This window comes from Enterobacter sp. Ag1 (assembly GCA_000277545.1).
Classification (GTDB): Bacteria; Pseudomonadota; Gammaproteobacteria; order Enterobacterales; family Enterobacteriaceae; genus Cedecea.
In genome coordinates this window covers 114169-171839 of sequence record AKXM01000016.1, presented here as the reverse complement: position 1 = coordinate 171839, position 57671 = coordinate 114169, and the positions used below count along the sequence as shown (strand labels likewise).

55 protein-coding genes, 1 other RNA gene and 1 other annotated feature (2 of these 57 only partly in view) are annotated in these 57671 nt (G+C 55.2%); of the genes, 35 read left to right on the top strand and 21 right to left on the bottom strand.

The window, feature by feature from the left end; genetic code table 11:
* The 5 genes from astB to hutH form a co-directional block, all read left to right on the top strand.
* A protein-coding gene (gene astB / locus A936_RS08480) for an N-succinylarginine dihydrolase (RefSeq protein WP_008456621.1) crosses the window boundary here: on the top strand, positions 1-831 show its 3' portion. The gene continues 501 nt to the left of window position 1, outside the view; 831 of the gene's 1332 nt are visible here — the last part of the coding sequence; its start codon lies beyond the left edge, outside the window; it ends in the stop codon at positions 829-831.
* A gap of 10 nt (positions 832-841) precedes the next feature.
* Positions 842-1807, top strand: a complete 966-nt coding sequence (gene astE, locus A936_RS08475) for a succinylglutamate desuccinylase (protein ID WP_008456619.1) — start codon at positions 842-844, stop codon at positions 1805-1807.
* Positions 1808-2141: 334 nt separating this feature from the next.
* Positions 2142-2627, top strand: a complete 486-nt coding sequence (gene spy / locus A936_RS08470) for an ATP-independent periplasmic protein-refolding chaperone Spy (protein WP_008456618.1) — start codon at positions 2142-2144, stop codon at positions 2625-2627.
* 473 nt (positions 2628-3100) lie between these two features.
* Positions 3101-3646: an environmental stress-induced protein Ves gene (gene ves, locus A936_RS08465; protein ID WP_008456615.1), complete on the top strand. Its 546-nt coding sequence runs from the start codon at positions 3101-3103 to the stop codon at positions 3644-3646.
* 263 nt (positions 3647-3909) lie between these two features.
* The gene (gene hutH, locus A936_RS08460) at positions 3910-5454 is read left to right on the top strand and encodes a histidine ammonia-lyase (protein ID WP_008456613.1); all 1545 of its coding nucleotides are present in this window, start codon (positions 3910-3912) and stop codon (positions 5452-5454) included.
* A gap of 29 nt (positions 5455-5483) precedes the next feature.
* Here the strand turns inward: hutH and cho are convergent, their stop codons facing one another.
* The 3 genes from cho to nadE form a co-directional block, all read right to left on the bottom strand.
* Entirely contained in the window at positions 5484-6347 is an 864-nt protein-coding gene (gene cho, locus A936_RS08455; protein WP_008456612.1) for an excinuclease Cho, read from the bottom strand.
* Between the two features lie 66 nt (positions 6348-6413).
* The gene (gene yddG / locus A936_RS08450; RefSeq protein WP_008456610.1) at positions 6414-7304 is read right to left on the bottom strand and encodes an aromatic amino acid DMT transporter YddG; all 891 of its coding nucleotides are present in this window, start codon (positions 7302-7304) and stop codon (positions 6414-6416) included.
* Between the two features lie 66 nt (positions 7305-7370).
* Entirely contained in the window at positions 7371-8198 is an 828-nt protein-coding gene (gene nadE, locus A936_RS08445) for an NAD(+) synthase (RefSeq protein ID WP_008456608.1), read from the bottom strand.
* Positions 8199-8465: 267 nt separating this feature from the next.
* Here nadE and osmE point away from each other — a divergent pair, with 267 nt between their 5' ends.
* Entirely contained in the window at positions 8466-8807 is a 342-nt protein-coding gene (osmE, locus tag A936_RS08440; protein WP_008456607.1) for an osmotically-inducible lipoprotein OsmE, read from the top strand.
* Positions 8808-8958: 151 nt separating this feature from the next.
* Positions 8959-9195 carry a cell division activator CedA gene (gene cedA / locus A936_RS08435; RefSeq protein WP_008456606.1) on the top strand — a complete coding sequence of 79 codons (237 nt, stop codon included), beginning with the start codon at positions 8959-8961 and terminating at the stop codon, positions 9193-9195.
* Positions 9196-9239: 44 nt separating this feature from the next.
* Here the strand turns inward: cedA and A936_RS08430 are convergent, their stop codons facing one another.
* The 3 genes from A936_RS08430 to hxpB form a co-directional block, all read right to left on the bottom strand.
* The gene (locus A936_RS08430) at positions 9240-10631 is read right to left on the bottom strand and encodes an L-cystine transporter (protein WP_008456603.1); all 1392 of its coding nucleotides are present in this window, start codon (positions 10629-10631) and stop codon (positions 9240-9242) included.
* Between the two features lie 132 nt (positions 10632-10763).
* Positions 10764-11354: a metal-dependent hydrolase gene (locus A936_RS08425; RefSeq protein WP_008456602.1), complete on the bottom strand. Its 591-nt coding sequence runs from the start codon at positions 11352-11354 to the stop codon at positions 10764-10766.
* Between the two features lie 121 nt (positions 11355-11475).
* Positions 11476-12144 (bottom strand): hexitol phosphatase HxpB, encoded by a 669-nt coding sequence (gene hxpB / locus A936_RS08420; RefSeq protein WP_008456600.1) that lies wholly within the window; start codon positions 12142-12144, stop codon positions 11476-11478.
* A 168-nt stretch (positions 12145-12312) separates the two neighbouring features.
* Between hxpB and A936_RS08415 the strand changes: the two genes are divergently transcribed.
* Positions 12313-12849 (top strand): YniB family protein, encoded by a 537-nt coding sequence (locus A936_RS08415; protein ID WP_008456597.1) that lies wholly within the window; start codon positions 12313-12315, stop codon positions 12847-12849.
* 36 nt (positions 12850-12885) lie between these two features.
* On the opposite strand, the gene A936_RS08410 is transcribed toward A936_RS08415, so the two are convergent.
* From A936_RS08410 to pfkB, 3 genes are all read right to left on the bottom strand, one after another.
* Positions 12886-13746, bottom strand: a complete 861-nt coding sequence (locus A936_RS08410; protein WP_008456595.1) for a fructosamine kinase family protein — start codon at positions 13744-13746, stop codon at positions 12886-12888.
* 98 nt (positions 13747-13844) lie between these two features.
* Positions 13845-14126, bottom strand: a complete 282-nt coding sequence (gene ghoS, locus A936_RS08405; RefSeq protein WP_008456593.1) for a type V toxin-antitoxin system endoribonuclease antitoxin GhoS — start codon at positions 14124-14126, stop codon at positions 13845-13847.
* Between the two features lie 99 nt (positions 14127-14225).
* On the bottom strand, positions 14226-15155 hold the full coding sequence (gene pfkB, locus A936_RS08400) for a 6-phosphofructokinase II (protein ID WP_008456592.1): 930 nt from the start codon (positions 15153-15155) through the stop codon (positions 14226-14228).
* A 291-nt stretch (positions 15156-15446) separates the two neighbouring features.
* Here pfkB and A936_RS08395 point away from each other — a divergent pair, with 291 nt between their 5' ends.
* The 18 genes from A936_RS08395 to selO all read left to right on the top strand — a co-directional run bounded on the left by A936_RS08395 (position 15447) and on the right by selO (position 31670).
* Positions 15447-16205 carry a DUF481 domain-containing protein gene (locus A936_RS08395; RefSeq protein ID WP_008456590.1) on the top strand — a complete coding sequence of 253 codons (759 nt, stop codon included), beginning with the start codon at positions 15447-15449 and terminating at the stop codon, positions 16203-16205.
* Between the two features lie 124 nt (positions 16206-16329).
* The gene (locus tag A936_RS08390; protein ID WP_008456587.1) at positions 16330-16584 is read left to right on the top strand and encodes a hypothetical protein; all 255 of its coding nucleotides are present in this window, start codon (positions 16330-16332) and stop codon (positions 16582-16584) included.
* Positions 16585-16841: 257 nt separating this feature from the next.
* Complete coding sequence (gene thrS, locus A936_RS08385; RefSeq protein ID WP_008456585.1) at positions 16842-18770, top strand: threonine--tRNA ligase; 1929 nt, start codon at positions 16842-16844, stop codon at positions 18768-18770.
* Positions 18771-18773: 3 nt separating this feature from the next.
* On the top strand, positions 18774-19316 hold the full coding sequence (gene infC, locus A936_RS08380) for a translation initiation factor IF-3 (protein WP_071530481.1): 543 nt from the start codon (positions 18774-18776) through the stop codon (positions 19314-19316).
* Positions 19317-19407: 91 nt separating this feature from the next.
* Positions 19408-19605, top strand: a complete 198-nt coding sequence (gene rpmI, locus A936_RS08375; protein WP_006118955.1) for a 50S ribosomal protein L35 — start codon at positions 19408-19410, stop codon at positions 19603-19605.
* A gap of 44 nt (positions 19606-19649) precedes the next feature.
* A complete protein-coding gene (rplT, locus tag A936_RS08370) occupies positions 19650-20006 on the top strand; it encodes a 50S ribosomal protein L20 (RefSeq protein ID WP_000124850.1) in 357 nt (118 codons plus the stop codon).
* 239 nt (positions 20007-20245) lie between these two features.
* Positions 20246-20369: a sequence feature (Phe leader region), on the top strand.
* Positions 20251-20295 carry a pheST operon leader peptide PheM gene (gene pheM / locus A936_RS23440; protein WP_106120997.1) on the top strand — a complete coding sequence of 15 codons (45 nt, stop codon included), beginning with the start codon at positions 20251-20253 and terminating at the stop codon, positions 20293-20295. Its footprint overlaps the feature before it by 45 nt.
* Positions 20370-20429: 60 nt before the next feature.
* Positions 20430-21413, top strand: coding sequence for a phenylalanine--tRNA ligase subunit alpha (pheS, locus tag A936_RS08365; protein ID WP_008456562.1), 984 nt, complete (start codon positions 20430-20432; stop codon positions 21411-21413).
* Between the two features lie 14 nt (positions 21414-21427).
* Positions 21428-23815 (top strand): phenylalanine--tRNA ligase subunit beta, encoded by a 2388-nt coding sequence (pheT, locus tag A936_RS08360; RefSeq protein ID WP_008456560.1) that lies wholly within the window; start codon positions 21428-21430, stop codon positions 23813-23815.
* A gap of 4 nt (positions 23816-23819) precedes the next feature.
* Positions 23820-24119, top strand: a complete 300-nt coding sequence (ihfA, locus tag A936_RS08355; protein WP_001229265.1) for an integration host factor subunit alpha — start codon at positions 23820-23822, stop codon at positions 24117-24119.
* Positions 24120-24253: 134 nt separating this feature from the next.
* The gene (locus A936_RS08350; RefSeq protein WP_008456558.1) at positions 24254-25213 is read left to right on the top strand and encodes a bifunctional helix-turn-helix transcriptional regulator/GNAT family N-acetyltransferase; all 960 of its coding nucleotides are present in this window, start codon (positions 24254-24256) and stop codon (positions 25211-25213) included.
* A 102-nt stretch (positions 25214-25315) separates the two neighbouring features.
* Positions 25316-26296: a vitamin B12 ABC transporter permease BtuC gene (gene btuC / locus A936_RS08345; RefSeq protein WP_008456557.1), complete on the top strand. Its 981-nt coding sequence runs from the start codon at positions 25316-25318 to the stop codon at positions 26294-26296.
* 26 nt (positions 26297-26322) lie between these two features.
* Entirely contained in the window at positions 26323-26874 is a 552-nt protein-coding gene (locus A936_RS08340) for a glutathione peroxidase (protein ID WP_008456556.1), read from the top strand.
* A gap of 10 nt (positions 26875-26884) precedes the next feature.
* Complete coding sequence (gene btuD, locus A936_RS08335) at positions 26885-27622, top strand: vitamin B12 ABC transporter ATP-binding protein BtuD (RefSeq protein ID WP_442892437.1); 738 nt, start codon at positions 26885-26887, stop codon at positions 27620-27622.
* 76 nt (positions 27623-27698) lie between these two features.
* Entirely contained in the window at positions 27699-28160 is a 462-nt protein-coding gene (locus A936_RS08330) for a C40 family peptidase (protein WP_008456552.1), read from the top strand.
* 125 nt (positions 28161-28285) lie between these two features.
* A complete protein-coding gene (locus A936_RS08325; protein WP_008456550.1) occupies positions 28286-29260 on the top strand; it encodes a LacI family DNA-binding transcriptional regulator in 975 nt (324 codons plus the stop codon).
* A 117-nt stretch (positions 29261-29377) separates the two neighbouring features.
* Complete coding sequence (locus tag A936_RS08320) at positions 29378-30160, top strand: EAL domain-containing protein (RefSeq protein ID WP_157141393.1); 783 nt, start codon at positions 29378-29380, stop codon at positions 30158-30160.
* Positions 30161-30224: 64 nt separating this feature from the next.
* On the top strand, positions 30225-31670 hold the full coding sequence (gene selO, locus A936_RS08315) for a protein adenylyltransferase SelO (RefSeq protein ID WP_008456546.1): 1446 nt from the start codon (positions 30225-30227) through the stop codon (positions 31668-31670).
* Here the strand turns inward: selO and A936_RS08310 are convergent, their stop codons facing one another.
* The 8 genes from A936_RS08310 to ppsR form a co-directional block, all read right to left on the bottom strand.
* On the bottom strand, positions 31671-32450 hold the full coding sequence (locus A936_RS08310; protein WP_008456544.1) for a heme ABC transporter ATP-binding protein: 780 nt from the start codon (positions 32448-32450) through the stop codon (positions 31671-31673).
* Positions 32447-33406 (bottom strand): FecCD family ABC transporter permease, encoded by a 960-nt coding sequence (locus A936_RS08305; RefSeq protein ID WP_008456543.1) that lies wholly within the window; start codon positions 33404-33406, stop codon positions 32447-32449. The genes A936_RS08310 and A936_RS08305 overlap by 4 nt, the downstream gene beginning before the upstream one ends.
* A gap of 35 nt (positions 33407-33441) precedes the next feature.
* Positions 33442-34257 carry a heme/hemin ABC transporter substrate-binding protein gene (locus A936_RS08300; protein WP_008456542.1) on the bottom strand — a complete coding sequence of 272 codons (816 nt, stop codon included), beginning with the start codon at positions 34255-34257 and terminating at the stop codon, positions 33442-33444.
* On the bottom strand, positions 34254-35285 hold the full coding sequence (locus A936_RS08295) for a hemin-degrading factor (RefSeq protein ID WP_008456541.1): 1032 nt from the start codon (positions 35283-35285) through the stop codon (positions 34254-34256). Before A936_RS08295 ends, A936_RS08300 begins: the two co-directional genes overlap by 4 nt.
* An 11-nt stretch (positions 35286-35296) precedes the next feature.
* Positions 35297-37276, bottom strand: coding sequence for a TonB-dependent hemoglobin/transferrin/lactoferrin family receptor (locus tag A936_RS08290; protein ID WP_008456539.1), 1980 nt, complete (start codon positions 37274-37276; stop codon positions 35297-35299).
* 102 nt (positions 37277-37378) lie between these two features.
* Positions 37379-37543: a hemin uptake protein HemP gene (hemP, locus tag A936_RS08285; protein ID WP_008456537.1), complete on the bottom strand. Its 165-nt coding sequence runs from the start codon at positions 37541-37543 to the stop codon at positions 37379-37381.
* A gap of 187 nt (positions 37544-37730) precedes the next feature.
* Positions 37731-38777, bottom strand: coding sequence for a 3-deoxy-7-phosphoheptulonate synthase AroH (aroH, locus tag A936_RS08280; RefSeq protein ID WP_008456536.1), 1047 nt, complete (start codon positions 38775-38777; stop codon positions 37731-37733).
* Positions 38778-38947: 170 nt separating this feature from the next.
* The gene (gene ppsR / locus A936_RS08275) at positions 38948-39781 is read right to left on the bottom strand and encodes a posphoenolpyruvate synthetase regulatory kinase/phosphorylase PpsR (RefSeq protein ID WP_008456534.1); all 834 of its coding nucleotides are present in this window, start codon (positions 39779-39781) and stop codon (positions 38948-38950) included.
* Between the two features lie 327 nt (positions 39782-40108).
* Here ppsR and ppsA point away from each other — a divergent pair, with 327 nt between their 5' ends.
* Positions 40109-42487 carry a phosphoenolpyruvate synthase gene (gene ppsA / locus A936_RS08270; protein WP_008456532.1) on the top strand — a complete coding sequence of 793 codons (2379 nt, stop codon included), beginning with the start codon at positions 40109-40111 and terminating at the stop codon, positions 42485-42487.
* 84 nt (positions 42488-42571) lie between these two features.
* On the opposite strand, the gene A936_RS08265 is transcribed toward ppsA, so the two are convergent.
* Positions 42572-44134: an alpha/beta hydrolase-fold protein gene (locus tag A936_RS08265; RefSeq protein WP_034808308.1), complete on the bottom strand. Its 1563-nt coding sequence runs from the start codon at positions 44132-44134 to the stop codon at positions 42572-42574.
* Between the two features lie 151 nt (positions 44135-44285).
* On the opposite strand from A936_RS08265, the gene A936_RS08260 reads away from it, so the two are divergent.
* Complete coding sequence (locus tag A936_RS08260) at positions 44286-46448, top strand: TonB-dependent siderophore receptor (protein ID WP_008456530.1); 2163 nt, start codon at positions 44286-44288, stop codon at positions 46446-46448.
* A 9-nt stretch (positions 46449-46457) separates the two neighbouring features.
* Positions 46458-47360: an alpha/beta hydrolase gene (locus A936_RS08255; protein ID WP_008456529.1), complete on the top strand. Its 903-nt coding sequence runs from the start codon at positions 46458-46460 to the stop codon at positions 47358-47360.
* On the opposite strand, the gene rprA is transcribed toward A936_RS08255, so the two are convergent.
* An RNA gene (gene rprA, locus A936_RS22695) (antisense sRNA RprA) lies at positions 47357-47463 on the bottom strand. The genes A936_RS08255 and rprA overlap by 4 nt on opposite strands.
* 299 nt (positions 47464-47762) lie before the next feature.
* Positions 47763-48881, bottom strand: coding sequence for an AI-2E family transporter YdiK (gene ydiK, locus A936_RS08250; protein WP_008456528.1), 1119 nt, complete (start codon positions 48879-48881; stop codon positions 47763-47765).
* Between the two features lie 203 nt (positions 48882-49084).
* Between ydiK and ydiJ the strand changes: the two genes are divergently transcribed.
* The 3 genes from ydiJ (at position 49085) to A936_RS08235 (ending at position 53518) form a co-directional block, all read left to right on the top strand.
* The gene (gene ydiJ / locus A936_RS08245; protein WP_008456524.1) at positions 49085-52141 is read left to right on the top strand and encodes a D-2-hydroxyglutarate dehydrogenase YdiJ; all 3057 of its coding nucleotides are present in this window, start codon (positions 49085-49087) and stop codon (positions 52139-52141) included.
* Entirely contained in the window at positions 52138-52548 is a 411-nt protein-coding gene (menI, locus tag A936_RS08240) for a 1,4-dihydroxy-2-naphthoyl-CoA hydrolase (RefSeq protein ID WP_008456522.1), read from the top strand. Before ydiJ ends, menI begins: the two co-directional genes overlap by 4 nt.
* 145 nt (positions 52549-52693) lie before the next feature.
* Positions 52694-53518 (top strand): CPBP family intramembrane glutamic endopeptidase, encoded by an 825-nt coding sequence (locus A936_RS08235; RefSeq protein ID WP_008456520.1) that lies wholly within the window; start codon positions 52694-52696, stop codon positions 53516-53518.
* A 40-nt stretch (positions 53519-53558) separates the two neighbouring features.
* On the opposite strand, the gene A936_RS08230 is transcribed toward A936_RS08235, so the two are convergent.
* Positions 53559-55199 carry an ABC1 kinase family protein gene (locus A936_RS08230; RefSeq protein ID WP_008456519.1) on the bottom strand — a complete coding sequence of 547 codons (1641 nt, stop codon included), beginning with the start codon at positions 55197-55199 and terminating at the stop codon, positions 53559-53561.
* Positions 55200-55692: 493 nt separating this feature from the next.
* Between A936_RS08230 and A936_RS22410 the strand changes: the two genes are divergently transcribed.
* The 3 genes from A936_RS22410 to sufB form a co-directional block, all read left to right on the top strand.
* Positions 55693-56538 carry a YadA C-terminal domain-containing protein gene (locus A936_RS22410; protein ID WP_008456516.1) on the top strand — a complete coding sequence of 282 codons (846 nt, stop codon included), beginning with the start codon at positions 55693-55695 and terminating at the stop codon, positions 56536-56538.
* Positions 56539-56975: 437 nt separating this feature from the next.
* On the top strand, positions 56976-57344 hold the full coding sequence (gene sufA / locus A936_RS08215) for a Fe-S cluster assembly scaffold SufA (protein ID WP_008456514.1): 369 nt from the start codon (positions 56976-56978) through the stop codon (positions 57342-57344).
* An 8-nt stretch (positions 57345-57352) separates the two neighbouring features.
* Positions 57353-57671: the start of a Fe-S cluster assembly protein SufB gene (gene sufB, locus A936_RS08210; protein WP_008456512.1), read on the top strand. The gene runs 1163 nt beyond the window's last position; only the first 319 of its 1482 coding nucleotides appear in the window; the start codon lies at positions 57353-57355; the stop codon falls past the right edge of the window.

Genomic DNA, 57671 nt, shown 5'->3' with positions numbered 1-57671 from the left:
CAGGTGGCGATGTTTGGTGACGAAGGTGCCGCCAACCATAACCGTTTAGGCGGCGAGTATGGCGAGCCGGGCGTGCAGCTGTTTGTTTATGGTCGCGAAGACTCGAAAAGCGGGCAGGCACCGGCGCGGTATCCCGCTCGTCAGACGCTGGAGGCCAGCCAGGCCGTGGCACGTTTGAATCAGGTACGTTCTGAGCAGGTTATCTTCGCTCAGCAAAACCCGGCGGTGATCGACCAGGGCGTTTTTCACAACGACGTTATTGCAGTTTCTAACCGCGAGGTGCTGTTCTGCCACCAGCATGCGTTTGTGGATCAGCCGGGGCTTTATCAGCGCCTGCGCGAAAAAGTCCCGGGCTTTACGGCCCTGGAAGTCCCGGACGATTTGGTTTCGGTGGCGGATGCGGTTTCGACCTATCTGTTTAACAGCCAGCTGTTGAGTCGCGCCGACGGCGGCATGACGCTCGTGCTGCCGGAAGAGTCTCGCCAGCATCCAGGCGTCTGGCGCTACCTTAATCAACTGCTGGAGGCGGATAACCCTGTCCGTGAGCTGCAGGTGTTTGATCTGCGGGAAAGCATGGCTAACGGCGGTGGCCCGGCCTGTTTACGCCTGAGAGTGGTACTGACGGACGAGGAGCTTAAAGCCGTTAATCCGGCGGTGATGATGAACGACACGCTGTTTATGACGCTCAATGGCTGGGTTGATCGCTGGTATCGCGACCGTTTAACCCAGGCTGATTTAGCCGACCCGCAGCTGTTGCGCGAGGGGCGTGAAGCCCTGGATGAACTGACGCACATTCTGGATTTAGGTTCCGTGTATCCGTTCCAGCAATAGGGGAGAAATAATGATTGATTTTCTGGCGCAGACGCTGGCCGGCAAGGCGCCTGAACAAACCTCCGGGGAGAATGCTTATCTCAGCTGGCGTTGGTGGGATGAAGGTATTCTGACGTTGACGCCGCGTGAGGCGGCAGGGAAAGCGCTGGTCATATCGGCCGGGATTCACGGCAACGAAACCGCCCCGGTGGAGATCCTTGGCCAGTTGACCAACGGCTTGATCGCGGGGCAGCTTCCGCTGCAGTGGCGCACGATGATTATTCTGGGTAACCCAGCGGCGCTGCGCGCGGATAAGCGTTATACCCATAGCGACATGAACCGTATGTTTGGCGGGCGCTGGCAGCAGTTTCCTGAAAGCGTAGAAACCCAACGTGCGGCAAGGCTTGAACATGCCCTCGAGCAATTCTGGTCGCGAAGTGAAGAGCAAACCCGCTGGCATCTGGATATGCATACCGCTATTCGTGGCTCTTATCACCCCCGGTTTGGCGTGCTTCCTGCGAGGCCGCTGCCTTATAGCGAGAGCTTTTTAACCTGGCTGGGCTGCGCCGGGCTGCAGGCGCTGGTGTTTCATCAAAAGCCCGGTGGCACCTTTAGTCATTTCAGCAGCGAGCATTTTGGGGCGCTGAGCTGCACGCTCGAGCTGGGAAAAGCCAGGCCGTTTGGGCAGAACGATCTTGGTCAGTTCGCGATAACTAAAGAAGCAATCTCAGCGTTGTTAAGCGGGGCAGAGCCGCCGGTCATGGAGATAGAACCGCAGCGTTACCGTGTCGCGCAGCAAATCACCCGACAGTCGGAGAAATTTGTGCTGCACATGTCCGGCCAAACGCAGAACTTTACCGCGTTTTCGAAGGGCACCCTGCTGGCTGAAGATGGTGAGAAGCGTTATGTCGTTGCCGGTGAAAAAGAGTACGTTTTATTCCCCAACCCGGATGTGGCGCTGGGGCTGAGAGCGGGCCTGATGTTGGAGGAAATTTAAACTTTAAGCAGCTCTTAATAATTGAGCTGCTTAATCATTTCCTGTTGTTAATTTATTTGCGGATAATTCCTGGGTACAGGGTTTATTCACTATGTTGATTGCTGTACACTCTTCATATTGTCTTTATAATCAGTGCGTTGTTATATTTAGTTGCACTATTCCCCGCCTTAATCCTTATTTTCTTCATAATTGATGCATTCTTGTTTTATACCCTTTCAATGATTTACGGATGCCACCGTCTCCTTGACGATAAGACTCGTAAACTCATTCTCGTCAACACGGCATCGTCGTTTTAAGCGAGCCGTCAATTTAATGAAAAGAGAAGGTTAAAAATATGCGTAAATTAACTGCACTGTTCGTCGCTTCTACCCTGGCTCTGGGTGCCGCTAACCTGGCGCATGCTGCAGACACAACCCCGGCTGCGGCTCCACAAACCGATGCTCCGATGATGCACCATAAAATGATGCGCGGCCCGATGCACGACATGATGTTTAAAGACCTGAACCTGACCGATGCGCAGAAACAGCAAATTAAAGACATTATGAAAGAACAGCGCGGCAAGATGCAGCGCCCGTCCGTTGACGAACGCCGCGCCATGCATGACGTGATTGCCAGCGACAGCTTCGACCAGGCCAAAGCCCAGGCGCAGATTGATAAAATGGCCGAGCAGAACAAAGCGCGCATGCTGGCGCATCTGCAAACCCAGAACAAAATCTACAACATTCTGACCCCGGATCAGAAAAAACAGTTTAATGCGAATTTTGAGAAGCGTCTGACAGAACGCCCTGCGCATGAAGGTAAAATGCCAGCTGCTCAGTAAGCCTGAGCGACTAAATTAAGACCGCCGGTCCTGTTCACAATAGCGAGGTACGCTGTGAACAGGATCGGCGGTTTTCTCGTTTAATCATGTCACTCCACTCTTTCCCCTTCGCTCGACTCAAATAATACCGCCCGGCAATAATCACGCCGACGGGATAAGCCATTTTAAACACTCTATTTCAGCAGCTTACATTCAAAATTGCAGTTCACTCCGCAGATTTTACCGACCGGTATTGAGGGCGATAAATTTACTTTGCTTCCCGATAAAAAAGCCGCTAAATCATTGTCACAAAAATAGAACCAGGGCTACAGCAACCGGCCACGGCTGCCGATAACACTGGCGTCAGGCACAGATCTGACGAACAAAACAGAGAACTGATGAGCAGGCCGCCGGGGGAGCTCTTCCTTTGGGGGCGCTCAATTTAAAGAGCAAATGCCAGGGCACACGGATGCCGTGCGTCCTCAGGAGTGGTGATGGAATTCTTTGATATACGAAAGGTGCCGGTTAACCTCTGGCGCAACGGCGCCGGGGAAACGCGAGAAATATGCTGTTTTCCACCCGCGACGCGAGATTTCAACTGGCGTGCCAGTATCGCCTCTTTGGCCCACAACGGCGAGTTTCCGGTCTTTCCGCAGGTTGACCGGGTAATGACTCTGCTGGAGGGGAGCGAGGTTGTTCTCGACGGCGGAAAGGCGTTCAGGCATACGCTCAAGCGCCATCAGCCTTTTACTTTTGCCGGCGAGCAGCCCGTAAAAGCCGAGCTGACTCGCGGCATGTCGATGGACTTTAACGTGATGACTCGCCGGGACCGATGCCGGGCCCAGGTGCGGGTGGCGGACAGAACCTTTACCACTTTTGGTACCCGAGGCGGCGTTGTTTATGTCCTGAGCGGGGAATGGCAGCTGGAAGATAAGCTGCTTTCACCGGACCAGGGCGCCTGGTGGCAGGAGGGCAGCCACACGCTGCGGCTGTTAAAAAACGAAGGGCAACTGCTGTTCAGCGAAATTACCTATTTGTAGACCGACTGCCCGGAAAACTGGCCGGGCAATGCTCTTTCTTCCTGATGAATATCCTCAGAAACTGCTGTGCAACTGCGGTTTTGTTCTTCATTTCCCCTGCCTGTAAACGCCCGGCAGCATCCCGTGCTGGAAAAATTTCACAAGCGCGATCCGGCTCACCGATCGATAAAAAAGTCCTATGACCCGCTGGCGGATTATTTGGTTTATTAGTTAAGTTGTATATACAAATATAGACAAAAACCCGATGCAAACAGGATGCTGACATGTCAACGCAAAAGAAGCTATGCAGTCTCACTCCAGGTTCCGTTTCACTGGCCACTCTGCGCGAGATCTACCATGGAAACGTGCTGCTCAGGCTTGACCCCGGGGCGGTTGCCGCCGTTGAGCGTGCGCTCGGCACGGTAGAAGCGATTGTTGCCCACGGCGACGTGGTTTACGGTATTAACACCGGTTTTGGCAAGCTGGCACAAACCACCATCGCCACCGATCATCTGGCTGAACTTCAGCGTAATCTGGTGCTTTCTCACAGCGTGGGGCTTGGCGAAGCGCTGCCGGATGATGTTGTCCGACTGGTGATGGCCAGTAAAATTATCAGCCTGTCACGCGGGCATTCCGGCGTTCGTCTGCTGGTGATTGATAGCCTGATTGCGCTGTTTAACTCGGGCGTAATGCCGGTGATCCCGGAGAAAGGCTCGGTGGGGGCATCCGGTGACCTGGCCCCGCTGGCGCATCTGTCGCTGATGTTGCTCGGGGAAGGGAATGTCAGGGTGAACGGCGAACAGATCCCTGCCGGTGAAGGTTTGAAGCTGGCAGGCGTAAAGCCGCTGGTACTGGGGCCAAAAGAGGGCCTGGCGCTGCTGAACGGGACCCAGGTTTCGACGGCGCTTGCGCTGCGAGGGTTGTTTGAGGGCGAGAAGGTGTTTGCTGCCGGGCTGGTGGCGGGGGCCTTGTCGCTGGAGGCTATCAAAGGCTCCGTGAAACCATTCGACGCGCGTATCCACCAGGCTCGCGGCCAGGCGGGACAAATTGATGTGGCTGCGGCGGTCACTGCACTGCTTGCCGACAGTAAAATCGTTGATTCTCACGTCCACTGTGGCCGCGTGCAGGATCCTTATTCCATTCGCTGCGTGCCGCAGGTTATGGGCGCGTGTCTGGATAACCTGCGCCATGCGGCGCGTGTTCTGCAGATTGAGGCCAACGCCGCCTCGGACAACCCGCTGGTGTTCAGCGACACCGGAGAAGTGATTTCCGGAGGCAACTTCCACGCAGAGCCCGTTGCCTTTGCCGCCGATATTATCGCGTTAGCGGTGGCGGAAATTGGCGCAATTTCGGAACGTCGCCTGGCGCTGCTGCTGGATACCGGGCTGTCCGGCCTGCCGCCGTTCCTCGTGAAAGAGGGCGGGATTAACTCCGGCTTTATGATTGCGCAGGTCACCGCTGCTGCACTGGCCTCGGAGAATAAATCGCTCGCTCATCCGGGTAGCGTCGACAGTCTGCCAACGTCTGCGAATCAGGAAGACCATGTTTCGATGGCGACCTATGCGGCTCGCCGTCTGGGATCTATGTGCTTTAACACTGCGGCGGTGGTTGGGATTGAGGCTATGGCGGCCGTTCAGGGCATCGAGTTTCACCGGCCGTTGCGCAGCTCACCCCTGCTTGAAAACGTCTTCGGGGATATTCGCGAACGCGTGGCATTTCTGGAAAAGGACCGCCTGCTGGCACCGGATATCGAGCAAATGCGTCTCTGGGGCTGCAGCGACGGCTGGCCGGAAGCTATCACCAAGCTTCTGCCTTCGTCGGCGGCATAGCACTTTTAGACTCCTCTCTTGGGGGGAGTCTACTCCAGTTCTATCACCTCATATTCCCCGCTCAGCATCAGCTTGCAAAGGATCTTGTAGCCGTCGTTATCAAAGCCCTCCGGCGGCTGGCGGCGGGTTGTCGCGTCAGTTAACTGCTGCACGGACCCAAGATAAAACCAGTGATCGATCAGGTGATACTCGGTCATCTCCGGGCTGCGTTCCACGATGGCGACGGCATTTTTCCATGGCCAGCAAATCAGGCGAACCTGTTCGAGAGCCTGAACCAGGCGGGCATGATGCTCGGCCTGAGTCTCTTTCCCGCAACAGGCTCCGGCGCAGCGTTTAAGCGCTGAGCGAAAACAGGCCCGGCCCTTACTCAGTGATTCCAGGCCCAGCAGGCCGTAACAGAGGCGATGCTCATCGGCCAGCCCTTGCAGCGTTTGCAGCGCGGCCCGGCGGTTAGCGTACAACCCATACAGGCCCGGCTGGCGGGAGAAATCGACATCTTTGGCATATACAACCTGCGGTGTGTCCCCCTGAAGAGACAGGGAACAAAGCTGGCGGTTACGACGCAGGCGTTTGTTGAACAAAGGCTGTTGCTCTTTGATCATTTGCGCTTCGAGCAGCAGCGCTCCGAGTTCGCCGGCAGTGCGGATAAAGGTAATACGGCGAGACTGCCTCAAGAGTGCGGCTTCATCAGGCGTACGAAAATGGGACATCACGCGCGTGCGGATATTGACACTTTTGCCGATATACAACGGCATAACGTCGCTTTCACCGTGAAAAACATAGACGCCGGGTTTTTTGGGCAGGTCATCAAGCCATGGCCTGAGATGCTCCGGATATTCATAGACCGCCGCGGCTTCAAACTCTAACCGCGACGTATTTGCACGCCTGACCACATCGGACTCCTGGGTACTGTTTATTTCACCAGTATAGCAGTCGTGAAGGTGAAGAGGGAATCGCCCTTAACCATAGTGCCGCGTGGCAAGCCAGCAAAGCAGAGAGCCGCCTACAACCATCAGTACACCTTGCCAAAAAGCAAAGCCGGGATGCAGACCCAGCCACAGCGTGGCGAGCAGGGCCGATAATACCGGCGTGAAGTAGGAAGCCGTGGCAAGCAGCGTCATGTTTCCCCGCTGGATACCAACATTCCAGGCTGAATAGGCGACGGCGGTAGAAATCCCCATAAATAACAGCTGCGCCGTACCGGATAGCGTGAAATGCATTGTTGGATGTGCCACAAAGGCGAACTTAATCCACAGCACCAGCGCGGTGGCGCAGAAAAACAGGCTGACGCCGCTTTTACCTTCGCTCCAGCGGCGAGTCAGGTTGCAGTAGAGCGCCCAGATGATGGCGGCGGCAAAAGCCAGGCCGTAGGCCAGTGGGTTATCGAGAATGTTGTGCCACATCACGAGAGGCGACCAGTCGCCGTCTCCTTTCATTACCTGCACAATCCCCGCCAGGGAAAGCGCGAGCCCAGGCCACAGCCATAAATTGCTGCGCTGGCCGTTAATAAACAGGGCGAAAAAGACGGTCAGGCAGGGCCAGAGATAATTGATCATCCCCAGTTCCAGGGACTGAGCGCGGGTGTGCGCCAGGCCAATTGAAAGCGCCAGGCTTATTTCATAGCCCACAAAGAGCAGCCCGCCAACCCAGAGATAACGGGGTGGGAGTTCGCGTATTTTGGGCAAACCTCGGGCGAGGCAAAGACACAGCGCGCTGACGGTGTAGAGCAGGGCCGCGCCGCCGACTGCGCCAAAGTGCTCGCTGATGCTGCGCAACAGGCCAACGGAGGTACTCCAGAGCAGGATTGCGATAAGGCCTATAAGCGTGGCGCGTTGCGAAGAGGTGTCCATGTCCATCCTGTAAAAAAGGCGGCACTACGCCGCCCTGAAAAAATGCTAATGCAAAGCTGTTTCTGACTATTTTTTCCAGAAATCATCAAACACGGTAATCGGCGGACGGCGTTTGTGTTCCGTTTTCAGATACCAGCCTTCGATGATTTTTGCGGTTTCAGCCGGCACGGTTTTGCCTTCCAGATAATCGTCAATTTGCACGTAGGTTACGCCGAGGGCCGCTTCATCCGGCAGAGAAGGGCGATCGTCTTCGAGATCGGCTGTCGGGGCCTTCAGGTACAAATGTTCCGGGCAGCCGAGCGTTTTCAGCAGCAGTTTGCCCTGGCGTTTGTTGAGGCGGAAAAGAGGATTAATGTCGGTGCCGCCGTCGCCATACTTGGTGAAGAATCCGGTTACGGCTTCCGCGGCATGGTCAGTCCCCACGACGACGCCTTTGGTCATCCCGGCGATGCTGTACTGCGCTTTCATGCGCTCGCGGGCTTTTTCATTGCCACGAACAAAATCGCTCAGCTCGATTCCCGCTTCGCGCAGAGCCTGCTCGCTGGCAAGCACGGCGCCCTTGATGTTCACCGTTAACACGCGATCCGGCTGGATAAACGCAATGGCATCCTGGCAATCCTGCTCGTCGGCCTGTACGCCAAACGGCAAGCGCACGGCGATAAACTGATAGCTGTCGTCGCCGCTTTCTTCACGCAGTTCGCTGATAGCTAGCTGGCAGAGTTTGCCCGCCAGAGTGGAGTCCTGGCCGCCGCTTATCCCCAGCACCAGAGATTTAATAAACGGGTAGGTTTTAAGGTACGTTTTCAGAAAATCAACGCTGACGCGGATCTCTTCGCTGGCGTCGATCTGTGGCTTAACGCCCAGTGCCTGAATAATCTCTTGTTGCAGAGCCATTTAACCCCTCCAATAAGCTGTACCCGCAACGCGCAGGCCGCAAAATTTAACTGTCCTAAAACTTACCCTGTTGCGCTGAAAACGACAAGGCTCAAAGGCTTACCCGGCCTGCAGACGGCGAGTTTTTCTGCAAACCAGACAGGATCCTTATGAATACTCTTATTGTCCGAATTTTCACGCATTAAGGGTAACGAGTTGAAAAATGTTCTTTTATATTCCAGGCTTATCTAACACGCAGGATCAATACATTCATTGATGAGGATAATTATGAATAATAAATTTGCAGGATTTTTAGGCGCGGCAGCGGTAATGACTATGCTGGCAGGGTGTACCGCTTACGATCGCACCAAAGATCTGGTGACTGAGCCGGTAGTGAAAGATGTGAAAAAAGGCATGACCCGTGCCCAGGTTCAGCAGATTGCGGGTAAACCGTCTTCCGAAATCACCATGATCCACGCCAAAGGGACCTGCCAGACCTATATTCTGGGCCAGCGTAACGGTAAAGCTGAAACGTATTTTGTCGCGCTGGATGACACCGGTCGCGTGATGAATTCGGGCTACCAGACCTGCGCTGAATACGACACCGATCCGCAGGCACCTAAAGCCTAGGCTAGCACGCCGTAAAGGACCCGGCTGCAGTCTCTGCGCCGGGCTTTTTTTTGCCTTACGGGCGGAGACAGAGAAGAGGGGGCGACGAGGAAGGGTGAGATCCGCTATCATGGTGAGGTTGTTCACTAATTCAGTTCCAATCCCGTTGCCTATGAAACCACTGCGCCAACCGAATACACGCCCAATCATTACCTACACGCCGCGCGTGGAGCCAGCTCCGCCTTCTCATGCGTGGCGAGTAGACGGGTTTAAAGATGTCTATCTGCTGCGCGGGCAGTATGTAGCGTTTGTTTTACTGGGTGATGCCTTCCGCCAGTCGCCGCCGTTTACTTTGCCCGAGTCGGCACAGCGCTGGGCGAAACAGGTTCGACAGGAAAACGAAGTATAAAAAAAGGCCGCTATCACCAGCGGCCTTTTGTTTTTCAGTTCAGATTAACGGTGGGCTAATTCCACTTCATCGTCGCTGTTCAGAATCTCTTTGTCGGTCTGCTTCATCAACTGGCTGGTAATGGTCCCGGCGGTCATCGACCCGCTAACGTTCAGGGCGGTACGGCCCATATCAATCAGCGGTTCAACGGAAATCAGCAGCGCGACCAGCGTGACCGGCAGCCCCATCGCGGGCAGCACAATCAGCGCGGCGAAGGTTGCACCACCGCCCACGCCGGCTACGCCTGCGGAGCTAACGGTCACAATCCCTACCAGCGTCGCAATCCAGACAGGATCCAGCGGGTTAATCCCTACGGTCGGAGCCACCATCACGGCAAGCATCGCCGGGTAGAGACCTGCACAGCCGTTTTGGCCGATGGTTGCACCGAAGGAGGCGGAGAAGCTGGCAATTGATTCTGGCACGCCAAGACGGCGGGTTTGCGCTTCCACGTTCAGCGGGATACTCGCCGCGCTGGAGCGGCTGGTGAACGCGAATGTCAGCACCGGCCAGACTTTGCGGAAGTATTTCACCGGGCTAACGCCGTTGAAAGCCAGCAGAACGGCGTGAACGCCAAACATAATTGCCAGGCCAAGGTAAGACGCCACCACGAAGCTGCCCAGCTTGATGATGTCCTGCAGGTTTGAGCCCGCCACTACTTTGGTCATCAGCGCCAGCACGCCGTATGGCGTCAGCTGCATGACCAGGCGAACCAGCTTCATGACCCAGCTTTGCAGGGTGTCGATAGCCACCAGTACGCGCTCACCTTTAGGGGCATCATCTTTCAGCAGCTTCAGCGCTGCGACGCCCAGGAAGGCGGCAAAAATCACCACGCTGATGATAGACGTCGGGTTGGCACCGGTCAGGTCAGCAAACGGGTTTTTTGGCACGAAGGAGAGGATCAGCTGCGGGACGGTCAGGTCAGCCACTTTACCAATGTAGTTGGACTGAATCGCCGCCAGACGAGCGTTTTCTGCATTGCCCTGCACCAGGCCTTCAGCGGTCAGGCCAAACAGATTGGTGACCAGCACCCCGACCAGCGCGGCAATCAGCGTGGTAAACAGCAGTGTACCGATAGACAGAACGCTGATTTTCCCCAGCGAAGATGCATTATGCAGTTTGGCGACGGCACTCAGAATTGAGGCGAAGACCAGCGGCATAACAATCATCTGCAGCAGCTGCACATAGCCGTTACCGACAACATTAAACCACTGAATGGAATCTTTCAGCACCGCGCTGTCGGAACCATAAATGGTGTGCAGCGCCAGGCCAAAGATCACGCCCAGTACCAGACCTGCCAGCACTTTTTTGGCAAGGCTCCATTGCTTGTGGCGAGTTTGCGCCAGCAGCAATAGCAATACAACGAACACCACAATGTTCGCGACCAGTGGAAAATTCATCCCCGTATCTCCTGATTTATTGTCACGCGGCCGCGCAGGGGCGACCATTATGTTGCAAAGCGTAACAGATGGCAGGGCGTTGGCTTATATTCAAAAGGAATTGATTATTACCAAATGAATGATATTGGCTGTTTAACGCTCAGACTGGTGAGTTATAAAGCTATTAAAGGTGGTTTGCAGCGAATTTATCATCTGCGAAGACCAGCGTACTGCACCGTTTTCGGGCAGGCCCTGGGGCATCCAAACCGCAAAACCAAACAGCGCCATGCACAGGGCGCGCTCAAGCTGATTGCCTTTTTGTGGGCGAACGATGGGGAAACGGAAACGCCAGCGGCACGGCCACAATAGCGGCACCCCGGCAGGCGTTAGCATGTCGGCAAGGATATGGCTGAGGTAACCCAGCACCATGCCCTGCAGCGCATCGGCCGGAATGACCCAGCTTTCCGGTACCTTGAGGTAAAACAGTGCCAGCCCGGCGAACACCACGAACAGGCTGTGGGTAAACCCCCGGTGGCCGCACATTCGCGCCACCGGTTTTGAGATCCAGCTTAGCCGCTGGCCCAGAAAGGATTTTGGGTGGTCAATATCCGGCAACAGGCAGGTCAGAATCGCGGACGGCACAATATGCCACCAGTCACCCTGGGCGAGGACGGGCGTCAGTTCGGCGTTTTTGGCAAAAACTGCGCAGGCAATAGAAAAGAGCAGGTGGCCTTCCGCCGTCATGATACAACCTGAATGAAGAAACTGTCGATTCATCCAGTATAGGGTTTTTGTACAGTATTCGGAAGAGGTGACGGTGTAACATTTTGTCAGGAAGATGGGCGGCCTGAGCCGCCCGACAGGTTTAGCCTTTCAGGCTTGTTTCCGTTAGCTGAACCAGAGAAGGAAGTTTGACGTCCGCCAGGCACCAGCGTGGGTCCGCAAAGTTTTCCTCGGCAGGCACCACAATGGAGCGCATCCTCGCCGCTTTAGTGGCGATCATACCGTTGACGGAGTCTTCGAGCGTCACGCAGGAGAGCGGATCGATCCCCAGCTTCGCGGCCGCATCGAGATACACTTGTGGATGCGGCTTGCTGTAAGGCAGATGTTCGGCGGAGGCAATAGCGTCGAAGTCCTGGCGCAGGTCGAACATTTCAAGCACCTTTTCCAGCATGTGCAGCGGAGACGCAGAAGCCAGGCCAACCTTTAGGCCCAGCGTTTTGCAAAGCTTCACCGCTTCAATAACGCCAGGCAGCAGCGGGCGCTGTTCCTCAACCAACGCAATAGCACGTTCGATAACGCGCGCGGTCACTTCCTCACGGGATGGTCCGGTCCACGGCTGGCGTGAATACCAAAGTTCAACCACCAGGTCGATGCGTAATCCCAGCGTGTCGGGCAGTTCGTGACGACGCGTAATATCGACGCCGATGCTCTCCAGCACGTCCAGCTCCGCACGATCCCAAAGCGGTTCGGAATCTATCAGCAGCCCATCCATATCAAAAATTGCTGCGAGGATTTGGCGCGTTTCGGCCATAAAATGACTCCTTTCTGTTCGTCAAAATAAAATGTTTGTGTATCTTTAGCCGGAAACAAAGCTCGAAGCTACCGCTTTTGCGAATTTAGCCCGCAAAGCTCAGGCGAAATAGCGCCACACAGGGTAGACTTTGAGCGTATAACGTTACGTCCTAATAAAGGGGAGTACATGACGTATCAACAAGCTGGACGCATTGCGATTTTAAAGCGCGTGGCGGGCTGGATTATTTTTATCCCGGCGCTTCTGTCGACGGTAATTTCCATCCTGAAATTTATGTATCAGCACAGCGAAAAACAGCCGGGCATTGACGCCGTAATGATGGATTTCGCTCACGTGATGATTGAGATGATGCGGTTCAATACGCCGTTCCTGAATTTCTTCTGGTACAACTCGCCGCTGCCGGATTTTAACGGCCAGGTGAACGTCTTCTTCTGGCTAATATTTGCGCTGATTTTTATCGGTCTGGCGCTGCAGGACTCCGGGGCCCGCATGAGCCGTCAGGCAAAATTCCTGCGCGAGGGTGTGCAGGATCAGCTGATTCTTGAACAGGCCAAAGGGCCGGAGGGACTCAGCAAAGCGCAGCTCGATGCAAAAGTGGTTGTGCCACATCACACGATCTTACTGCAGATTTTTCCGCTTTACGTCCTGCCGGTGATTGTCATCGTAGTGGGCTATTTCTTCTTCAAGCTGCTCGGCTTTTTATAAAATAACGGGCCACGCCGTTCAGGCGCGGCCTGCTTTTTACGCCGCTAATACTTTCTCCAGCGCTTTTTGCGCCGTCACCAGGTGCTGCCCGCCGAACAGAATCGCCCGGTTAAGCAGGGTATAAAGTTGGTAAATGGGCTGGCGGTCGAGGAAGCCCGCCGGAAGAGGAGAGACGGACTGATAGCCGTCGTAAATTTGCGGCGGCTGGTCGTTGTGCAGCGGCAGCATGGCCAGGTCGCATTCCCGGTCACCCCAATAGCAGGCGGGATCGTAAATAAAGGGCCCGTCAGGCCCGAGGGCGCAGTTGCCCGACCAGAGATCGCCATGCAACAGGGAAGGCTGAGGCTGATGCGAGGCCAGCGACTGCTGGACAACATCAACGATCAAATCAATATCGCCATAGTCGATGCCTTTTTCCGCCGCCATTTCCAACTGCCAGCCAATGCGCTGCTCGGCAAAGAAGGTCGACCAGCGTCGCTGCCAGGCGTTGGGCTGCGGGGTGGTGGAGAGATCGTTGTCGAAGTCCAGACCGAACTGCGGCTGGTCGCTCCATTGATGAAGCCGGGCCAACTGCTGACCGAGGAGAAACGCGTTATGGGCATCGAGGGGTTTAGAAGGCAGATACTCCAGCAGCAAGAAGCTGTAATCTCTGTCGCTGCCGAGCGCCCAGACCTTGGGTACTCTGACGGTTTTACTGCGCGACAGGAGCTCTAGCTGATCGGCTTCTGCCGTGAAGATGGGCAGCATTTCGCGTTCGTCACACTTGACGAAAATCTCGTGGCCCGCATAACGAATATGCCATGCCGCGTGAATTTCGCCGCCGGGTAGCTCAGTGCGCTGTTCAATCTCTGCTTCGCCTAACTGCTCGCTTAACAAATGACGGATGGCTTGCCACATGACTTTTCTCCCCAGGTTGGCTGGTAGACACTGCAATCAATAGCTTATCGCCGTTTGCCGGGCAAAAACACGCGCTGACGCACAACCCCGGCCAGTACTTACTTTTGTTTCTGCCAGGCTTCCCAGCGGGTAACGACGACGTCAGGCTCCGTGCCAAGCGCTACGCTTCCCAGCCCTCTGGCCAACGCTGCAACTTCTTGTTCATCAAGCGGACTGATTAGCCCGAAGCTGCCCGGGCCAAGTTCGTGAATTTTGCCTTGATCATCGGTGAGCGTGAGGGTAAAACCGCCGCGCGTGAGCTGGTTGTTCAGCTCGTTGATGTCGGCCAGGCTTTGCTCTTCAAATTGCACCGTTATCAGATAGCGTTCAACTTCGCTCATAGTCACCCCGTTGTTATCCTGAAGGTTTTAGCATAGTTCATGCTGCCGGAATGGCGATATTCTCGCCCGGCGGCAGCCCGTTTATTCTGCAACGAAACGTTAGCCTCGTAGCCAGGCGTAGATCTTCTGCGTATTTTCCAGCGAGCAGAGGCGGGTGCCTTTGTTCAGCGTAGCGGCACTGCCGGCAGCCACGCCATAGCGAACGATATCCAGCAGAGGCGCGTTTTCCGCAAGCTTGATCGTCATGGCGCCAACCATGCTGTCTCCGGCGCCGACGGTGCTTTGGCTTTTGACCGGCGGTGGCACAACGTGCACACACTCTTGTGTATCAACCGCCAGGGCTCCCTGGGCTCCCAGAGAAACCACGACGCGTTTTGCCTGGCCGCTGTCGACAAGGTGCTGCGCGGCGGCTCGCACATCGTCCGGCTGCGTAAGTTCGCGCTGAACTAAGGCGCTCAGCTCTTTTTGGTTTGGCTTCACCAGTTCGATGTTGCCTAACGCGAGTGTGGCTTTCAGTGCCTCTCCTGAGCTGTCCACAATGCAGCGTATGCCTTTCTCCTGAGCCATTTTTACCAGGCGGCAGAGCTTTTTGAGATCAACGCCCGGCGGCAGGCTCCCGCTGATCGCCAGAATATCGCCGGAATGAAGGGCAAGGGCTTTTTGTTCCAGGTGCAGGAATTCATCCTCCGTCAGGGCGGCTCCAGGCATAACGAATCGATATTGTTCGCCGGTAGATTCGGTATGTACGTGCAGGTTCTGGCGAGTCCAGTCTTTCGCTTCCACGGTGTCCACGGTGACATGCTCTTCAAGCAGCAGATCGCGAAGGTGCTGGCCAGTCGCGCCGCCAACCGGAAATATCGCCGTGGCGTGTCCCCCCAAATGGACAATGGCACGGGCAACGTTTATACCGCCGCCGCCGGGTTCAAAGATGGGCGAGGTGCAGCGAAGTTTCCCTTCAGGATAGATTTGCGCCGTGACGGTGGCGCTGTCGAGGGAAGGGGCGAGGGTGAGTGTAAAAATAGCGGTCATGTCTCCTCCTTTTTTAGCCATTGTCCTAAAGCGTAGCACCGAAGCGGGAAGTGAAATGTTAATTAAAATCATGATTTATCGAATGATTATCCAAAAACCATAACCTTCGTATCCTTATGAAAATAAAGATATTTTAAGAGCTCTCTTATACAAAAAATGAAACAAGAATCCATTGCTATGTTATTGCGGAGTTTTTATAATTTGTAACCTTTCCGGGGCGGCTTCGATTTGATCCCGAGGAAAGATTCCGGAACCTTAATGGTTTCTTTTTTGTGTTGTACGGATTAATAAATGAAGCTTTTAAAGACAGTGCCGGTTGCGCTTTTACTCACCGGTGGAGCGTTCTTTAGCCATTTCGCAGTGGCAGATGACTCAGTATTTACTGTCATGGATGACCCGACTACCGCGAAGAAACCCTTCGAAGGTAATCTGAATGCAGGCTATCTTGCGCAGGCAGGCAATACCAAAAGTTCCAACTTGACTGCAAACACCAATATGACCTGGTACAATACGGCTACCGCCTGGTCAATTTGGGGTACCGCCAGTAACACCTCTTCCAACGATGTGCGTTCTTCCGAGAAATACTCAGCGGGTGGACGTGGTCGTTACAACATGACTGACTATGACTATCTCTTTGGTCAGGCCAGCTGGTTGACTGACCGGTACAACGGCTATCATGCGCGCGATGTCTTCACTGCGGGTTATGGTCGCCAGTTGCTGAACGGTCCAGTTCACAGTCTGCGTGTGGAATTCGGTCCAGGTGTGCGTTATGACGAATTTACCGATGGTAAAAACGAGACTCAGGCGCTGGGCTATGCGTCTGCGACTTATAACTGGCAGCTGACCGACAACGCTAAGTTTATTCAGGGCGTGTCCGTGCTGGGCAGTGACGACACCACGGTGAACTCCGAAACGGCGCTGGATGTGGCTATCAGTGAGCACTTTGGCCTGAAAGTAGGCTATAACGTGACCTGGAACTCCGATCCGCCGTCTACTGCACCAAACCATACCGACAGACGTACGCAAATTACGCTCGGGTATAAGATGTAAGATTAAGAAGCCGGACAATATCCGGCTTTGTTTTTTCCTCGTGCGCCCACTCTTCGTTTTTTCCTATCCTTTTGAGAACCAAAACCACCTGGCAAAACGCATCGCGCCCTGAGAATAATCGTGCATGACTATCTATCGCGTACGAGTGGGGTTTCATAACCCTTCAGCCCTGACCTTCAGGCAGCTTGATGAAATTCTGGAGCCGCAGCGATTCTGGCGCACTGAGTCCGGCGGTGGGACTTTTCGCTATTTTATGGAATACGAATATGAGTCGGAACTGAGAGACCTTTGTGCGGTGTGCGACCTGGCTTACTCCCAGGCTTGTAAGGTAAAAAAATGCCCGCTGGTGCTGGTGGAAGAGAAAGACAAAGCGGCATAACGCGCCTTGAAAAGGGTGGGCGACGGCCCTATTTATCAAGCTCGTTCACGGCAACAAGGGATGTATTCCCCTTCCTGTTAGTGTTACCATCTGCGATTCAGGTGAGATGGCAGTGATGCCATTTTCATTTGTACACCAGACTGCGTACCAATTCGGCGATTGTTGGTCAAATGGTTACGCAACGAGTTGTTCTAAATCCAATTTCTCTACTGTATGTGATCTTTCGTGTGGGTCACCACTGCAGATAAGGACTTAACATGCCTGTTATTACTCTTCCTGATGGCAGCCAACGCCATTACGACAAACCCGTTAGCCCAATGGACGTTGCGCTGGACATCGGTCCAGGTCTTGCCAAAGCGTGTATCGCTGGCCGCGTAGACGGTGAACTGGTTGATGCTTCCGATATTATCGAAAACGACGCGAAGCTCGCCATTATCACCGCTAAAGACGAAGCGGGTCTGGAAATTCTTCGCCACTCTTGTGCTCACCTGCTCGGTCATGCCATCAAGCAGCTGTGGCCGCACACTAAAATGGCGATCGGCCCGGTTATCGACAACGGTTTCTACTACGACGTTGATCTGGACCACACCCTGACGCAGGAAGATCTTGAGCTGCTCGAGAAGCGTATGCACGAGCTGGCCGAGAAAGATTACGACGTTATCAAGAAAAAGGTGAGCTGGCAGGAAGCGCGTGAGACTTTCGTCAACCGCGGCGAAAACTACAAAGTTGCCATTCTTGATGAAAACATCAGCCATGATGACAAACCAGGTTTGTATCATCATGAAGAATACGTGGATATGTGCCGCGGGCCACATGTGCCAAACATGCGTTTCTGCCATCACTTCAAGCTGCAGAAAACCTCCGGCGCATACTGGCGCGGTGACAGCAACAACAAGATGCTGCAGCGTATCTACGGCACTGCCTGGGCGGACAAAAAGCAGCTGAATGCTTATCTGCAGCGTCTGGAAGAAGCATCCAAGCGCGATCACCGCAAAATCGGCAAGCAGCTTGACCTGTACCATATGCAGGAAGAAGCGCCGGGTATGGTGTTCTGGCATAACGACGGCTGGACGATTTTCCGCGAGCTGGAAGTGTTCGTCCGTTCCAAGCTGAAAGAGTACCAGTACCAGGAAGTAAAAGGTCCGTTCATGATGGACCGCGTCCTGTGGGAAAAAACGGGCCACTGGGACAACTACAAAGACGCGATGTTCACCACCTCTTCCGAGAACCGTGAATACTGCATCAAACCGATGAACTGCCCGGGCCACGTGCAGATCTTCAACCAGGGCCTGAAGTCCTACCGCGACCTGCCGCTGCGGATGGCGGAATTTGGTAGCTGCCACCGCAATGAGCCTTCGGGCGCTCTGCATGGCCTGATGCGTGTTCGCGGCTTTACTCAGGACGACGCCCACATCTTCTGTACTGAAGAGCAGGTTCGCGATGAAGTAAACAGCTGTATCCGCATGGTCTACGACATGTACAGCACCTTCGGTTTCGAGAAAATCGTGGTGAAACTGTCTACCCGTCCGGAAAAACGCATCGGCAGTGACGAAATGTGGGATCGCGCGGAAGCGGATCTGGCTGTTGCATTGCAGGAAAACAATATCCCGTTTGACTATCAGCCGGGTGAAGGTGCATTCTACGGCCCGAAAATTGAGTTCACGCTGTATGACTGCCTGGATCGTGCCTGGCAGTGTGGTACCGTTCAGCTTGACTTCTCCCTGCCAACCCGCTTGAACGCCTCCTATATTGGCGAAAATAACGAGCGTTTGGTGCCGGTAATGATTCACCGCGCCATTTTAGGTTCAATGGAACGCTTTATCGGTATTCTGACCGAAGAGTTTGCTGGTTTCTTCCCAACCTGGCTTGCTCCGGTGCAGGCGGTGGTGATGAATATCACCGACGGCCAGGCAGAATACGTTAACGAATTGACTCGTAAACTCCAAAATGCGGGCATTCGCGTAAAAGCAGACTTGAGAAATGAGAAGATAGGCTTTAAAATCCGTGAACACACGTTACGTCGTGTCCCTTATATGCTGGTTTGTGGCGATAAAGAGGTCGAAGCAGGCAAAGTTGCCGTTCGTACCCGCCGCGGCAAAGACCTGGGGAGCATGGACGTCAACGAATTGATTGAAAAGCTGCAGCAAGAAATTCGCAGCCGCAATCTTCATCAACTGGAGGAATAAAGTATTAAAGGCGGAAAAAGAGTTCAACCGGCGCGTCCTAATCGCATTAACAGAGAGATTCGTGCCACTGAGGTTCGTCTGACCGGTATTGATGGCGAGCAGATTGGTATTGTCAGTCTGAATGAAGCTTTAGAAAAAGCCGAAGAGGCTGGGGTTGATTTAGTAGAAATCAGTCCAAACGCCGAGCCGCCTGTTTGCCGCATCATGGACTACGGCAAGTTCCTCTACGAGAAAAGCAAATCTTCTAAGGAACAGAAGAAGAAGCAAAAAGTTATTCAGGTTAAGGAAATTAAATTCCGACCTGGTACCGATGATGGCGACTATCAGGTAAAACTCCGCAGCCTGGTTCGCTTTCTGGAAGACGGAGACAAAGCCAAAATCACCCTGCGTTTCCGTGGGCGTGAAATGGCACACCAACAGATTGGTATGGAAGTGCTTAACCGCGTCCGTGACGATTTGAGTGAACTGGCAGTGGTCGAATCCTTCCCAACGAAGATCGAAGGCCGCCAGATGATCATGGTGCTTGCTCCGAAGAAGAAACAGTAAGGCCATCAAGTAACAGACCGCGGGGCTTAGGCCTCGCGGGTTTTGTTCGCCTACTGGTTCGTTTTATTAACAATGCGAAGTGGAAATTGAAATGCCAAAGATCAAAACAGTACGCGGCGCCGCTAAGCGCTTCAAAAAGACTGCTTCTGGCGGTTTTAAGCGTAAGCACGCTAACCTGCGTCACATTCTGACTAAAAAGTCTACCAAACGTAAACGTCATCTGCGTCCGAAAGGCATGGTCTCCAAAGGGGATCTGGGCCTGGTTGTCGCTTGCCTGCCGTACGCATAAGTAAACTTTTTTTAATTAATTCAGAATAGAAACAGGAGAGCTAAATGGCTCGCGTAAAACGTGGTGTAATCGCACGTGCTCGTCACAAAAAAATCCTCAAACAAGCTAAAGGCTACTACGGTGCGCGTTCTCGCGTATACCGCGTTGCCTTCCAGGCTGTTATCAAAGCTGGTCAGTACGCTTACCGCGACCGTCGTCAACGTAAACGTCAGTTCCGCCAGCTGTGGATTGCACGTATCAACGCTGCAGCTCGTCAGAACGGTATCTCTTACAGCAAATTCATCAACGGCCTGAAAAAAGCCTCTGTTGAAATCGACCGTAAGATCCTGGCTGACATCGCCGTATTCGACAAAGTGGCATTCACTGCCCTGGTTGAGAAAGCGAAAGCAGCTCTGGCATAAGCCAGTTATAAGAGGGAGCTTGCTCCCTCTTTTAATTTATCCCCGTCATACTTCATCTGTAGCTGCGTTAACTGCACTTGCTGACCCCAGTCACTTACTTAAGTAAGCTCCCGGGGATAATCGAGCTTGTCGCCTTACTACAAATCGAATTATTCGGGCATAACACAATCAATTTATTGACTTTCAACGCCGTAGCTCGTTCAATAGCCAAAGCGAAATTTGTCAAAACAAGGTAACTGCAAGCATGAATGCTGCTATTTTCCGCTTCTTTTTTTACTTTAGCGCCTGATTCAGGGGGCTTTGCGCGTAAGAAAAGAAACGAAAAACAGCGCCGAAAGCCTCCTGTACGGAGGCTTTTTTTTTGCGTTTCGTTTTCGAATCAGACCAACTACCCCGGCAGTTTGCCGGCATAAGAGGAATACCATGCCACATCTCGCAGAGCTGGTTGCCAGTGCCAAAGCAGCCATAAACGATGCCCAGGATGTTGCCGCGTTAGATAATGTACGCGTCGAATATTTGGGGAAGAAGGGGCATCTGACCCTTCAAATGACCACCCTGCGTGAACTGCCACCGGAAGAACGTCCGGCTGCGGGCGCGGTGATTAACGAAGCTAAAGAGCAGGTTCAGGAAGCCCTGAACGCCCGCAAAGCTGCACTCGAAAGCGCCGCACTGAACGAACGTCTGGCTGCAGAAACGATTGACGTTTCTCTGCCTGGTCGTCGGATTGAAAACGGTGGCCTGCACCCGGTAACCCGTACCATCGATCGTATCGAAAGCTTCTTCGGCGAGCTGGGGTTCACCGTAGCAACTGGCCCTGAAATCGAAGATGACTACCACAACTTCGATGCGCTGAATATTCCAGGGCACCACCCGGCGCGCGCGGACCACGATACTTTCTGGTTTGACGCGACCCGTCTGCTGCGTACCCAGACTTCTGGTGTGCAGATCCGCACCATGAAAGACAAGCAGCCGCCAATTCGTATTATTGCCCCGGGCCGCGTCTACCGTAACGACTACGATCAGACCCACACCCCGATGTTCCACCAGATGGAAGGCCTGATCGTTGACACCAACATTAACTTCACCAACCTGAAGGGAACGCTGCACGATTTCCTGAATAACTTCTTTGAAGAAGATCTGCAGATTCGCTTCCGTCCGTCCTACTTCCCGTTCACCGAGCCGTCCGCTGAAGTGGACGTGATGGGTAAAAACGGCAAGTGGCTGGAAGTACTGGGCTGCGGCATGGTGCACCCGAACGTGCTGCGTAACGTAGGTATCGATCCGGAAGTTTACTCCGGCTTCGCCTTCGGTATGGGCATGGAGCGTCTGACCATGCTGCGCTATGGCGTGACCGATCTGCGTGCATTCTTCGAAAATGATTTACGTTTCCTCAAACAGTTCAAATAAAGGCGGGATATCCAATGAAATTCAGTGAACTCTGGTTACGCGAATGGGTAAACCCAGCCAACAGCAGTGACGAACTTTCCAGCCAGATAACTATGGCCGGGCTTGAAGTTGACGGTGTCGATGCCGTAGCAGGGGCTTTTCACGGCGTTGTGGTCGGGGAAGTGGTCGAGTGCGGTCAGCATCCAAACGCCGACAAACTGCGCGTAACAAAAATTAACGTCGGTGGCGATCGCCTGCTGGATATCGTCTGCGGCGCACCAAACTGCCGTCAGGGTCTGAAAGTTGCCGTGGCGACTGTTGGCGCCGTGCTGCCGGGCGATTTTAAGATCAAAGCGGCCAAACTGCGCGGTGAACCGTCCGAAGGGATGCTGTGCTCCTTCTCCGAGCTGGGTATTTCCGACGATCATAATGGCATTATCGAGCTGCCAGCGGACGCGCCAATCGGCACTGACATCCGCGAATACCTGAAGCTGGACGACAACACCATTGAAATCAGCGTCACGCCAAACCGTGCCGACTGCCTCGGTATTATCGGCGTAGCTCGCGACGTGGCGGTGGTGAACAAGCTGCCTCTGGTTGAGCCAGAAATTACCGCCGTTGCTGCGACTATCAATGACACGCTGCCTATTCGCGTAGACGCCGCAGAAGCTTGCCCACGTTACCTGGGCCGCGTTGTGAAAGGCATCAACGTTAAGGCACCCACGCCGCTGTGGATGAAAGAGAAGCTGCGTCGCTGCGGTATTCGTTCCATTGATGCGGTGGTTGACGTGACCAACTATGTGCTGCTGGAGCTTGGTCAGCCGATGCACGCCTTCGACCTGAACCGTATTGAAGGCGGGATCGTGGTGCGTATGGCGGAAGAGGGCGAAACCCTGGTCCTGCTGGACGGCAGCGAAGCGAAGCTCAATGCCGACACCCTGGTTATTGCCGATCACAATAAAGCGCTGGCCATGGGCGGTATCTTCGGCGGCGAGCATTCAGGCGTAAACGACGAAACCCAGAACGTACTGCTGGAATGTGCCTTCTTCAGCCCGCTGTCTATCACCGGTCGTGCGCGCCGCCATGGTCTGCATACCGATGCTTCCCACCGCTATGAGCGCGGCGTCGATCCTGCGCTGCAGTATAAAGCGATGGCGCGAGCGACTCGCCTGCTGGTGGATATCTGTGGCGGTGAAGCTGGCCCAGTTATCGATGTCACAAGCGAAGCGCACCTGCCTAAGCGCGCTACGATCACGCTCCGTCGCAGCAAACTGGACCGTCTGATTGGTCACCACATCGAAGATGCTCAGGTTAGCGACATTCTGCGTCGTCTGGGCTGCGAAGTGACCGAAGGTCAGGCGCAGTGGACTGCCGTGGCGCCGAGCTGGCGTTTCGATATGGAAATTGAAGAAGACCTGGTGGAAGAAGTGGCCCGCGTTTACGGCTACAACAGTATTCCAAACAGCCCGGTACAGGCAGGTCTGGTGATGGGCACCCATCGCGAAGCCGACCTTTCTCTGAAGCGTGTGAAAACCATGCTGGTGGACAAAGGTTACCAGGAAGTCATTACCTACAGCTTCGTCGACCCGAAAATTCAGCAGCTTTTGCACCCTGGCGAAGAAAATCTGATTCTTCCTAATCCGATCTCTACCGACATGTCCGCTATGCGCCTGTCGCTGTGGAGTGGCCTGCTGACAACCGTGGTTTATAACCAGAATCGCCAGCAAAGCCGCGTGCGTATTTTCGAGTCCGGCCTGCGCTTTGTGCCTGATACTCAGGCAGACCTTGGGATTCGTCAGGATCTTATGCTGGCGGGGGCTATCTGCGGCAACCGCTATGAAGAACACTGGGATCTGGCGCGCAACACCGTTGACTTCTATGATCTGAAAGGCGATCTGGAGTCCGTTCTGGCCCTGACCGGTAAACTTTCAGACATCGAATTCAGAGCGCAAGCAAATCCGGCCTTGCATCCTGGGCAAAGTGCTGCCATTTATTTAGCAGGTGAATGCATTGGTTTCATTGGTGTTGTTCACCCGGAACTGGAGCGTAAACTGGACCTTAACGGCCGCACGGTGGTGTTTGAGGTGCTGTGGAGCAAGCTCGCAGACCGCGTGGTGCCTGAGGCGCAGGACGTTTCCCGCTTCCCGGCAAACCGCCGCGATATCGCTGTTGTGGTGGCTGAAAACGTCCCGGCAGCAGATGTTTTGGCCGAGTGTAAGAAAGTTGGCGCAAATCAGGTAGTTGGCGTAAACTTATTTGACGTGTACCGTGGCAAGGGCGTAGCCGATGGCTACAAGAGCCTGGCCATAAGCCTTATCCTTCAGGATACGGGCCGTACACTCGAAGAAGAGGAGATGGCCGCTACCGTTGCAAAATGTGTAGAGGCATTAAAAGAGCGATTCCAGGCATCATTGAGGGATTGAACGTATGGCGCTTACAAAAGCTGAAATGTCAGAATATCTGTTTGATAAGCTTGGGCTTAGCAAACGAGATGCCAAAGAGCTGGTAGAGCTGTTTTTCGAAGAGATCCGTCGCGCTCTGGAAAACGGTGAGCAGGTTAAACTCTCGGGCTTTGGTAATTTTGACTTACGCGATAAAAACCAACGTCCCGGGCGCAACCCGAAGACCGGTGAAGATATTCCCATTACGGCGCGCCGTGTGGTGACCTTCCGACCTGGTCAGAAGCTAAAAAGTCGGGTTGAAAACGCGTCGCCAAAAGACGAGTAACCTGAGTTAACAAAAAAGGCCGCATTCGCGGCCTTTTTCTTTTGCTTTTAAGTACTATTGCTTAACGACATGTGCTTGACAAACATTTCTGCCAAATGGTTGTATTGTACAACCATATTTCAACGGTATCGATCATGTCTGACAGCACCCTAATCGAATCTATACGCGCCTCATCGCGCCAGGTTGTACGCGAGCTTGGTTTTCTCAACTCAACGCTTGCCGCCACGAACTACTCTGCTTCTGCGGTTCATGCTTTGCTGGAAATTGATTCACGGGAGAACGTCACTGCGGCCGACCTGGTCCAGATTCTTGGTCTGGAGAAGTCGAGCGTCAGCCGAATGATAGGCAAACTGCGCAAGGCGGGAGAGCTGTTCGAGAGCGTTTCAGACGAAGACGCCAGAGCCAGGCGACTCCGTTTGACCGCCCAGGGTAAACAAACGGTCAGGGAAATCCACAGATACGGCAGAATGCGGGTAGAGAAGGCTCTGGCGCACCTGAATACTCCGGCGCAGCAATCAGTCGCTGCTGGCCTGTCTAACTATGCTCAGGCGCTGAAAGCCTGTCGTGGTGAGTTGACGGGCGACGAGGGAAGAAAAAACTTCGAGATAATGACGGGATACCAGCCGGGCGTAATTGGCCGCGTGGCGGAAATGCACGCTAACTATTACTCAAAGCACTATAACTTCGGCTATTTTTTTGAAGGGAAAGTCGCCGCCGGGCTGGCGGAGTTTTCAGGGCGGCTGGATCGCCCGTGTAACCGCATCTGGGTGGTGCTCCACAACGGCAAAATAGTGGGCTCTGTATCCATCGATGGTGAGGATCTGGGCAATCACGAAGCCCATTTACGCTGGTTTATTCTCGACGATGAGTGCCATGGCAGCGGTATCGGGAGAGCGCTTTTACGTGAGGCCATGCGCTTTTGCGATGAGTATGGGTTTTCCGCCGTGCAGCTGTGGACTTTTAGCGGACTGAATGCAGCTCGCCATCTTTATGAGTCGATGGGATTCAAGCTAACCAGGGAATGGCAGGGCGAGCAGTGGGGAAGCTCAATGCTGGAGCAGCAGTTCACTCGTAAACGGCCAGTAGAAAAGTAATTTGGGACAGATGCGGTATTAAGGCCTTTTCTTTGCTTGTTCTCTTCGGCGAACTCCCCGTAAAATCAGGCGCATAAACGGGGCAGGGGGAGCCTTTACGGAATGCTGAATTTTGTAACCAGACAACGCAGGTTTGAGCGACGCTGGCTAGTTGCCCTGGTCTTTGCCACGGCGACGATGCTGGCCTTGAGCCTGTGCGCCGGGGATGTCTGGTTTTCCCCTCTTTCCTGGTGGAATGATGAGGCCCGGCTCTTTATCTGGCAAATCCGCCTGCCGCGAACGTTGGCCGTCCTGCTGGTGGGGGCGGCTCTGGCCGTGACCGGCACGATTATGCAGTCGCTGTTTGAAAATCCTCTGGCCGAACCCGGTTTACTTGGCGTCTCCAACGGCGCCGGCGTTGCGCTGGTTGTTGCCCTGTTGCTCGGGCAGGGGATGCTGCCGGGCTGGGTGCTGGGGCTGTGCGCCATTCTCGGTGCCTTAGCGATCACTTTTATTCTGTTACGTTTTTCCCGTCGTCATCTCTCCACCAGTCGTCTATTACTTGCAGGTGTCGCCCTAGGCATTATTTGTAGTGCCCTGATGACCTGGGCGGTCTACTTTAGCTCGAGCCTCGACCTGCGCCAGCTGATGTACTGGATGATGGGCGGCTTTGGCGGCGTAGACTGGCGTCAGGGCTGGCTGATGGTGACGCTGCTGCCGGTGGTGGTCTGGCTGTGCCGACAGCATGCGCCGCTCAACCTGATGGCGCTCGGTGAAAACTCAGCCCGGCAGTTGGGGCTTTCCGTCTGGCTGTGGCGCAATATTTTGGTTGTGGCTACCGGCTGGCTGGTTGGCGTCAGCGTGGCGCTTGCCGGCGCAATTGGATTTGTCGGTCTGGTGATCCCGCACATGCTGCGTCTCGCGGGGTTAACCGATCATCGCGTTTTGCTGCCAGCCAGTGCGCTGGCTGGGGCCGCGATCTTAACCGGCGCGGATGTGGTGGCAAGGCTCGCGCTAAGTTCTGCCGAGCTGCCCATTGGCGTAGTCACCGCTACGCTCGGCGCGCCGGTGTTTATCTGGCTATTATTGAAAGCCGGACGTTAATTCGGCTCACAGAGGAAGAGGATGATATGCAAAGCAATGTTCTGAATACCGAAGTCACCACCATTGACGGCGAAAACACCACGCTGGAGAGCTGGCAGGGAAAAGTGCTGCTGGTGGTGAACGTCGCTTCCAGGTGCGGCCTGACGCCGCAGTATGAGCAACTGGAAAACCTGCAAAAAGACTTTGAAGATCAGGGGTTCAGCGTGCTTGGTTTCCCATGTAATCAGTTCCTGGGGCAAGAGCCTGGCAGTAGCGAAGAAATTAAAACCTTCTGCAGCACTACCTACGGCGTGACGTTCCCGCTGTTTAGCAAAATCGATGTCAACGGCGAGCACCGACATCCGTTTTATCAGAAGCTGATTGATGCGCGCCCGGCAGCCGTTGCCCCGGAAGGCAGCGGTTTTCTGGAGCGAATGAGCAGCAAAGGGCGTGGTCCGCTTTACCCTGACGACATCCTGTGGAATTTCGAAAAATTCCTGATTGGCCGTGATGGCAAAGTGATTCAGCGTTTCTCTCCGGACATGACGCCGGAAGATCCTGTGGTGCTGGACGCCATTAAACAGGCGTTGGCTAAATAAGTTGTCCCTGCTGCAGCTGACAGGCGTCACCGTCGCGGGCCGGGTTGGGCCAATATCTGCGGCGGTGGAGCCCGGAGAACTTATCCATCTTGTCGGGCCGAACGGGGCAGGCAAGAGCACGCTGCTCACGCGAATGGCAGGGTTAAGCGCCGGGCAAGGCAGCCTTCTGTTTAACCAGCAGCCGCTTGACGACTGGTTGCCTGCCGGGCTATCCCGACATCGTGCCTGGCTAAGCCAGCAGCAGCTTCCTCCTTTTGCAATGCCCGTCTGGCATTACCTGCAGCTACATCAATCCTCGCCTGAGTCCGAAGCGGCAATGCTGCGTCTGGCGGCGTCGCTATGGCTCTCAGACAAACTGACCCGGTCGGTCAACCAGCTTTCCGGCGGTGAATGGCAGCGCGTTCGCCTTGCCGCCGTGCTGCTGCAGATTGATCCCTCGGCCAATCCCGAAGGGCAGCTCTTGCTGCTGGATGAGCCGATGAACAGCCTTGATGTCGCCCAGCAGGCCGCATTAGATCGCCTGTTGCTTGCGTTTTGTGAGACGGGTATTGCGGTAGTGATGAGCAGCCATGATTTGAACCATAGCCTGCGTCATGCCCATAAAGTGTGGCTCTTGCGTGAGGGAAAAATGATCGCTCAGGGGCCGAAGGATGAAGTGCTGACGCCAAAAAATTTAGCCGCAGCTTACCAAATGCCGTTCCGACTCTTGCGTATCGAAGGGCACAGTATGCTGATAAGCCCGTTATAACATCGTGGAAAGCTTGCAATAATTCCGGGCGACAGGCTAAATTACTGGAAACAGCAAGACCGGGAGTTGTCTGAAAATGCGTTTGTGGCTTATTGCAGTGGCATGCATAGTGTTGGTGGGGTGTAGTCATAATGCCCCTCATCCGAACGCCAGGCTTTCCGATTCCATCACCGTTATCGCTCAGCTAAACGATCAGCTCCGCAGCTGGCACGGCACGCCGTACACCTACGGTGGCATGAGTCGACGCGGCGTGGACTGTTCCGGCTTCGTGCTGATGACCTTCCGCGACAGGTTCGATCTGATGCTGCCGCGCATGACCAGCGAGCAGGCAGAAATCGGCACAAAAATCGATAAAGACGACCTGCTGCCTGGCGATCTGGTGTTCTTCAAAACCGGCTCGGGCGAAAGCGGCCTGCACGTCGGCATTTATGACACCGACAACACCTTTATTCACGCGTCTACCAGTCGCGGCGTTATGCGTTCCTCTCTGGACAACGTCTACTGGCGTAAAAAATTCTGGCAAGCCCGCCGCATATAGCCTTTCCTGTTTTTTCTTGACTGAAAATCGTGACCGTTCCCGCAAATCTGCGGGCAACGTCAACGGTATTGGCAATATCAGGTAATATCGGGATGCATTGTGCTTTTCCCGCTAAGGATTGTGTCATGGTCACCCTCGAAGATGTTGCTGCCCACGCCGGCGTCTCCCGCGCCACCGTATCACGCGTGGTGAATGGCGACACTAAGGTTAAATCGCAAACCCGCGTTAAAGTGGAGGCCGCGATTGCTGAACTGGGCTATTCCCCCAATCCTGCAGCCAGAGCGCTGGCGTCCAGCCAGAGCCATTCCATTGGTCTGGTAACCACGTCATACACCGGGGGTTTCTTCGGGACGCTGATGGATACGGTGCAAAGTGAAGCTGAATCCCACGGCAAGCAACTGCTGGTGACGCAGGGGCGTGGCGTAGAAGAGAACGAGCGCAATGCCATTCAGCGACTCTACAATCTGCGCTGTGATGGCTTGATTCTCCATGTCCGTGCCATTGCGGACGAAACGCTGCTTCAACTGGCGGAACGAGGTAACCGGTTTATCATCCTCGACAGAGATGTGCCCGCATTAAGCCCGCGCTGCGTGGTCTTCGATCATCGTCTTGCCAGCCACATGGCCACCCGCTATTTGCTGGATGCCGGCCACCTGGCAATCGCCTGCCTGCATGGCCCGACCCAGCGCGCCTCCAGCCTCTTACGACGCCAGGGCTTTCTCGATGCCATGGAAGAGCAGGGCATTACCCCGGTGGCGGTGGTGGAAGGTGAGTACGATATGCCCAGCGGTTATCGGCAAACCTCGGCCTTGCTGGATGAATATAAAATCAGCGCCCTTTATTGCTGTAACGAAGAGATGGCCGTCGGGGCGATGCTGGCCATTACCGAGCGGGGCTTACGCATTCCTCTGGATATATCCCTTATTTGTTATGACAGTGGCGATCGTGCGGCATTTGTCCGCCCGGCGTTAACCAGCGTTTATTTCCCAATAGGCGACATGGCCCGCTTTGCCACGCGTAAATTACTGAATGAACATTGTGAGAATGAATCTTTTTTACCTTGCATCATTGCTCGTGATTCCGTTCGGAATTTACGTTAAAAACTGGCTATGTACGGATATCCAGGATAAGCTAAAAGTTATTAAAACATAAAGCTTAAACGTTTCAGGGATGAGTGTGAAATTCACAGCGATAGCAGCTATCCGACTATTTTCGGATTGGCGCTGTATCTCTCTGCCGTCCAACCAGAAATCCACAGGGCTGGCAAAATGATTGTTTCACTTGATAGTGTTTATTGTTCTCACCTCTACTATCGCCCCGCCGTCAGGCCGGACGATAGCATTTTGGGCGTCGAAATCGTTGCTAACTTCGTGGGTGCCGACGCGCTGGTTCGTATTCCAACCGAATTGTTAATTCCTCATCTTGCGCCGGAACAGCATCTCGAACTGTTTAGAGAAAAATTAACGCAAATAGAAGAACATCAGCATTTCTTTATCACCCGGTACCTTGTTGTCTGGGTTCATATTAATGAAACTATTGTTGACGCGCTAATTAACAACCAGGATTTATATATCCGGCTAAAGGCTTTGCCGTTTATTGAATTAATGATTAGCGAAAGCTTTCCTGATTTAAATAGCGGCAAAACGAATTTAAGACTGGCCTGGCTGGCTGAACGTTTCCCACTCGGTTTGGCTGACTTTGGTGCAGGCAATGCCACCACAAAATCTATTTTTGATGGTCTGTTCCGGCATGTGTTCATGGACCGATTTTTTGTTCAGAAACAGCTTCCGGGCCGCACTTTCTCGCCCTTTATGCTTGCCATTCTTGGGCAGGTTTCGCCGTTTTGTCAGGCATTGTTGATTGCCGGGATAGATACCGCCAGCGCGCGACGTAAAGTGCAGGGTTTAGGCTTTGCCGCGATGCAGGGCAAACTCTGGCCGCTGGTGCCGCCGGAAGAACTGGCCTCACTTTTCCCCCCTCATGAAGGTCTGGTTCACTAAAGCCCCTGCTGCTCGACTGTGTTTAAAATGCATTACTGGGGCTACACTGTCGGGCGGAGGAACCATGACCAATACTTTAGCTTTTCTGAATACCTGGCACGATGAGCTGCCGGGGTTCTATAGCGAATTAACCCCCACGCCGCTGAAAAACGCCCGGCTGCTTTATCACAGCCAGCCGCTGGCAGACGATCTGGGGATTAACGCCTCGTTTTTTGCTGCACCACAGCAGGGGATCTGGAGTGGCGAAACGCTGCTGCCCGGCATGCAGCCGCTCGCCCAGGTTTATAGCGGGCACCAGTTCGGCGTCTGGGCAGGGCAACTGGGGGACGGGCGCGGTATTTTACTGGGAGAGCAGCAGCTGGCGGACGGACGCAAGGTTGACTGGCATCTCAAAGGCGCAGGCTTGACGCCGTACTCTCGCATGGGCGATGGCCGGGCCGTGCTGCGCTCCACTGTTCGCGAGTTTCTCGCCAGCGAAGCCATGCATGCTTTAGGCATTCCGACGACGCGAGCGTTAACTATAGTCACCAGCGATACGCCGGTACAGCGTGAAACGGTTGAGCAGGGGGCAATGCTGCTGCGGGTGTCCGAAAGCCATCTGCGTTTTGGGCATTTTGAGCATTTCTACTATCGCCGCGAGCCGGAAAAAGTTCAGCAGCTTGCCGATTACGCCATTCGTCACCACTGGCCGCATCTGCAGGGGCTTGAAGAACGCTATGAGCTGTGGTTTACCGACGTGGTGGCGCGTACCGCCGCGCTCATTGCCAGCTGGCAAACGGTGGGCTTTGCCCACGGGGTAATGAACACCGACAACATGTCGATTCTTGGCCTGACCATGGACTACGGCCCGTATGGCTTCCTCGACGACTATCAGCCTGAATTTATCTGTAACCATTCCGACTACCAGGGCCGGTATGCCTTCGACAACCAGCCAGCGGTAGGGCTGTGGAACCTGCAGCGCCTGGCGCAGACGCTGTCGCCGTTTATTACGGCCGAGAAGCTGAACGCGATTCTGGATGGCTACCAGCCGGCAATTATGCGTGCCTTTGGCCAACGGATGCGTGCCAAACTGGGGCTTTTCACCGAACAGCAGGCCGATAACCTAATCCTGAGTGAGCTCTTCGCCCTGATGAGCAAAGAAGGCAGCGATTACACGCGTACCTTCCGGATGCTGAGCGTGACGGAGCAGCTCAGCGCGGCGTCGCCGCTGCGGGATGAATTTATCGACAGGGCAAGTTTTGATGCCTGGTTTGGGCGCTATCGTGAGCGGCTTCAGGCGGAGCAGGTGAGTGATGCCGAACGCCAGCAGAAAATGCAGGCGGTGAACCCGGCGCTGGTCTTACGCAACTGGCTGGCACAGCGGGCAATCGAAGCTGCCGAAAAGGGCGATACTCGTGAACTGGCTAAACTCCACGAGGCGCTGCTCCAGCCGTTCTCCGATCGTGAGGACGATATGACGCAGCGCCCACCTGACTGGGGAAAACGGCTGGAAGTCAGCTGTTCAAGCTGATCACTGGCGCAGGCCTACCTGAGGAACCGGGTGTTCCGGATGTCGGAACACCCGCAGATCGGCCTGATACCAGCGCTGCAACGTTTGCTCTTCCAGCACTTCATCAGGCGTTCCATCTGCCACCAGCCTGCCTTTATGTAGCAGCACGATACGGTCGGCCCAGAGTGCCGCCAGATTCAAATCGTGCAGCACAACGCAGACCGATAACGTCCCCATTTGCGCCAGGCGACGCAGCAGGCGCAGCACATGCTGCTGGTGGTAGAGATCCAGCGCCGACGTAGGCTCGTCCAGAAACAGCCAGCCGTGAGGCTGCCCATCGCACCAAAGCTGCGCCAGCGACCGGGCAAGCTGCACCCGCTGTTGCTCGCCGCCTGACAGACGACAAAAATCTCTGCCGCTCAGAGAGTCGCACCCGGTCAGCGCCATGACTTCCGCCACGACGCCGGCCGTTGACGCCTGCGGCCACGGCGCACGGCCCATAGCGATCACGTCTTCTACCGTCCAGCTAAACGCCATGCTGCTTTGCTGGCGCATCACCGCGCGTTTGCGGGACAGCGCTTCGTTGGACCACTGATTCAAATCCTGGCCTGCCAGCGCAACGTGCCCGCTGTCAGGCTGTTGAAACCCGGTTAACAGCCGCAACAGCGTGGATTTGCCCGCGCCGTTTGGGCCAATCAGCGCCACAACTTCACCCGGCTTCAGGCTGACATTGACGTTATCAATCAGATAACGGTGGCCCAGCTTCAGCGAAATATCGTGCGTGGACAAAACTTCATTCATCTCGCGCTCTCCTTGCTGCGAAAGATCATCGCCAGGAACCAGGGGCCGCCTATCAGGCTGGTCAACAGTCCTACAGGCATTTCTGCTGGCGCGACAATCGTTCTCGCCAGCGTATCGGCCACCAACAGCAGCATGGCACCGGCCAGCACGGAGCCGGGCACCAGCCAGCGATGATCGGATCCAAGCCACATGCGCACCAGATGCGGAACCACCAGACCAACGAAGCCGATCACGCCGCTGATGGCTACCGCCGCAGCAACCAACAATGCGCTCAGGATCAGCAAATGCCGCTGGGTTGTTTTGACATCCACGCCCAGGTAATGCGCTTCCTCATCACCAAGCTGGAGCAAATTCAGGCGCTTTGAAAGCAGCCAGATGCCCAGGCTTGCAGGAAGAATAAGCGACGCGGTGGCGAGCAGCGTGGACCATTGTGCCTGGCCCAGGCTCCCCATGCCCCAGAGAGAAAGCTGGCGCAGCTGAGTGTCGTTGCTTATCCACGACAGCACGCCAACCGCCGCGCCGCACAGCGCATTGATGGCGATGCCCACCAGCAGCAGGCGAGACAAACTGTTGGTGCCTTTCCGGCTAAGCAGGAAAATCGCCAGCGTCACCGCCAGGCTGCCTACAAACGCTGCCAGCATAGGGGCATAAAGCGCCAAAACCGCCGGCAGAGCCAGCGGCATAACAATCGACAGCCCCACCGCCAGCGCGGCCCCGCTGCTGATCCCAAGCAGGCCCGGATCGGCAAGCGGGTTACGGAACAACCCCTGCATCACGCAGCCCGACAGCGCCAGCGCGCCGCCGATCAGCGCCGCCAGCAGCACCCTCGGCAGACGGATGTTGAGCCAGATGTCACGCAACGTGTCGTCATGCGTCTGCCACAGCACGGCCACAGACAGCCGCATGGCGCCGAGGTTAGCGGCAATAAGCGCCATTGCCAGCAAAACCAGCCCCATCAAACACAGGGCATGGTGAGGCAAAGGTCGGCGTATCACGGCAGTTGCTCCGCTTTTTCGCGCAGGGCGAGGATCGTCTGCGGGGTATCAATGCCAAAGCCGAGCAGCGCCATGTCATCGACGACCATCAGCTGTTTATTTTTCCCGGCTGGCGTTTGCGCAAGCCCTGGCAATGCCCAGACTTTGGCTTCTCCGCCGAGGGTTTTCACCCCATCGGTGGTGACCAGGATCAGGTCAGGTTTGCTGGCGATCACGCCTTCCTGAGACAGCGGCTGGTAGCGCTTGAAGCCCTGCATGGCATTGTCCAGTCCGGCGGCGTGAATCGCGGCATCCGCGGCGGTTTCCTGCCCGGCAGCCATGGCGGTCATGCCGCCGTGGCTCATAATGAACAGCACTTTTTTGCCCAGCGGTTTGGCCGGGATCGCCGCTAGCTGGTCGTGAAGCGTTTTGCGCAGCTTGTCGCCTTCGGCTGTTTTACCCAGCGCGGTAGCCACGGCAGCCACTTTGGCATCAATGCTCTCGAGGTTATTTTCCGCCGGAACGGTAACCACTTTCACTTTGCTGGCCTCAACCTGCTTCAGCGCCATGGATGGCTGAGCCTGAGCGCTGGCCAGTACCAGCGTCGGGCGCATGGCTAGAATACCCTCGGCATTAAGCTGGCGCAGGTAGCCCACATCCGGCAGTTTTTTCACGGCATCGGGATGAAGGCTCGTGCTATCACGAGCCACCACATCCTGACCCGCACCCAGAGCCCAGGCAATCTCGGTGACGTCGCCACCGATGGTTACCACGCGCTCGGCCGCACCTGCCATCAATGGCAGGGCGAGGATGGCGAGCAGCAGGCGTTTCATGCCGCTAACCCTTTGCCGATCAGGGCTTCAATTTGCAGACGCCACTGCTCCTGCTCCGGCTGGCCTTCAGTACGCTGGCCGTACAGCTGGGCAATTTGCGTGCCGTCGGCGGCAAACAGCTCGAGGCTGGTCACGTGGCCGTCGGCGGTTGGTTTGCGGGTTACCCAGCTTTCGGCGATGGTGTCGCCCATCAGGTGCAGGGTGAATTCCGGGTTGAACACGTTGACCCAGTTTTCCATCGGGACCACTTTGCGGATTTCACCGGTGAAGATCTGCACGCAGCCGCGGTTGCCGACGAAAATCATGATCTCGTTGCCGTCTTCTTTCGCCTGGTTCAGCAGTTGGGACAGCGCTTCGTTATCTACGCGACAGGCCAGATCGTCTTTCACCAGGCGGAAAGCCTGCTGGCGAGTCAGCTGATGGCGTTTAAGCAGCTGGAAGAACTGGTGTACATCCGTCATCGCGCGCCATTCTGCGTCCACCTTGTCGGCCTCGACCGTAGGCGTCATTACCGCTTCTTCAACGGCTTTGATCGCCAGCGCCGGATTGTCGGTGTGGATGAAACGCGTCAGCACCTGGCTCCAGGCTTCAACATCGGTGTTGTCGGTGGTGTATACCTTCAGCAGCGCATCACCCTGATGGTCAAAGAATTGAATGCTCTGGCGTTCGCCGCGAGCGGTCTCTTCCCGGACGTGGAACACGCTCGCCCACTGGTTCAGGAACAAACGCAGATCCAGCGCACGAGGATTCAGTACCAGCCCGGCGTGGCCGTTAAGGTGCTGGTTCTCAAAGCGGCCTACCTGCTCGTGAACGGCATATTCGTTGCGGCAGATGCACTTTGTTTCCCCCACGGCTTCCAGCGCGGCGAAGATCTCTTTCACATCGCCATTCAGGCGCCATGCGTCGTGCCCGACGCGGGCATGGGTCAGTTCCGCCTCGCTGATGTGCATCAGTTTGGCGATATCCCGGGCATATTTTTTCGGGTGTTCTTGCTTAAGCTGGATCCAGCTGTCGTAACGCTGACTCATGAATAACTCCTTTACCATTGATAGCTCACGAAAATTTTACCGTTACGGCCATCCTGCGGGAGACCCTGCGGTGACCAGTACTCTTTATCGAAGGCGTTGCCAAACACCAGCGTGGTGGTTAAACCGCGCAGCTGCTGCTGCCCTTTGTAGCTGACATAAAAATCGCTGACCGCATAGCCCGGCTGCTGTGCATAGGAGCTGCTGATATGGGTGGAACGCTCGGCGAAGGTGCCGACCCAGCCCACGGAGAAGCCGCTGTGTGACACAGGGATGTCCAGGGTGGTGGTGACGGTGTCCGGGTTCAGGCTGGAGATGTACTCGCCGGTATCTTCATCTTTACCGCGGGTACGGTTATAGGCGGTATCCAGGCTGAACAGATCGGCGGTGTACTTCGCGTTGACGTCCCAGCCCCAAATTTTTGCTTTTGGCACGTTGTAGGACATGGTGGTCGCTTTGGCGAAGTCCACGGTGGTAGAGATGTAATCTTTCGCTTTGGTGTCGAAGTAGCTGGCTTTGAATTCCAGGCCGTCGTTAGCCATTGCCAGATTGTCGAAGCGCAGACCGAAGCCGTATTCCTGCGTTTCGTTGGTTTCCGGGCGCAGGTTCGGGTTTGGTACCCAATAGTTGGTGTAGCGAGTGCCGATAGAGAAGTGCTTGGAGTCGTTGTACATCTCGCCCATGGTCGGCGCACGGAACGCCTGCGCATAGGAACCAAACAGCATCAGCCAGTCGGTTGGGGTGACAGAAACCGCCCCGCGTGATGACCACTTGTCGGCATCGACGTCTTTATAGCCCTGGCTGCTGCCGCTGTAGTTGTCATAACGCGTCCCGGCCAGGATAGAAATCGGCAGGTCACGCAGGGTGATTTCATCCTGCAGCCAGCCGGAACCAAAGTTGATTTTCGCCTGTGGGAAACCGGTCGTCAGGCCACCAGGAGCCTGCTCCTGACGATAATATTCGCTGCCGTAGGTCAGCAGGTTAGCCGCGAAGCTGTCGCTAAACAGACGGCTGCGGTTTTCGAGCTTACCGCCTTTGGTCGTCTGTTTACGGAATTCACCCCCCTGATTAGGGGTTTCGGCGTTGATACGAGCTTCGGACCAGTAGGCCGTCGCGGTCGCGTTCAGCCAGTCGTTATCCTGCGGATTGAGGTGGTATTTCAGCTGCGCGTCGCGCTGAATGGTGGAGCGATTGGTCATCGGGTTGCTGGAGGCTGAGGCATCCGGCGTCTGCGGGTTTTTCGGTTCCTGCGCGTTGTTATTGTAGTAGCGCAGGGAGCCGGACAGCGACTGAGCTGAATCGATATACCAGGTGCCTTTGGTCAGCAGGTTGCCGATGTTTTCGTCATTAGGCGCGGTTTCACCGTTGCTCTGGCGCAGGTTACCGCGATCGCGGCTGGACCAGGCGACGACGCCGTCCAGGTTATCGGTACGGCCAAAGGCACTGGCGCCCATGCCGATGCTGTGGTCGCCGGTACCGCCGGTGCCGAAGACGCGGAAGCCGCTGTTTTGCCCGTCAAATAGCAGATCGGCGGCGTCTGCGGTTTCATAGGAAATAACACCGCCCAGCGCGCCGCTGCCGTACAGCAGAGCCGCCGGGCCACGTACCACTTCAATACGCTTAATCAGCGCGGGATCGAGGAACGTACTGTTCAGGTGGCCGGTGTCGGTGCCCTGACGAATGCCGTCTACCAGGGTAAGTACGCCACGGCGGTCGTAACCGCGCATGTTGATGTCCTGGCCGTTGGTGCGCCCGGTGCCGTCGATGGTGATCCCCGGAACTTTGCGCAGCATGTCAGCGGCGGACGTGGACGTCTGGCTCTCTGGCGAATTTGCATCGATAACGCTCACCATCATTGGGGCTTCGAAAGTGCTGCGTTGGTTACCGGTGGCAACCACGGTCATTTGATCGTCTTTTGCGAAAGCGGGCAGGGCGGTAAATACGGCTAACGTGAGTACAGACAGACGAAAACCTGCTGTGTTGGTGCAAGGCATAGCGCAACTCTCCTAAGGAATATCGAAAGCGCTGGCTGCCTGGGTATGACCTGGGTGGCTGGCTAATTTCCCCGTTTGGGTGTGGGGAACGGTTTGTTTAATTTATTTGGTCAGGATCAGCTTCCCGGCCTGAGTCTGGCGTAACAGATATTGCTGTCCTTCATGGACGATAACAACGCGGCCATCGGCACCGAGCAGCGTTTTGCTGTCAACCTGGCGAGGTTCTGTCGCGGGCTGTGGGCGGGCGGGGGTGAATGGTTTGTCCATACGCTTCACTCTGTTTACAAATGACAATCAGTGTAACAATGAGAATCATTATCAGAAAAAGCCGAATCAGCAGCAAGCATTATTTGTAAGAATTGTGTGAATCAGGGAATTTCTTTGCGGGCGAGTTGTCGCGAGGCGTAATGCTATGATATCCGGCGGGTTATCAAGTGCCCGCCGGTGGAGACTATCAGAAGCGTCGGTCAGTGGCCTGCGCCAGCATCGCGACCAGCGTTTCCGTATCTTCCCAGTTAAGGCAAGGATCTGTGATCGACTGCCCGTAAGTCAGGGGCTGGCCAGCAACGATTTGCTGCGTCCCTTCTTTCAGGAAGCTTTCCGCCATGATCCCGGCAATCGCCCGCGAGCCGTTGCGAATTTGCGTGCAAACATCTTCGCAAACATCCAACTGACGGCGGTGCTGCTTCTGGCAGTTGCCGTGGCTGAAATCAATCACCAGATGTTCAGGCAAGTCAAACGCGCTCAGCGTGTCGCAGGCGGCGGCAATGTCTTCTGCGTGATAATTCGGCTGCTTGCCGCCGCGCATAATAATATGGCCGTAAGGGTTGCCGCTGGTCTGGTAAATCGTCATCTGCCCCTGTTTATCCGGGGAGAGGAACATATGGCTGGCACGCGCGGCACGGATGGCATCCACCGCAATGCGGGTATTGCCATCTGTACCATTTTTAAAGCCAACCGGACAGGAGAGTGCGGACGCCATTTCACGGTGGATCTGGCTTTCGGTCGTGCGCGCGCCAATGGCGCCCCAGCTAATCAGGTCGGCGATATACTGTCCGGTCACCATATCCAGAAATTCGGTCGCGGTAGGGACACCCAGCTCGTTGACCTGCAGCAGCAGGCGGCGCGCCTGTTCGAGGCCGTAATTAATGCGGTAGCTGCCGTTCAGATCAGGATCGGAAATTAACCCTTTCCAGCCGACGACGGTGCGGGGTTTTTCGAAGTAGGTACGCATCACGATCTCAAGACGATCCTGATGTTTTTCACGCAGCGTTTTGAGGCGGCGAGCATAGTCCATCGCGGCGTCAAGATCGTGGATCGAGCAGGGGCCGACGATAACCAGCAGGCGCTTATCTTCACCGGTGAGGATCTTTTCGATCCGGCGGCGGGCGGCGGTGACGTGCTGGGCAACCTCGGCGGAAACCGGGAAGCGCTCGGTTAGCTCAGCCGGTGTCACCAGGCTGTCGATGCGCGCGGTTCGCAATTCATCTGTTTTGTTCATTGGGTGTCTCAGAAATTTTGTCTTCTCTGCGGCAGATTTACCGGGAAGTGATGGGGATCACAATAAACCAAAGCTGACCGATTTCAACATCCGGCCGGCTTTGGCGAAAGGATTGCCCCACCGCAGTCTGTACACCCTAGCATACACGCTCGATCTTTTGTACTAGTTTCTTAGTACATGCGGCGATTCAGCCCCATAATGTCGAGAATTTTGGTCGCCATCTCTTCAACAGAATAGTTGGTGCTGTTGAGGTAGCGGATCTGATTTTTACGGAACAGAGCTTCCACTTCGGCGACCTCCAGACGGCACTGGCGGAGAGAGGCATAGCGGCTGTTTTCACGCCGTTCTTCACGAATGGCGGCCAGGCGTTCAGGGTTAATGGTCAGGCCAAAAAGCTTGTGCTGCAGCGGTTTAAGCACGGCCGGGAGCTGAATGTTGTCCATGTCATCGGCAATAAAAGGGTAGTTCGCGGCGCGAATGCCAAACTGCATCGCGAGGTACAGGCTGGTCGGCGTTTTTCCACAGCGGGATACGCCCAGCAAAATGACCTGCGCCTGATCGAGATTGCGCATCGAAATCCCGTCGTCGTGCGCCAGCGTGTAATCAATGGCGGCAATACGGGCGTCGTATTTCGTCAGGTTACCGGGGTTAAGGCCGTGCGTTCGGTGGGCGACGGGAGTCGGGTCGAGTTTTAGCTCCTGCTGCAGCGGCGCAACCAGCGTTTGCACGATGTCCTGACAGAAACCTTCGCTCTGCATAATGATGTCGCGGATATTGGGCAGCACGATGGAATAAAACACCAGCGGACGCACCCCGGTTTGTTGGTAAATAGCGTCAATCTGCTCTTTTACCGCTTTTGCGCGGCTTTCATTTTCAACAAACGGCAGCGTAATACTGTTGATAGATACCGGGAATTGTGACATGACCGCGTGACCAAGTACCTCTGCGGTAATCGCGGTGCCATCGGAAATACAAAATACCTGACGATCGACTAAATTATCCATTTTTATTCCTGAGCGGGGAACCGGTTTCCCTAAAGCATAAAGTAAAACAAGGGATTCCGAGTAGCGCTAATCTTAATTTAAAAAGTGAAATAGCGTTTTTAAATTTAATAAACCATCTTAAATATATTCAAATCAATACTATACCCATCTAAACTGTGAGGATTATATGATAATCAATGGTTTATGAAATGAGCGGATCTATCCGAAAACGTCATATTTTATTTTGCTTGAACGATTCACTGGTTTCATTCCCCCCTAAGAATATGCAAAGCTAAATACGAAGTCTGGTGTTTCTTGTACCCATTCATTTAAAAAAGGATTGTTTCGATGTCCAATAACGGCTCGTCACCGCTGGTGCTTTGGTATAACCAACTTGGCATGAATGATGTAGACAGGGTCGGAGGCAAAAATGCCTCCCTGGGTGAAATGATTACCAATCTTTCGGGTATGGGCGTTTCCGTCCCGAACGGTTTTGCGACCACCGCCGAGGCGTTTAACCTGTTTCTCGACCAGAGCGGCGTGAACCAGCGTATCTACGAGCTGCTGGATAAAACCGACATTGACGATGTGAGCGAACTGGCAAAAGCCGGGGCGCAGATTCGCCAGTGGATTATTGACACGCCTTTCCAGCCTGAGCTGGAGCATGCCATTCGTGAAGCGTACCAAACGCTCTCCTCCGATGATGCCGAGGCCTCTTTTGCGGTGCGTTCTTCGGCCACTGCGGAAGACATGCCGGACGCTTCCTTTGCCGGGCAACAAGAAACTTTCCTCAACGTGCAGGGCTATGATGCCGTGCTGGTGGCGGTGAAACACGTTTTCGCCTCGCTGTTTAACGACCGTGCAATCTCCTACCGCGTGCATCAGGGCTACGACCACCGCGGCGTGGCGCTCTCCGCTGGCGTTCAGCGTATGGTGCGCTCCGACCTCGCTTCTTCCGGGGTGATGTTCTCCATTGATACCGAATCCGGTTTCGATCAGGTGGTGTTTATTACCGCCGCGTGGGGCCTGGGTGAAATGGTTGTGCAGGGCGCCGTAAACCCGGATGAATTCTACGTGCACAAGCCAACGCTTGAGGCGGGTAATCCGGCCATCGTTCGCCGCACCATGGGTTCGAAAAAAATTCGCATGGTCTACGCTCCAACGCAGGAACACGGCAAGCAGGTGCGGATTGAAGACGTGCCGGAAGCCGATCGCGACCGCTTCTGTATTACCCAGGAAGAGATTCAGGAACTGGCTAAGCAGGCGGTACAAATCGAAAAACATTATGGCCGCCCGATGGACATCGAGTGGGCTAAAGACGGCCATACCGGCAAGCTGTTCATCGTTCAGGCTCGCCCGGAAACCGTGCGTTCTCAGGGCCAGGTGATGGAACGCTACCAGCTGCACGCGCAGGGGCAGATCGTGGCGGAAGGCCGCGCGATTGGTCACCGCATCGGCGCGGGTCCGGTAAAAGTGATCCACGACATCAGCGAAATGAACCGCATCCAGCCGGGCGACGTGCTGGTCACCGACATGACCGACCCGGACTGGGAACCGATCATGAAAAAAGCGGCGGCGATTGTCACCAACCGCGGTGGGCGTACCTGCCACGCGGCCATCATCGCACGTGAGCTTGGTATTCCAGCCGTTGTGGGCTGTGGCGATGCCACCGAGCGCATGAAAGACGGCCAGAACGTGACCGTTTCCTGCGCCGAAGGCGACACCGGCTACGTTTACGCGGAGATCCTCGACTTCACCGTGAAAAGCTCCACGGTTGATGCCATGCCGGATCTGCCGCTGAAGATCATGATGAACGTTGGCAACCCGGATCGTGCGTTTGACTTCGCCTGCCTGCCGAACGAAGGCGTTGGCCTGGCGCGTCTGGAATTTATCATCAACCGCATGATTGGCGTGCACCCGCGCGCGCTGCTGGAGTTCGACCAGCAGGAGCCCGCGCTGCAGGCGGAAATCCGCACGATGATGAAAGGTTATGACGATCCGGTTGAGTTCTACGTGGGTCGCCTGACCGAAGGGATCGCGACTTTAGGTGCGGCGTTCTGGCCGAAGCGCGTGATTGTGCGTCTGTCTGACTTCAAATCTAACGAATACGCCAACCTGGTGGGCGGCGAGCGTTATGAGCCGGAAGAAGAGAACCCAATGCTGGGCTTCCGTGGGGCAGGTCGCTACGTGGCAGACAGCTTCCGCGACTGCTTCGCGCTGGAATGCGCGGCCATGAAGCGCGTGCGTAATGAAATGGGCCTGACCAACGTCGAAGTGATGGTACCGTTTGTGCGTACCGTTGCCCAGGCAAAAGCGGTGGTTGAGGAGCTGGAACGTCAGGGCCTGAAGCGCGGTGAGAACGGGCTGAAGATCATCATGATGTGCGAGATCCCGTCCAACGCCCTGCTGGCGGACGAGTTCCTGCAATACTTTGACGGCTTCTCCATTGGCTCGAACGATATGACGCAGCTTGCGCTGGGCCTGGATCGCGACTCTGGTGTGGTGTCTGAACTGTTTGACGAGCGTAACGACGCGGTGAAAGCGCTGCTGTCGATGGCGATTAAAGCGGCGAAGAAACAGGGTAAATACGTCGGGATCTGTGGGCAGGGGCCGTCCGATCACGAAGACTTTGCCGCCTGGCTGATGGAAGAGGGGATTGACAGCCTGTCCCTGAACCCGGACACCGTGGTGCAAACCTGGCTCAGCCTTGCTGAACTGAATAAGTAACGTTCAACCCTTCTCTGCAATAAAGAGAGGGAATCCGGCCCGGAGCCTGCCTGCCTTATGCGGGGCAGGCCACCGGGCCGACACTTATCCCCGCTTAATCAATTCCTTCATGCCGGTAATAATGGCCTCGCACCAGGCGGCGTAATCATGCCCGCTCGACCAGGGGTTAAAGCTCACCTCGTAGCCCTTTTCACGCAGCACGGCTTCAAGCTGTTGCGTATTACGGTAAATACCGCCGTCTGCGCCTTTGCTTTCAAAGCGTCCCGCCTGCAGCCAAAATCGCACCGGCAAGCGCGGGGATGCCTGATACTGACGGGTAAGCCAGCCCGGCGCTTCGCCCTCGGGTGCCCACCAGTAAGAGCCGGACAAACTCAGCACGTTGCCAAACGCTTCGGGATGGCGAAGCGCCACCCAGGCTGAAGCCAGGCCGCCGTAGCTGGAGCCTGCCACGATGGTTTTTGGTGCCGGGGTTGTGATGCCCTGACGGCGCAGCCACGGCACCAGCTCTTCGGCCATAAAATCGGCGAAATCGGGATTGGGCGGCAGCTCTTTTTCCCGTCGCTCGCCGTCGAGGCTGTCGATAAACACGGCGTTAACCGGGGGCAGGGCATGACGGGCTATCAGGCCGTCCAGCACATTGGCGAGATGATAACGGTCCTGGTACATACGGCCATCGAACAGCATTAGCGTCCAGCGGGCGGGCTGCCCCCCGCGTGGCCGGTAGACGGCCACTTCCCGCCGGTTAGCCAGCTTTTTGCTTTCTACCTGATAGCGAACCAGGGAGCCCTGCCTAATCGGCTCGGCGGTTGCCTGCGGGGTAAAATAGCGGTGGGTGGTCAGGTCCAAAAGCGAGAAACGATTCCAGCGGTCGCCTTTGCCTGCGGGGCTGAATTGCGGGTTAAGCGGGTCAGTCTGGGCCGACACCAGAATCGCCTGGCGCTGGTCGCGCGCGGTGCCTTCCACAAGGGGAACGTCGGGGGCAAGTTTGTACTGCATTAGCGTATCAGCCGGTACCACATAGCTGCGATACCAGACGTCGGACTGCCCGAGGCGGAACATCGGGTCATGGTCACCGGCCGGTGAACCGAGCACGAACACGTTGCCCTGTGCGCCTCGCCACAGGAACGTTACGCGTTTGCGGCTGGCATCGATGGGCTCGACCAGCGGCGTGCCCTGCTCGCGCCTTTCCTGCCAGAAGGCTTCCGTACTCGCGCCGTGGCTCAGAGCCTGCTCAAGCGCCAGCAGTGCCGGGCTTTCCGGGGATTGTTCGTCGTTACGCTTGAGCGGCACGGTTTCACGGATCTGCCAGCGAAACAGCCAGCGCCTGCCGGGCTCACCGCGAAGCACCAGCGTAGAAGGCTGACCGACGGGCAGGGCAAAAAGCGGATTGTGCTGGCCATCCACCGGCCCATTTTCCACCAGCGAACGCCAGAGCCTGCCTTTGCTGTCTACCAGGCTGGCGTCGGTTACGCCGCTCAACCGGACGTTGGCGTAATTTTCACCCAGCGCCGGAAGGGCAAAGCAGATTTCGCCGCTGGCGTCGAACTTCCCATCCTGCTCACCCTGGCTGCCGGTAAAAGTACAGGTCGCGGCCACCGCCGACGCTGAACAAAGCCCCAACATTAATGCGCTCCACGCGGCTCTCATCGTGTTTATCATTCCTGATAAAAAAGTGCGTACACGCTAATGCAAATGAGATTGATTTGCAATAACATTGCGAGTCGTTGCGTTTTACGACAAAACGTAACAGGAGAGAAAGGCGAACTTAATTCACCTAATCACATGGGATGTTACGGTCATGCACTTTAAAAATAATAAGGTAACCTGCGGCCTTTGGCTGATGGGATTCAGTGCCCTGGGGATGGGAAACGGCGTTCAGGCGCAGGAGCGGCAGGGCAGCGAGGAAACTCTGGTTGTCACCGGCTCCGTTAGCGAGGATCCTTCTGCGCCGCTGAAGGGGATGGTGGCTACCAAAACGCTGTCTGCAACGAAAACCGCGGCTGATTTGCTCCAAACGCCGCAGTCGGTTTCGGTGATTACCCGCGACCAAATGAACGCGCAGGATGTTACCTCCGTGTCGCAGGCTTTGCGCTATTCGGCCGGGGTGCTGACGGAGTATCGGGGCAGTTCGAACCGCAACGATGAGGTGTTTGTGCGCGGCTTCAGCTATGTCCCAAAATATCTTGACGGACTGAGCTATGGCGCAACAGCGTCTTCCCAGACCGGGACGTTTGACCCGTGGCTGCTTGAGCGCGTGGAGCTGGTGCGTGGCCCGGCATCCGTGTTGTTCGGCCAGGTGAACCCCGGCGGGCTTATCAGCATGACCAGCAAGCGGCCGACAAGGGAAGCGATACATGAAGTGCAGTTCCGCTCAGGCAACCAGCATCTGGCCGAGGGGGCTTTTGATTTTGGCGGCTCGCTAAGCGACGATAATCGGGTGCTTTATCGCCTGAACGGCATCGCACGCACGCAGCACAGCCAGGTGGCCGATTACAAAGAGCAGCGCCTGGCGATTGCGCCGGCGCTGACCTGGTATCCCAACGAGCAGACTCGTTTTACTTTACTGACCAGTTACCAGAAAGACCCGAAGGCGGGCTATCGTAACTTCCTGCCTGCCGCAGGCCTGGTGACGGAAACCACGGCGGGGTATATCCCGCTGGACTTTAACGTTAGCGATCCCAATTACGACCAGTCGTGGCGCGAGCAAACGATGGTGGGCTATGAGTTCGAGCACAGCTTCAACGATATCTTCACCTTCCGCCAGAACGCCCGTTACGCCAGCATCAAACAGAAGTACCGTTACCTCGTGTATTCCACCTCAAAAAGCGAGACGCTACTTTCGCGCCGTGCGCAGCGAGAAACGCGTGATACCGATGAGTTTGGCGTGGATAACCAGCTTGAGGCGCAGTTTGATACCGGCGCGCTGGGGCATACGCTGTTAGGCGGCCTGGATTACAAGTCTAACCATGACCGGCAGCAGCTCAGCCGTGGCACCGGGGCGAAATACGATCTGTACTGGCCGAATCCGGTATATGGCCTCAATGTGGACGAAAGCACCTTCAGTGCGGTGAACGACGACCAGCAGAATCTCGACCAGACGGGCGTGTACCTGCAGGATCAGCTCAGCTGGAACAACTGGCAACTGCTGCTTTCCGGGCGTTATGATTGGGCCGAAGTGCGCACGACGGACAGGTTGAAAAGTAAAACGACGCAGCAGAATGACAGCAAGTTCACCTGGCGTACGGGGCTGCTTTACGCCTTTGATTTCGGCCTGTCGCCGTATATCAGCTACAGCACCTCGTTTGAACCCAATCTGCAGACAAACCGTGCGCCAGGCGCTGCGCCGTTCGACCCAAGCCTGGGCAAGCAGACCGAAGTGGGCCTGAAGTATCAGCCGCTGAAAGAGACCTTCATGACGCTGGCGCTGTTCGATCTCCGCCAGACAAACGTTGGGACATACAACAGCGCGCTGGGTTGGTTTGAAAACGCCGGTGAAATCCGTTCTAAAGGGCTGGAGGCGGAGGTGCATTCCACGCTGTTTAACAGCCTCAACCTGATAGGCTCTTACACCTGGACGGATGCGGAAACCGTGAGCACCACCGTGGCGGGCACCGAAGGAAAAACGCCCGCGCGTGTTCCAACACATATGGCCTCGGCGTGGGGCAGTTACACTATTCCTGAAGGCCTGCTGAAAAACCTGACGGCAGGTGTCGGGGTTCGCTACATCGGGACCAGCTATGGCGATGCGAAAAATACCTTTAAAGTGGCGGCCGTGGATCTCTATGACGCCATGCTGCGTTACGAGCTGGGAGAAGTGAGCCCTGATTTAAAAGGGGCCGCCCTGCAGTTCAACGTCAATAATCTGTCGGACACAAAATACGTGGCGTCCTGCGCGTCGGATTCAGCCTGTTTCTACGGCATTGGCCGTACCTTAACCGCCACCGTCAGCTATCGCTGGTAAGGAGAACTTTTGCGCTATCTGCTTATGGCGCTTATCGCACTCGCTGCTCCCTCGGGGGCAGCGGTCATCGAGGATAAGCCCTACACGCTGGCGAATACGCTGGTACACAGTCTGCATTCGCCGGAAAACGGTGAGTATAAAATTATGGTTTCCTGGCCTGAAGGCGAAGCGCCGTCAGAAGGCTGGCCGGTGATTTACCTTCTGGACGGTGAGTCCGTCTTCCCCGGCGCGGTGTCGCTGATGCAGCGCCTGACCTGTGAGCGTTGCCCGTTGACGCCGGGCGTGGTGGTGGCGATTGACTACCTGGAAAACAGCCGCCGGGAGCGGGATTATCGACCTGCGGTAGAAAAAGTGGTGCTGGAGCCGAATCCGGCAGGGGGCACTTATCCGCCTGGCGCCCCCGGCGAGGCGCAGAAATTCTGGCGGTTTATCGACGCTGAACTCCGGCCCTGGGTCGAAAAGCAGTGGAAAATCAATCCGCAGCGGCAGGCGCTTTTTGGGCACTCCTATGGCGGCCTGTTCACCACCTGGCTGTTTATGACCTCACCGGGCGCTTTCCGGCATTATTACGCCTCAAGCCCATCGGTATGGTGGAACGACCGCTATCTGCTGCGAATGGCGCAAAACTGGCGGCCTGATAAGGGAAATGCTCAGCTATCGCTCTCCGTGGGAAGTTATGAACAGTCGCTGCAGCCGCAGGAGGCCAGGCTGTCGGAAGAGAAGCGCGCCACGCTATTAAAACATCGTGGGCAGCGAGCGATGGTAGACGGGAACCGCGAAATGGCTAATGCCCTGATAGCTAACGCCCCGACCCGGGTTGATTTTACGCTGGTAGAAGGGCAGAGCCACCTGACCGTTGCCCCATTGGTTCTGCATGGGGCGCTTATCAATCACTTTGCGAAATCAGAATAAAAAAAAGCCCATCATCAAGATGGGCAAAGACTACACACAGCAATTCGTTGTTTCACTCAGGGGATTTCGATGTTTATAAATCAACGTGTTGATTCATAACCGTGAGTTAAATAGTAGGCATCTCACTAAGTGGCGTCACTCAGATTCGTCTCAATCGTTAACAGAAGGTAAATAACTTGAGGCAGCATAGCCCGGAATGGGGGCTTCAATGGCCGGAATAGCGAAGGGAAAATGCGTTATTGATTAGATTTATTAACCATTTGCGTTAAGTCACTGCTTTAGGCGCAAGTTATTCTGTCGTTAAAAAAGTTTCTGTGGAGATGTAGAGGATGTGAACGGAAACTTAGCTGTTGTCGCATAGAGGGTTTGAGCGAACAGGAACTCCTCAAACCCTCCACATCTTTATTTCTTCACATTCAGCGTCTGCTGCTCCTCAAGCAGTTCGACCACCTCTTGTGGATCGTCCTGTGGGGCAGGCGCCTCGTGCATCCAGACCGAAATCAGGCGATAAGAAACCGCCAGCAGCACCGGGCCGATAAACAGGCCAATCATCCCGAAGGCAATCAAGCCGCCGATCACGCCGGAAAGAATCAGAATCATCGGCAAGTCCGCGCCCATGCGAATAAGCACCGGGCGAATCACGTTATCCATGGTGCCAACGACACAACTCCATACCAGCAGCACCGTCCCCCAGGTGGTATCGCCGCTCCAGTACAGCCAGATAATCGCGGGCACCAGAATCACCAGCGGGCCAAGCTGAATCAGGCAGCTAAGCACCATCAGCACCGTAAGCAGCGCGGCGTAAGGAATGCCGGACACCGCCAGGCCAATACCGCCCAGTACACCCTGTGCTAGCGCGGTGACAACCACGCCCAGCGCTACGGCGCGAATCGCCTGGCCGGCCAGCAGTACGGCGGCATCACCGCGTTTGTCCGCGAGGCGGAAGGCGAAATGACGAATGCCGTTCCCCAGCGTCTCACCTTTGGCATACAGCAGCACGCTGAACAGCAGCATCAGGCCGAGATGCACCAGCAGAGTACCTATGTGTACGGCCTGACCAAGGAACCAACTGGTCGTCGTGCCGATATAGGGTCGGACCTTTTCCATAATCGCACTGCCGCCGCTGCTCACCAGCGTGTTCCAGCCGCTGTAAAGTTTATCGCCAATAAGTGGGACGCTGTGCAGCCATTCGAAGGCGGGCAGCGCCATGTGCCCTTTGGTCGCCCAGTTAATCACCGGGCCGCTGTTGTCCACCAGACTGTTCACTAACATCGCGACCGGGATGACAAACAGCATCAGCAGGAGCAGCGTCATCACCAGCACCGCAAGGGAGCGTTTGCCCCACAGCAGCTTTTGCAATTTGATGAGCAGCGGCCAGGTCGCAATGACGATGGTTCCGGCCCAGGCGAAGCCCAAAACAAACGGGCGCACGATCCACAGACAGGCAAGAATCATCACCGAAATAAACAGCACGGACAGCAGGATCTGCAGCAGATCCTTTGGCTGACTGACTTTGATCATAGGAAGAATCACCTCAATAAAATGCACCCGCGCTAAATTCGCATGGCGATAATTTAATGATGATGTATTTCCTCGATTTTTGACAGGTGCATTTCGCATCGCGTTATCTGAAATAACAGCCGCAAATCGCGATGGAATATGATAAAAACAAAACAGACACGCAAACGATAACTCTTACTAAGCAACACAGGGTCGACCCGTCAATGATCCCACAAATTTCTCAGGCACCTGGCGTCGTTCAGCTGGTGCTCAGCTATTTAGCATCACTGGAGCAACAGGGCTTTACCGGCGATACAGCCACCAGCTACGCAGACCGCCTGACCATGGCGACCGACAACAGTATTTACCAACTGCTGCCGGATGCGGTGCTTTTCCCTCGTTCAACCGCCGACGTCACGCTGATTACCCGCGTGGCCTCCGAAGAGCGCTTTAAATCCCTGGTGTTTACCCCGCGCGGCGGCGGCACCGGCACCAACGGGCAGTCGCTGAACGGCGGCATCGTGGTGGACATGTCCCGCTACATGAATCGCATTATCGAAATCAACCCGGAACAAGGTTGGGTGCGGGTCGAAGCCGGCGTGATTAAAGACCAGCTCAACCAGTTCCTGAAGCCGCATGGCTACTTCTTTGCCCCGGAATTGTCGACCAGTAACCGTGCCACGCTGGGAGGAATGATTAATACCGATGCCTCCGGGCAGGGATCGCTGGTGTACGGTAAAACCTCCGATCATGTGCTGGGCGTGCGCGCCGTACTGATGGACGGTGAAATTCTGGACACGCACCAGATGGCAACCGGGCTTGCCGAAGAGCTGGGCCGCGAAGAGACATCGAGCGGTAAAATCTACCGCACCGTGCTTGAACGCTGCCGCGAGCAGCGTGAGCTGATTATCGATAAATTCCCCAAACTAAACCGCTTTCTTACCGGCTATGACCTGCGCCACGTCTTTAATGACGATCTAAGCAAGTTCGATTTAACCCGCATTCTTACCGGCTCCGAGGGGACGCTGGCCTTTATCACCGAGGCGAAGCTGGATATCACCCGCTTGCCGAAAGTGCGCCGGCTGGTGAACGTCAAGTATGACTCCTTCGATTCAGCCCTGCGTAACGCGCCCTTTATGGTGGATGCTCGGGCGCTGTCGGTGGAAACCGTCGATTCCAAAGTCCTGAACCTGGCGCGGGAAGATATCGTCTGGCACTCGGTCAGCGAATTGATCACCGACGTGCCGAACAAAGAGATGCTCGGGCTGAACATCGTTGAATTTGCCGGGGACGACCAGGCACTGATCGACGGCCAGGTCACTGAGCTATGTGCTCGCCTCGATGCGCTAATAGCCGCAGGCGAGGGCGGGGTGATTGGCTGGCAGGTTTGTGACGAGCTGGCCGGTATCGAAAAAATCTACGGCATGCGGAAAAAAGCCGTTGGCCTGCTGGGGAACGCCAAAGGGCAGGCTAAACCGATTCCGTTTGCCGAAGACACCTGCGTGCCGCCGCAGCATCTGGCGGACTACATTGTTGAATTCCGCGCTCTGCTGGACAGCCACAACCTGAGCTACGGGATGTTTGGTCACGTTGATGCAGGCGTATTGCACGTTCGCCCTGCGCTGGATATGTGCGATCCGCAGCAGGAAATGCTGATGAAAAGCATCTCCGACGACGTGGTGGCGCTGACGGCAAAATACGGCGGTCTGCTGTGGGGCGAACATGGCAAAGGGTTCCGGGCCGAGTACAGCCCGGCCTTCTTCGGTGAAACGCTGTATGAAGAACTGCGCCGGATTAAAGCCGCGTTTGACCCGGCTAACCGGCTGAACCCCGGGAAGATTTGCCCGCCGCTCGGCGTGGACGACCCGATGATGCAGGTCGATGCCGTTAAGCGCGGAACGTTTGACCGACAAATCCCGATTGCGGTACGCACCTCCTGGCGCGGCGCGATGGAGTGCAACGGCAATGGCCTGTGCTTTAACTTCGACGTGAAAAGCCCGATGTGCCCGTCGATGAAAATCTCCAGCAACCGTATCCACTCCCCGAAAGGGCGAGCCACGCTGACCCGTGAATGGCTGCGGCTGCTGGCCGAACGCGGCGTTGACCCGCTGCAGCTTGAGAAACAGCTGCCGGAGCAGCGCGCCAGCCTGCGAGGCCTTATCGAGCGTACCCGCAACTCGTGGCACGCCAGCAAGGGCGAGTACGATTTTTCCCACGAAGTGAAAGAGGCGATGTCCGGCTGCCTGGCCTGTAAAGCCTGCTCGACCCAATGCCCGATTAAAATCGACGTGCCGGAGTTCCGCTCTCGCTTCCTGCAGCTTTACCACACGCGCTATCTGCGCCCGCTGCGCGATCACGTTGTGGCCTCCGTGGAGAGCTACGCGCCGCTGATGGCGCGCGCGCCAAAAACCTTCAACTTCTTTATGAGCCAGCCGTGGGTCCAGAGTTTGTCCCGCAGGCACATCGGTATGGTTGACCTGCCTATGCTGTCCACGCCGACGCTGCAGCAGCAGTTGGTCGGGCACCGCTCAGCCAACGTCACGCTGGAAGAGCTGGAGCATTACTCAGATGAGCAGCGCGCCAAAACCGTGCTGGTGGTGCAGGACCCGTTCACCAGCTATTACGATGCTCAGGTTGTGGCTGATTTTATTAAGCTTGCAGATAAGCTAGGCTTTGAACCTGTGGTGCTGCCGTTCTCACCGAACGGTAAGGCTCAGCATATTAAAGGGTTCCTGCAGCGTTTTGCGCGCACGGCGAGTAAAACGTCTGAGTTCCTGAACCGCATTGCGAAACTGGGTATGCCGATGGTCGGCGTCGATCCGGCGCTGGTCCTGTGCTACCGCGATGAATATAAACAGACATTAGGCGAAGAGCGCGGTGATTTTCAGGTGCAGCTGGTGCACGAATGGCTCCAGACTGCGCTGAAAGAACGGGAAGTGCAGGGCGCGGGAGGGGAAGCATGGTACCTCTTTGGCCACTGTACCGAAGTAACGGCGTTGCCGGCGACACCGAATCAGTGGGCCGGTATTTTTGCTCGTTTTGGCGCGAAGCTCGAGAGCGTGAGTGTTGGCTGCTGCGGCATGGCTGGCACTTACGGTCACGAGGTGAAGAATCTCGCCAATTCATTGGGCATCTATGAACTCTCCTGGCATCAGGCGATGCAGCGCCTGCCGCGCAACCGCTGTCTGGCAACCGGCTACTCCTGCCGCAGCCAGGTCAAGCGCGTTGAGGGCAACGGCGTACGGCATCCATTACAGGCTCTTCTGGAGATTATCGGATGATTTGGCGACGTGAAGCCACGCTTGCCGCGCTCAATAAAATGGGCGCGAACAATATGGTCGGCCATGTAGGCATTGAATTTACGCGTTTTGACGACAACGAAATTGAGGCCACCATGCCGGTGGATGAGCGCACCCGGCAGCCGTTTGGCCTGCTGCACGGTGGCGCGTCGGTGGTGCTGGCGGAAACGCTGGGTTCCGTAGCAGGCTACCTGTGCACCGAAGGCGACCAGAAGGTGGTTGGGCTGGAAGTGAACGCCAACCACATCCGCTCGGCGCGAGAAGGCGTGGTGCGGGGCGTTTGTCGCGCGGTGCACGCGGGGCGTCGTCATCAGGTGTGGCAAATTGATATCTACGATCAGCAAGACCAGCTGTGCTGTACCTCCCGCCTGACTACGGCGGTGGTGTAAAGCAACGGCTAAAATATTCCCTCGTTCAGCCCTCGGGGACGTGGGATTGTTTTAATTTGTGATTATTTCCTTAAAAAACTATATATCCACCACCCATTTTGTTAAAAAACCTGCCTCATGATGTTTTCAGGCTTAAGGAAAAATGATGTGGATATTGCTGGCAGCCGCCTTACTGGTTTTACAATTTAATAAAAAGATTTCCCTCGGATTATTACTGGTGACCGTGGTATGGGGTGCCGTTGACGGTGTACTCGACTGGCGGGCACTGGCTTCACTGGCGGTAATGACCGCTCTTGCCGTCGCTTATTTAAAAGCCGCAAACAGAAAGCCCGTGCGCTATGTGCTTGAATTTTTGCTGGTCGCCGCCGCAGTAGCGCTGACCATCCATGTTATTCCCGGTTTCCATAATCCAAAGGTGCTGGACTCGGTGACCGCCGGGCCGCAAAGTGCGCCGTTTTCCATGTATTACAACTTCGACAAAGCGCTGGTGCCCTTTATTTTGCTGGTGATGATGAAGTCGCTGTTCGTCAGCGAGCCGAAATATCAGCCCGCTAAGCTCTGGTGGATCTTGCTGATTGCTTTGATCCCAGGGCTGTTGCTATTGGCGGTAGCTTTGGGTGGCTTAAAGATTGAACCTCATTTCCCGCAGTGGCTGCCGCCGTTCCTGTTCGCAAATATTTTCTTTGTTTCGCTGGCGGAGGAAGCGCTCTTCCGGGGGTATCTCCAGCAGCGTTTATCCGGCTTTATGCACCCGGTTGTGGCGCTGATTATTTCAGCCGCGATATTTGGCGGACTGCATTTCGCCGGTGGCCCGCTGCTGATTGTTTTTGCCGCACTGGCGGGGCTTATTTACGGCCTGACGTGGATGTGGAGCGGGCGGCTGTGGGTTGCCGTGGCGTTTCATGTCGGGCTGAATATGACCCATTTATTGCTGTTTACCTATCCGGTGCTGCAGCATTCTGTGCACTAATTTTTTACGACATCGGAACCTGGCTCCGATGTCGTAAATCTCATCGCCTTAACAACCGAATAACTAGCCATGCGCTTCCCGCAATAGCACACAACAAGCCAAGTACAGGGAAAAATGGGATGCCAAACAGCGTCCAGTTCAACCCGAGCAGCCATGGAGCTATCGCGATTGTCAGGGCGGCTAAAACAAGGGCGAGCGCCAGAGTAGAGGCCGCTCGCTCAAGCGACTTTCCGAGCTGGTTAATATTCTCTACGTTAATGTCCGCGTGCAACTTACCGTGACGAAGCCTTTGCATCACCAGACGTAGGGTCTGCGGCAGCGAATCACCTCCCTCAAGAAGCTGGTTGCCGAGTTTAAGCAGGCGTCTGCGGCTTCCGAGGCGGGTATAGCGTTTTAACAGCTCCCGCTTAATCACCGGGCGAAGAATGCGAATAATGTCGAACTGCGGATCCATTCTCAGCAATACGCCGTCCGCGGTGATCAACGCCTTAAACAATAAAACCAAATCCGGCGGCAGCGCCAGCTGGAATTCCCGGACGGTGGAAAGCATATCGGTCAGTGCTTTTCCCAGCTGTAGCGGGAGATTGCCCTGTTTTTGCAGAAAATAGCTGGCTGCAAGTTCCAGTTCGGTAAGATCTACTGTCTCCTGGCCACTCCAGGCGATGAGGGCATCGACAATCCCGCTGGCGTCACGCTCGCTGATGGCATAAATCAGCGACAGCAGCTCGTCGCGTCGCGCCTGGCTCAGGCTTCCCACCATGCCGAAATCAATGAAGCCGACCCGGTTGCCCGCCAGGGCCATGACGTTGCCGGGATGCGGATCTGCGTGGTAAGTCCGCAGATCAAAGAGCATATTGATAAACGCTGTCGCGCCTTTACGCGCCAACAAGGGGCCATCAAACCCGGCGGCGGCAAGCTGCAGGCCGTCAACCGGCGCCACGCCGGGCAAAAATGCCTGTACCATCAGCGTAGGGTGGCACCAGTCCCAATAAATCCTGGGGATGACGACGTCGTCGTTGTCGGCGAAAAACTGATAAATCTTTTCCCCGTTGGCTGCTTCATGGCAAAAATCCAGTTCCTGATTCAGGGCGTTTTCCAGATAACGCACCAGCATCACCGGCTGAAAGCGAGCCAGCCCCGCGCTCTGCTGCTCCAGACTTTCCGCCAGGTAACGGAGTAAACGCAGGTCGGCCTTGAGGGTTGTTTCAATCCCGGGGCGCTGAATTTTGACGATAACCTCGTCGCCATTTTTCAGCGTGGCCCGGTGAATTTGTGCTATCGAGCCACTGGCCAGCGGGGTTTCATCAAAGATAGCGAAAACCTCCGCAGGTGAAGCCCCGAGCGTCGCTACAACGCCTGGTTCAAGCTGCGGCCAGGGCAGAGGGCTGGCGCTCGAATTCAACTGGCTAAGCGCTTCCGTCCATGCGGGGTCAAGCAGGTCGCTACGGGTTGAGAGGATTTGCCCGAGCTTAACGAACGTCGGGCCCAGTTCTTCCAGCGCCGCGCACAGGCGCTGCGGCATCGGTAAAGCATCGTGTTGGCTGCCGCCGCGAATTTTGTCATGCAGCGAGGCCAGGCCCAGCAAACGCACAATGTCCTGCAATCCATAGCGAAGGAAAACACCGATAATTTCCTGCAGCCTCACGCCATCGCGGGCGGTGACCATAATCATTTTCAGCATCAGGCTAAGCTCCTTTTTTCTTAACAGGAGGATAGTCGATAAATCGGAATATTTTCACGCCATTCTTATCTCAGGGCAGAGGGTTAGCCTGTCGCATACAGGCTGCGGGAAATTTGACGTTAAAGCGATGGAAGGTAATGAGAGTCGTCAATAAAAGCTAACTGATCTTCATCTCATCTATTTATCTTTTTTTTTTGGTATGTGTATGGTTTTCTCTTATTGCTAAATCTGATTTTTATTATCGATTTTTTACCACTTTTGCCCGAGGTGAATTCTGAAAGTCTGGTGGTTTTTGATGTGTTTGTTTATGTCAAATTTGTTATTTTTTTGTTTTTTTTTTGCTTTAAAAACAACGGGTTAATTTTATTTTTTATGGATAGGAATATTCACTTCAGGCTATTTTTATCATTATTTCTGTGTTGCCTTGTTAATTCTATTTATGAATAATTTCTCCGCACAGTAATGGTTTTATTATAATAATGGAGTAATTTTAATGAATAATAAGTCTTTGTTGGCCTTTCTTGTTTCTGGATTATTAGTCACCCAGTCTGTCTCTGCTCTTGAATGGGGGGACTGGTCATCAGACGTGACTTCCAGTAACTCACATGCTGATGCTGATAAAACCAATGGAAATTTCGGTGATATTAAAAATAACGTTGATACCATTGATTCAGCGCTGAATGAAAGCATTCAAAAACAGCAGACAGTCAATGACCAACAAAAAATGCTCAACGATCGGCAGAATGCCACCAACGTCAAGCAGGCCGAGTGGAATGAGAACCAGAACAGCGTAAATAGCCAGCAGAATGCGGTGAATCAACAGCAGTCCACGGTTAATGCGAACCAGGCTAACGTCAACAATCAGCAGGGGGCCATTAATCAGACCCAGGCAAATCTGAACAATCAGCAGGGGGCCATTAATCAGACTCAGGCAAATCTGAACAATCAGCAGGGGGCCATTAACCAGTCTCAGGCAAATCTGAATACGCAGCAGAATACCATTAACCAGAGTCAGGCCAGGAGCAATGCTCAGTTCCAGGACTCCATCACCCAGCTTAATGGCGATCTTAACCATCTCGGTAACCGCGTGGATAAACTGGATCACAAAATGAAGCGTGGGTTTGCCTCCCAGGCGGCGCTCTCAGGGCTTTTCCAGCCCTACAGCGTTGGCAAATTCAACCTTTCTGGCTCGCTCGGCGGGTATGAATCTACCAGCGCGATGGCCATTGGTAGCGGGTATCGGTTCAATGAAAATGTCGCCGCGAAGGCCGGGATTTCAACCAATACCGAAGACTTCAAGGCCGTGACATACAATGCGGCAGTCAACTTTGAGTGGTAATGCAGCTCAACATAGCTAACTCAGTTCCCCTGGTTAACCTTATGCCCTGGTAACCAGGGGGCGGATTTTTCTGAACAGATACCTTAATCCCCCTGCGACCGCACCTCTTCTTGTTCCCGTAAAACTGAAAATTACTGGTACTTTATGGCGCTAATTTCGCATTCAATGCGCTTCCAATCACATAAATAGATATTTTCTATACATCTTTTATCTTGCCCGGTTCAGGCGTTTTTCATCTTTGATATTTCCTTTTACACCAGTGGCTTAAACAGCTCTTTTCGCCATCGGCAAGAGTTTCATGACGGTCTATCCTTAGTAAAGACGCCCAAAAAACCAGCGTTTCGCGAATACCCCTGTTTTCATAACGTTGTATTGATAATTGTTATCATTAACATAAGGGTATCGGCCTTCGGGCGCAGAGAATGATGAGGTGAAGAATGGATGTGCAAACCGGTTCCTTTGATCCCAATGATTTTGCCTGGCAGGGGCTGACCCTGACCCCGGCCGCCAGCGCGCATATCCGCGATCTGGCCGCCAAACAATCCGAGCTTAAAGGCATCCGTCTGAGTATCAAACAGACGGGCTGCGCTGGCTTTGGCTACGTGCTGGACACGGTCACCGAGCCGAAGCCGGACGATCTGGTCTATGAGTTTGACGGCGCGCGCCTGTGGGTGCCGCTCTCCGCCATGCCTTTTATCGACGGCACGGAAGTGGATTACGTGCGTGAAGGCCTGAATCAGATCTTTAAATTTAATAACCCGAAAGCGCAGCACGAATGCGGCTGCGGCGAAAGCTTTGGGGTATAGGCGGTACTATGTCTCGTAATACTGAAGCAACTGACGATGTCAAAACCTGGACCGGCAACCTCAATTATAAAGAGGGCTTTTTCACCGAGCTGCAGACCGAGCAGCTGGCGAAGGGCATAAACGAAGAGGTGGTTCGGGCAATCTCTGCCCGTCGTAACGAGCCCGAATGGATGCTGGAGTTTCGTCTCAACGCCTTCCATGCATGGTTGAAAATGGAAGAGCCGCACTGGCTGAAGGCGAATTACGACAAACTGAATTACCAGGATTACAGCTATTACTCCGCACCATCCTGCGGGAGCTGCGACGACACCTGTGCGTCCCAGCCCG

What these genes read in the sequence shown, in the direction of transcription:
- A936_RS08230 (WP_008456519.1), bottom strand. Translation starts at nt 55,199, where the DNA reads ATGCTGAAAATGATTATGGTCACCGCCCGCGATGGCGTGAGGCTGCAG.
- ihfA (WP_001229265.1), top strand. Translation starts at nt 23,820, where the DNA reads ATGGCGCTTACAAAAGCTGAAATGTCAGAATATCTGTTTGATAAGCTT.
- btuC (WP_008456557.1), top strand. Translation starts at nt 25,316, where the DNA reads ATGCTGAATTTTGTAACCAGACAACGCAGGTTTGAGCGACGCTGGCTA.
- thrS (WP_008456585.1), top strand. Translation starts at nt 16,842, where the DNA reads ATGCCTGTTATTACTCTTCCTGATGGCAGCCAACGCCATTACGACAAA.
- hutH (WP_008456613.1), top strand. Translation starts at nt 3,910, where the DNA reads ATGTCAACGCAAAAGAAGCTATGCAGTCTCACTCCAGGTTCCGTTTCA.
- A936_RS08410 (WP_008456595.1), bottom strand. Translation starts at nt 13,746, where the DNA reads ATGTGGCAAGCCATCCGTCATTTGTTAAGCGAGCAGTTAGGCGAAGCA.
- A936_RS08300 (WP_008456542.1), bottom strand. Translation starts at nt 34,257, where the DNA reads ATGAAACGCCTGCTGCTCGCCATCCTCGCCCTGCCATTGATGGCAGGT.
- nadE (WP_008456608.1), bottom strand. Translation starts at nt 8,198, where the DNA reads ATGGCTCTGCAACAAGAGATTATTCAGGCACTGGGCGTTAAGCCACAG.
- A936_RS08330 (WP_008456552.1), top strand. Translation starts at nt 27,699, where the DNA reads ATGCGTTTGTGGCTTATTGCAGTGGCATGCATAGTGTTGGTGGGGTGT.
- sufA (WP_008456514.1), top strand. Translation starts at nt 56,976, where the DNA reads ATGGATGTGCAAACCGGTTCCTTTGATCCCAATGATTTTGCCTGGCAG.
- A936_RS08265 (WP_034808308.1), bottom strand. Translation starts at nt 44,134, where the DNA reads ATGAGAGCCGCGTGGAGCGCATTAATGTTGGGGCTTTGTTCAGCGTCG.
- ydiK (WP_008456528.1), bottom strand. Translation starts at nt 48,881, where the DNA reads ATGATCAAAGTCAGTCAGCCAAAGGATCTGCTGCAGATCCTGCTGTCC.
- aroH (WP_008456536.1), bottom strand. Translation starts at nt 38,777, where the DNA reads ATGAACAAAACAGATGAATTGCGAACCGCGCGCATCGACAGCCTGGTG.
- A936_RS08415 (WP_008456597.1), top strand. Translation starts at nt 12,313, where the DNA reads ATGACGTATCAACAAGCTGGACGCATTGCGATTTTAAAGCGCGTGGCG.
- ydiJ (WP_008456524.1), top strand. Translation starts at nt 49,085, where the DNA reads ATGATCCCACAAATTTCTCAGGCACCTGGCGTCGTTCAGCTGGTGCTC.
- A936_RS08350 (WP_008456558.1), top strand. Translation starts at nt 24,254, where the DNA reads ATGTCTGACAGCACCCTAATCGAATCTATACGCGCCTCATCGCGCCAG.
- hxpB (WP_008456600.1), bottom strand. Translation starts at nt 12,144, where the DNA reads ATGGCCGAAACGCGCCAAATCCTCGCAGCAATTTTTGATATGGATGGG.
- A936_RS08390 (WP_008456587.1), top strand. Translation starts at nt 16,330, where the DNA reads ATGACTATCTATCGCGTACGAGTGGGGTTTCATAACCCTTCAGCCCTG.
- menI (WP_008456522.1), top strand. Translation starts at nt 52,138, where the DNA reads ATGATTTGGCGACGTGAAGCCACGCTTGCCGCGCTCAATAAAATGGGC.
- A936_RS08340 (WP_008456556.1), top strand. Translation starts at nt 26,323, where the DNA reads ATGCAAAGCAATGTTCTGAATACCGAAGTCACCACCATTGACGGCGAA.
- pheS (WP_008456562.1), top strand. Translation starts at nt 20,430, where the DNA reads ATGCCACATCTCGCAGAGCTGGTTGCCAGTGCCAAAGCAGCCATAAAC.
- A936_RS08295 (WP_008456541.1), bottom strand. Translation starts at nt 35,285, where the DNA reads ATGAGTCAGCGTTACGACAGCTGGATCCAGCTTAAGCAAGAACACCCG.
- ppsR (WP_008456534.1), bottom strand. Translation starts at nt 39,781, where the DNA reads ATGGATAATTTAGTCGATCGTCAGGTATTTTGTATTTCCGATGGCACC.
- pfkB (WP_008456592.1), bottom strand. Translation starts at nt 15,155, where the DNA reads ATGACCGCTATTTTTACACTCACCCTCGCCCCTTCCCTCGACAGCGCC.
- yddG (WP_008456610.1), bottom strand. Translation starts at nt 7,304, where the DNA reads ATGGACACCTCTTCGCAACGCGCCACGCTTATAGGCCTTATCGCAATC.
- spy (WP_008456618.1), top strand. Translation starts at nt 2,142, where the DNA reads ATGCGTAAATTAACTGCACTGTTCGTCGCTTCTACCCTGGCTCTGGGT.
- A936_RS08425 (WP_008456602.1), bottom strand. Translation starts at nt 11,354, where the DNA reads ATGACGGCGGAAGGCCACCTGCTCTTTTCTATTGCCTGCGCAGTTTTT.
- osmE (WP_008456607.1), top strand. Translation starts at nt 8,466, where the DNA reads ATGAATAATAAATTTGCAGGATTTTTAGGCGCGGCAGCGGTAATGACT.
- A936_RS08235 (WP_008456520.1), top strand. Translation starts at nt 52,694, where the DNA reads ATGTGGATATTGCTGGCAGCCGCCTTACTGGTTTTACAATTTAATAAA.
- ves (WP_008456615.1), top strand. Translation starts at nt 3,101, where the DNA reads ATGGAATTCTTTGATATACGAAAGGTGCCGGTTAACCTCTGGCGCAAC.
- A936_RS08395 (WP_008456590.1), top strand. Translation starts at nt 15,447, where the DNA reads ATGAAGCTTTTAAAGACAGTGCCGGTTGCGCTTTTACTCACCGGTGGA.
- A936_RS08310 (WP_008456544.1), bottom strand. Translation starts at nt 32,450, where the DNA reads ATGAATGAAGTTTTGTCCACGCACGATATTTCGCTGAAGCTGGGCCAC.
- astE (WP_008456619.1), top strand. Translation starts at nt 842, where the DNA reads ATGATTGATTTTCTGGCGCAGACGCTGGCCGGCAAGGCGCCTGAACAA.
- ghoS (WP_008456593.1), bottom strand. Translation starts at nt 14,126, where the DNA reads ATGAGCGAAGTTGAACGCTATCTGATAACGGTGCAATTTGAAGAGCAA.
- A936_RS08325 (WP_008456550.1), top strand. Translation starts at nt 28,286, where the DNA reads ATGGTCACCCTCGAAGATGTTGCTGCCCACGCCGGCGTCTCCCGCGCC.
- cedA (WP_008456606.1), top strand. Translation starts at nt 8,959, where the DNA reads ATGAAACCACTGCGCCAACCGAATACACGCCCAATCATTACCTACACG.
- A936_RS08430 (WP_008456603.1), bottom strand. Translation starts at nt 10,631, where the DNA reads ATGAATTTTCCACTGGTCGCGAACATTGTGGTGTTCGTTGTATTGCTA.
- ppsA (WP_008456532.1), top strand. Translation starts at nt 40,109, where the DNA reads ATGTCCAATAACGGCTCGTCACCGCTGGTGCTTTGGTATAACCAACTT.
- hemP (WP_008456537.1), bottom strand. Translation starts at nt 37,543, where the DNA reads ATGGACAAACCATTCACCCCCGCCCGCCCACAGCCCGCGACAGAACCT.
- rplT (WP_000124850.1), top strand. Translation starts at nt 19,650, where the DNA reads ATGGCTCGCGTAAAACGTGGTGTAATCGCACGTGCTCGTCACAAAAAA.
- A936_RS08290 (WP_008456539.1), bottom strand. Translation starts at nt 37,276, where the DNA reads ATGCCTTGCACCAACACAGCAGGTTTTCGTCTGTCTGTACTCACGTTA.
- rpmI (WP_006118955.1), top strand. Translation starts at nt 19,408, where the DNA reads ATGCCAAAGATCAAAACAGTACGCGGCGCCGCTAAGCGCTTCAAAAAG.
- A936_RS08305 (WP_008456543.1), bottom strand. Translation starts at nt 33,406, where the DNA reads ATGGGGCTGGTTTTGCTGGCAATGGCGCTTATTGCCGCTAACCTCGGC.
- A936_RS08260 (WP_008456530.1), top strand. Translation starts at nt 44,286, where the DNA reads ATGCACTTTAAAAATAATAAGGTAACCTGCGGCCTTTGGCTGATGGGA.
- pheT (WP_008456560.1), top strand. Translation starts at nt 21,428, where the DNA reads ATGAAATTCAGTGAACTCTGGTTACGCGAATGGGTAAACCCAGCCAAC.
- selO (WP_008456546.1), top strand. Translation starts at nt 30,225, where the DNA reads ATGACCAATACTTTAGCTTTTCTGAATACCTGGCACGATGAGCTGCCG.
- A936_RS22410 (WP_008456516.1), top strand. Translation starts at nt 55,693, where the DNA reads ATGAATAATAAGTCTTTGTTGGCCTTTCTTGTTTCTGGATTATTAGTC.